This window comes from Pseudoalteromonas sp. GCY, from assembly GCF_016695175.1.
Taxonomy (GTDB): Bacteria; Pseudomonadota; Gammaproteobacteria; order Enterobacterales; family Alteromonadaceae; genus Pseudoalteromonas.
The window spans coordinates 1,227,403-1,285,073 of the sequence record NZ_CP068022.1 but is presented as its reverse complement, the minus strand read 5'-3'; the positions used below and the strand labels follow the sequence as shown (position 1 = coordinate 1,285,073).

The following is a 57,671-nucleotide window of genomic DNA, read 5'->3' as shown; positions in this document are numbered from 1 at the left end:
AAGAGTACTACTGAGTTTGCTCTTGACCCTCACTCTTTTCTTTATGTCTAACACAACGACTTTTTTATTCTTACAGTACTAAGGGATAGTCACTTTGCCTAAAATAATTAGGTATAAGTCGCTTAATAGCTTAATGCTATTTTCTTTTCCAAAAACCTCACTAGTTTCGGGACAGTTAATTTCAGAAATATTTTCCCATGAACAGTTAGCACATCTAGCTTGACTCGTTCTCAACCAAGCTGTTCAGACGCTTGAAAAGATCTCTGTCTACTTTGCTCTTTGACGATCAGACCATGAATTCAGGTAAATAATCAAAGCACAGGAGATGTGTCTTCTATCTACTCGTGTTTGTCCGTTATTTTAACTTCACTACAAATCGAGTACGGCATTGACATTAGTATTTATTCCGGTGAAGTTTGAATAACAGTAAACAATCACTGAAGTAGCTGGTTTAGTTATTATAAAGTTAGTACTTGCGTTGCAACTCCGAACTGAACATATGCATGTAGAAAAAGAAACTTGTACTATAACCGTCTTCGTGGTTTTAGTCAGGTACGACTGCAAAAGTGCGAATGTTACTCGAAGAATTCATAGCCAAGAAAAAGAAGTGGTACGGTTGTTCTCTTTGAAAGTGCAAAATTAAACTCAGTGTTCTACTCTATAATTTAGCCAATCCCTTTAAAGGATCCCAAATGATGATTATTGCAAAGTGAGTACACACTTACTAACCATCTATCATCTTCCCTTTCCGGCCTAACTAGAATTTATCAAACCTTCATGTCTACAGAAAGTGCTCGGTCGAAACAAAATAAGTGAACACTTACTATTGTTTTTCACGACTAAAATCTTGAACCAGAAGAAGACTCTGTCAGTATCAAAAGTTGACTTTAATTTATAAAAAAGAGTATCATCACGAGGAACTTTAAGGAACACATCATACATATTTTATAATTTATATAAAATCAATACCAAATTTAAAAATTAATCAAAAAGCTGATAAGTAGCGTTGTCATTCTGAGTGGTTACTAGCCACCGCTTTTAAGTGACTATTGTCCGTTAAGAACTCCCTCCAAAATTTATCAAAATCCAATTTTATAGGAAAAGTCCAAAAAATTTGATATAATTTAGCCTATCCATAAGGAACACATCATACAACGTTAAGTAAAACAATCTCAGCTCCACAAAACTAATTAGTAGTTTCATCAAGACAACACAGAATCATTTTCCTATTTTAAAATTCACTAGCTGATATTTTATTTCTCAAAAAAACCTAGACGCTCCGAATAAAAGTTTAATAAGTGAAGATAAATATGAGCTATCAGAGTATTTCTGATATAATTTGTATACATCAATGGGAACACATCATACTTTTTAAGTAATAGACATATACCTCATCACTAAAATATTCGCAAATAATTGGTCAGATATCTAACTTCTCAAACTGATATTCTAATAAGGTATCCAACTTAATTTAGCAAATGCAGGTCTAGTGCAAATGATATTGTTAGTTTGTTCCATTAGGTACTCATAGTAAAATCGCTTAGCGAGATTCCATTCTTTTTGGTATAATATAAAAGAGATAATAAGAACACATCATACAATGAATAAATTTAATATACGTTCTACCTTCGATATTCTTAATGAACATATTAGCCAGCTATGCCGTGAACTTACAGAAGCTGATATAAAAAAGGCAACTTTTTATGAACTGCCTGATATAAAAAAACAAGATGAAGAAACCGCTCCAACAAATATAACTGTTACAAAAATAGAAGGTGAAAAAGCACTCTCTAAATGTTTAGATGCTTATCGCGATCTCTATTTAAACGACCGAGAAAGTGGGAAGTTATTGCAAAGGTTCCCAGGTCTTCTGTTAGTAAATGACCCTAAAGAAATTATCAAGTCTAGAGTGAATGCTGTGAATCTAGCCAAAGAAAATTTTAAAAATGCTATTCTAGAAATTTCTAACAATGATGCCAGATTCGAAGCTGTTCATAGTGCAGTTCCTAACTTAATGACTTTGGCTGCCTATCGCAAAATACATAGCGAATCCACAGCTCCCTATTCCGTTCGATTTACCTGGATGAAAAAACATGCAACCAGAGTTTTGAGTAAAGAACTTGCTATGGAGATGTTGAATCGCTCTTCACTTTATTCAAACCCGAGGATGATAGATCAGGAAAAGTGGCAACAGCTAGTAGAACAAGAAAAATATAGAGTTTCTAGTCTATCAGAAAATGCAAAGCTTAGAATTAGAAGGCCAACCAGAGTAACGCCTGAGGTAAATGTGAGATATACAGCTCAAAATCGCTATCATGTAAGCGCTGCACTTCCATTTATACTCTTTAACCCGCACCCAGACACTAAACTTGGAGAGTTAGGTCATTTTACACAAAAAGATGATCATCCAAGAAAGCGAGAGTACAACTTTCTAGTCGATAGAATTTATTTAGAAAGATTTGAATAATAATGAGGGGATCTCATACGGAATTTAGAGATATTACTTAATTTAACATAATACTGATAGATAAACCTAGTCCATAGCAAGTGCTAAGTGACTTGGCCAAATTAAAGTATGATGTGTTCTAGATTTATTAATATCAGTATTTTTTTCATCGCAGAAAATTTTTAAGAAGGCTTTTAGCTCTTTAGACTTCATCGTTTTGAAGAATTGAGTGGTGATAAATTTCGGTCAGAATGTATCTTCAGTTGAAATAGAAATTAGCTTTGATATCAAAGTTCTTTATTTTGGCTAGAAATACTATTCTAGCCAAAATAAGAAATCTTATTTTTTAACGATTTCTTCTAATGTATCTTCATCAATTACTTCAACATTTTCAACGATACGTTTTCCACCTTGAATTTCGATACGTTTATGGTGTTTATTGAGAGCCAATATTTCGTCACAGAATTGTGCAGATGGGTGCATTTCGTACACATAATCAACGATTTTTCCGGACTTTTCATCCTTAACATTTGAAATATTGTATTCGGATATCGCCCCTTTCTCGATCAAATCTTTCATTGTTGTGGTCATATCACGACGAAGTGCCTTCAATTTATTCTCTGTAATTTCATCATCAGAATAAATTGAGCCGTATTTTTCCATAATTGAAATTAGGCGAAAATGATAAGTTTTACCTGGGGCTGCGTAACGCCATAGATGATACAAACGTAGCATCATCCAACGAGATAAACCGCGTTTTAACTCTTGAGCACTGTTGAAATAATAACCTTTATACTCCAAGTTATCGATCATGTTATGAACAAATGCATTTAAACATGCAACACATTTGATGTTCCCACCCTGTCCTTTTTTACCACTAAAATGTAGTGAGGACAGAAAGTTCATGTTTGATTCGTAAAATGAATCATCAATACTTGGGTTTTTAGTATCTGTAGCCGTATATTTGAACGAAAGTTTAGAACCTTGAAGGGCTTCCAAAGATTCCTTAATTTGCGGATAAGGCATTGATTGACCAACAGCTTTTAATTCTTGAGCAAGCTCGTTCATCGAAAAAATAACGGCGTATTGAATACCGGACTTAAAATTTATTTTAACAATCTTGCCTTTGGAAGCTAGACGGATCAGCGCGCGCTCGACCTTTTCTTCTCGGTCAGATGGCCAAACTAAAAACTCTTCGTCATCACCATCTTTTTTAGTACTAACAACAGCAGGCGTAATTTTTATCTCACCTTCGTATAGAATACCATCTACTTTTTCAGATATTTTTCTCGTTACGATCGTTTTTTTAGGCGCTTCTTCTAACGGTAATTTTTTATGTCCCGAACGAACAAAGCGTCCCCATAAATCGTAATGATTAAAGGTGTTAGAATAAGCTCTTAACCCATGGGCGGCATTTTCTAAAGATACTCGAACATCTTTATTATCCGTAAACAACGCCAAACTTTCGTTATCGATTGCACTTTCTACACCATGGATCTGTCCACGAAGCGAATCGGGCAAATTGTCTACAGAGATGTTCACCTTCCGGCTCATTGTTTTACTTCCAAATTTTCATGACGTCTAATAACAACATATTCGACAGAAAAAGTTAATGATTAAAGTTAGTAAAAAAGTGATCCGAAGTAACTTTTTTTGTTGGGATCATTCTTTTACTAAGTAGGGCCCGTTTTCAGATCAAGCTTTTACTAACAAAGATAAAATTAACGCTGAAAAACCTTTGTTTAAGGCCTATTTAGCGGATTTACACGGACAAACCAGACGTCCTTGTGGAAAACTCTACCATTAATTAGTAAAGATCTGATCTATGCTAGGTAGAGATCAGATCTATACATACCTTAAAGGACTTGATCTTATATCATCTGTGCATAACTATTTGATCTTACTTAGTAAAAAATTGATCTCCACTACCACATCTGTGAATAATTCTGTGCATAAACTGTTCATATATAACTTTTTTAAATAGTAGTTAGTAAAATTTCGATCTCGGAGTTATAAGAGATCTGATCTTAACCTAGTAAAAAGTAGATCTATAAAAATTAAAAAAAATGATGTAAAACAGTTGGATAGTTCATGATTTCTCTGCCTTAGCCTTTAATACCTATATACTTAACCATATCTAAACTTTCTTATTTATACTTAGATGTAAATCAAAATTACAAATGTCTTTATTTTTTTGTGTTTACAGCAAAATATATGGACATTATAATAATCGTTATCAAATAAAGGATAATGTGTATGTCTATAAATAACAATGCGCTATCAACGTACCGGCTCTTAAAAGCTACAGCAGAAGTGGCAGAACAATCACTTGCCGGTCGTATTCAACATTATAGAGCTCATCTTAAAACTGAAGAAAAAGAGCTTAGAACTTACACGCAGAAAGCTGCAGCAGACCTACTTGGTGTAAATAATAGAACACTCAAAAGACGTCATGACCAAGGTGACTTTGATACCATCAATATAAAGAAAGGCGCAAACGGTCATTATGCATACACATTAGCAAATATCTTTGCGATGGCAGATGTTCTCGGTGTAAATGCTGATCAACGAAAGTCTAGCGATAAATTACAAGTCATCGTGATTAATAGTTTGAAAGGCGGTTGTGGTAAAACAACAAGTTTAGTGAATATCGCAGCAGCACTAGCTACAACTAATATTAAGCGCTATCGCATCGGGATCATTGATCTTGATCCACAAGGATCGTCATCAAGCTTTTTTCCATCTAATGATCATGAACCGATCACGGTTGGCGATCTGATGAGAGATTGCATTGAATTAGATGAAGGTGAAACATGGAAAGATCTTGTCTCTAATTCATTCCAAGAAACCCACATTCCAAATATTCGCGTATTACCTTCTGGTATGGATGACTTTTACTTTGAACACGAAACAGCAACAGAGTTAAAAGAAAGTTCAAGCTACGAAAAGACACGTCATTACCATAAGCTTAAAGAGAAGGTTATAGAGCCCGTACAAGACGAGTTTGATATTATCCTAGTAGATACCGCACCTTCACTTAATTTTATGTTCTACAACGCATTGATGGCGTCTACGGCTATGTTAATACCTGTACACCCAGAGGCCGTAGACTTCGACGCTAATAATAAATACCTGAAGCGTCTTGGTGAGATATACCATACAGTTGCAGCTCTTGGTCATGAAGGCTGGGACTTTATGCAATTCTTGGTCACTAACTATGTTAAAGGCAACCATTCTCAGCGCGATATCGTTAAAGATGTACGTAGTGCTTTTGGCCGTCAAGTAATGAGCTATCCAATCAATCACAGCTCAGCAATTACAGCGAGCTCTTCATCGTTTAACACAATTTTTGACCAAAAGACTTCAGATAGTTTAGCAAGTCGTGAAGCATTGCTAAAAGCGCAAGAAAATATCAAAGACGTGGTTGATGAATTAGAGATGCTGATCCGTTCAAATTGGCCTTCAACACAATCCTCGCTAGCAGAATAAAAAGGTATTAATAATGGCTAGAAAACGTAAAAATGACACACGAATAGATCCTTTTGCTACTGCGGTTGAAGGCAGTAGCCTCGACGATCTTTTAGATCAGGCTAAAGTAGGCGATGTGGTTACTATGCCTGCGCCAAGCGATCCGACAAAAACTATAGTACTGACCTGTGAAGTAGTGCCGTTTAGCGAAATTGAGAGTAAAACCACCGTTTATGGGCAGAATCGCCGCGAGCAATCCTTATTAAGCGAAAAAGCGGTCGCTGATATATTACCTGCCATTAAAAAAGATAAGCGAAATCTCCACCCTGCTCTATGTTGGCATCACAATGGCAAACTTCACGTTTTATCAGGCTCAAGACGCCGTAAAGCCTGTTTGCTGGCCGAAGCAGATTACGTGGTGTTGAGCTCGAAAGACTTTAGTGACGAAGATGCAAAAACATTAGCGGTATCTTCCGATCAATACATCGCCCCGAGCCTTTGGGAATTGGGTAAAGCCTATTTTGATACTAAGCATAACTTGATCGAACAAGGCCAAAAAGGATCGTATCGAGAAATCGCTGCCGTGGAAGGTGTTTCTCACACAGCTATCGCAGACGCATTGAAAGCTTATGAAAGCATTCCGGTCGAAGTATTGCAGTTGTATCCAACTGCGAATCATTTAGGCCGTGAAGCGGCTAAAAAGCTCATCACTGCGAAACAAGAACAACCTGAGCAGTTTTCAGAGCAAATTGCTGCACTTAAAGCGCAAGACTTTATGACAGAAGAGATGTCAGATGAGAAACGTGCTGTTCAGATCACCAAATTCTTGACTACTTTCGGAAGTAGCGACTCACGTGTGGAATCCATGCTAGAGAACGACTACATTCGAGTACAAAGAAATCTTAAAAGCGGTGATGTTACCGTGAAAATAGATAATCGAGTATTGACTGATAAGCGTTTGGAACAACTGCAAAAATTACTTAGCAGTTATAATTAAGGTTTGTTCAAAAATTGCCGCGTTGGTTGAATTATCAAGCAACTCGGCGCTTTTTCTAGTCAGTTGACCTCCAACCAGTCCTTTTTTAGCGAATTTCTCGCATTTCTCTCTTTAGCTCAAATCACTAATTTCATATACTGGCTTTTTACTTTAATTTTGACGTGCACTTAATGTCTTCGCAGTTATCTAAAGAGCAACTTTTCGCCTTATTTGAAGAAATCAAACAGGAACAGGCTAATCAATTTCCTTTATCTGAACGTTTTCTTCGTCAGTACTTCAATTCAGCTTTACTTGCGAAAGCTAAGGAGTATTTGAAAGACGAACAAGTTTGCTATCTTCAACATAGCGAAAACTTTGCGCAAATCGACGCGCAGGTATTGGGAAATTACGGCAATACCTTCACTCAGCACATCAAAATAAACCAATCACAAGGTACCGTTTCGGTCGAAGCAAACTGTTCTTGTTCTAATAACCCTAAATGTCGGCACATTGCTGCGGTATTGCTCAAACTTAAAATCGAACATTCAGGCGGTTTTGGTGAGGCTTATTTGGTTAATGACTGGTTTAATGAACTCGGGCAGTTGCAGCAAGTCGACAAAGCAGACGCGGAAAACGTCTTACTCTTCGTGTTAGAGCCTCGAGCAAATGAAGTCCTTGTAAGCCCTAAGGTATCGCCAAATCGGCCCGATGGTGTTTACCCTTTAGGTCGAGTGTTAACCGAGCAGCAGCTCAATAGTCAGGTCGCTCCAGCTGGTTTATTAGAAAACGATTTTCGCTTATTTAGCTGGATCCGCTCGCAAAATACACCGGGTCATTTTGAGTTATTTGGCGCCTGGGGCTTTAATGCACTCGCACAACTTGTGCATACCCATCGCTGTTTTTATCGTAACCAGCGCCAACCTTTGGAGCTTGGACATAAGCAAACACTAGATTTTTACTGGCATCAGGAAGGCAATGAATACCAACTTAAAAGCCGCCTAGCGAATGTTGAACACTGGCGCTTGATTAAAACCGAACCTCCGGTGTATCTAGATACTGAAAACTTGGTCGTTGGCCGAATTGAGTCAGAGCTTACCGCGCAGGAAATCGCCCACCTTCATACTATGCCTACCATCACGGCTGAAAAGCTAGAGCAGGTGATGGCGCGTTTCCAAGATATCTTTACGGACGATGTAATTGCGCCTCCTGCTGGGTTTTCGCAGTTAGCGAGTAAGCAATCTAATGTCGCTAAGCTTATAAAGCTAGATAGGCCAAATAAAATTCGCTTTGCAATTGAGCCGCTTGGAAAAGGCGCGACGAAAAAGCAGTTAGCGAGGTTGGAGCAGGTACTCACAGGTCTGGGCTTTGTTCATGAGGGCGACGAATTCTTATTACCAACCGAGGATGGCGTTGAGATCCATTGGTTTAACAGAGAGATCAGGCCGCTTCTACAGGGTAAACGTTGGATTGTTGACGAGTTGCCAAGCAATGGCCTCGTTGTTACACCAAAAGTGCTGTTAAGCCTTAAACGAGATAAGCAACATCATGTGCTCGGAAAGGTGATGTTGGATGACAAGCCCGTTACGCTTAACTGGGATAAGCATCCGGCTCATGAGCTTAACAACCTCGCACATGAATATCGCTACGTCGAAATCGGCGAGCAGTTCTATGCCATTAGCAAATCCATATTTGATGAATTGCTGGAGCTGAAATCTCGTTTTAGTTATTACCTTTCGAGCTCACAGTTTAAATTTCCGTTGTCGTATGCCAAAAAGCTGTTTGAACTGACTCATATTCATGCCGACTCAGACGATCAAAAGCTACTTGAGTACCTCGCTGAGCTAGATAAACCGATAGAAAATCTTGACGTGATCCCAGCCAGCGAAGGACAGAGCTTCACCCTACGGGATTATCAAGTGCAAGGTGTTAACTGGCTTAAATTCCTTAATCGTCATCAGCTAGGTGGCATTCTGGCCGATGATATGGGCCTTGGAAAAACGCTTCAGGTTATTGCTTACTTTATTTCTCAGCACAATACGCTGGTGACACAACCAAGTTTAATTGTCTGTCCGACGAGTTTAGTGGGGAACTGGCGTGACGAATTTAAACGTTTCGCACCGCATCTACCTCTAACTATTATTCATGGATCCAATAGAGAGGAAGCACTCACTAACTTGTCTGGTGCACGATTTATTCTAACGACGTATCCGCTACTTAAGCGCGATGTGGCGTATTATAAAGGGCTTGATTTTGATTCTATTGTGTTGGATGAGGCGCAATATATTAAAAACGAAAGCGCACAAATATCTAAATGCGTAAAGAGTCTATCCGCGCGTTTTAAACTTTGTTTAAGTGGCACACCGGTAGAGAACAATTTACTCGAGCTTAAGTCGCTGCTCGATTTTGTCATGCCTGATGTGCTGGGTACTAAGCAGCAGTTTAAACAACACTTCCAGATCCCAATTGAAAAAGAACAAGATCGCCCTAGAGCCCGAGAGCTCAGATCGCTGATCGCGCCGTTTATTCTTCGTCGTACGAAAGCTGAGGTAGTGAAAGAGCTACCCAATAAGACAGAACTCATCAAAGAATTAGAGTTCTCTGATGAACAACATAAGCTATATCAAGGTGTTCAGCACCAAGTAGAAAGCAAATTACTCAATCTATTTCAGGAGCAAGGCGTTGAAAGAAGCAAGCTGGCATTCCTCGATGCCTTGTTAAAGTTACGTCAGATCTGCTGTCACCCACAATTGGTTGATAAATCACTGACCGACCAACATGGCGCTAAATTTGAGTGGCTTGCACAACATCTGCCAGTGCTACTCAGTGAGGGCCGTAAGATAATTATCTTCAGCCAGTTCACCAGCGTGTTAGATCTCATTGCTGAGCAGTGCCAACAGCAACAGTTGAAATACACTATGCTGACAGGGCAGACAAGGCAACGGGATAAAGCCATTGAGGCGTTTACCCAAGGTAAATGCAATGTTTTTCTGATAAGCCTAAAAGCAGGGGGAACTGGTTTGAATTTGACTCAAGCAGATACGGTTATCCATTTCGATCCTTGGTGGAATCCTGCGGTAGAAAATCAAGCAACAGATCGCGCCTATCGTATCGGCCAAGATAAGCCGGTATTCGTGTACAAGTTGATTATGGCGAACTCTATCGAAGAGAAAGTGTTTAAGATGCAGCGCGATAAACAAGCCCTTGTTGACGCCCTGTTTGCTGAGTCTGGAGTCAATCTTGGTCAGTTTGATGAGTCGCAAATGCTAGCGCTGATAAAAAATTAAAATAATTTGGAACTAATCAACAAAGGTGAAGGTCTATGATAGTGCTTGTTGTGACATTGTTGAAACAGTAGGCATATGTTGATTTTCCCCCTTTGTTACTGATTGTAATAAGCCAACTTAATTAAGTTGGCTTTTCTTTTTTCTGGCTCTAGGGCCTGTTTATCTTTCAAGTTTGTTTTTGCAGCAGTTTGACTGGTATTTATACAAGGCAGAGCCTGCGTAGCATAGTCATTCTATGTAAGTCTGGCGATAACACAGTAGAAATGCCAATCAAGCGCTGCCCTTTGGGTTCACCTGAGTGCGCTTTGTTCATTGTTGCTCAACTTTTGCCTAGATTACTAGGCGGCAAGTCGAGCGTCGCGACCAAAACACACTCAGAAGAACAAAAATCAAACAGCAAAGGTCAACAGGCCCTAAAACATCTTTCACTCCATTTTTATTCCATAATCTCGCGCTTTAATAGCTACAACGGAGAAACGCCATAGACCAATTAGGATAACGTTATGCTTTGCTACGACGCGACAATTTCACACTTAAACTTTATTGAGACACAATCTGAATCGGACTATGATCTACTCAATGAAGTTGCGAGTTCAGAAGACTTGTCTAGTATACTGACCATGTTACTGTTCGATGACACGCTTTCAGACAAGTTAAAGCGCCAAGTTAGACAACAATTGAAAAAGTTAAAAGCAAAGAGTAAATAAATCCTATGTCTACCCCATCAAGAATTTTGCTTGTCGAAGACGACCAAGATATTGCAGAGCAGGTGCTGTTGTTTTTTAGAGCATCCGGTTTTGAAATGTTTCATATTGCAGACGGTGCCGAAGTTGTACCTTGGGTAAAGTTAAATCAACCAGATGCAATCTTGATGGATATCATGTTGCCGAACCAAGACGGCGTAGAGTGTATGCGTCAAATTCGAGCGTTTTCTGAAGTACCTATTGTGATGCTGACTGCTAAAGTGGCAGAAGCAGACCGTTTACAGGGCTTAGAAGTCGGCGCAGATGATTATGTATGTAAACCTTTTAGCGCTGCTGAATTAGTGATGCGCATGAAAGCGATCTTACGTCGTTGTGTGAACACCAATGCGTATCAAAAGCCTATCGAAGTAAATCGCGAAGAATTAACGGTTAAGCTGAATGGCAGTACATTAGGTTTAACCAAAGTTGAATTTGATGTCTTTGCGCTTTTATATGATGCACCAAACCGTGTCTTTTCAAGACAGCAAATTCTTGATTATATTCAGCCGGATAACTTTGATATTTCGGATCGCGTAATCGACAGCCACATTAAAAATATCAGAAAGAAAATCAAAGGATTAGATTTATCTCCGAAAATTGTAGAGTCGGTATATGGCGCCGGGTATCGCTACAATGGTCAACAGATCACTGAATGACTAAGTGATTGAAATTTATATCTAAGGTATTATCAAAGTAGAAGAACCGATGAGATCTCAATATGCTTTGGTCAATGCTCTCCAATACGCCTGCATGGTTTAGTCTTGCGCTATTTGCAGGCGGTGCGGCTACCCTACTCCCCGTCGTTTGGGTTATGCGCAGCACTTTCAAAAATCAACTCAATACTCAACTCGCCTCCGAGCAAGCACTTAGGTCGCAATTAAGTCAAGCTGAGCAACTCGCTGAGCAATTAAGAGCGCAGCAACTACAAAGTCATGGCCAACAGCAGCAATTGCAAGCAAGATTAGCTGAGCGTCAACGGCAAGCCGCTGAATATCAGCAGCTGTGGCAGCGAGAGCTCGATGCCAAGGAAGAAATTCAAGTGCATGCTCATGAGTTAGAAGTTGAAATGGCCAATCTGCAAACCTTGCTGGAGCAAAAGCAACTAAGTTTTGAGCAGCAGCTCGCGCAGCTTGAGCAAGCAAAAGTCCAGTTGAAAGAAGAGTTTCACAATCTCGCGAATCAAATATTTGATGAGAAAAGCGAGCGTTTTAGTCACCAAAGTAAAGAAAAAATCCAGCAGTTGCTGCAGCCAGTACAAGGTGAATTAAAGGGTTTTAGAGATAAAATGGAAGCCATTCATAGTGAAGAGCTTAAGCAACGGGCGTCATTGAAAACTGAATTGCTGCACTTACAAGCCAACAATAAAGCCATGACTGAGCAAGCAGATCGTTTGACCACTGCGTTACAAGGGCAAAAGAAAGCACAAGGTAACTGGGGCGAACTCATGCTCGAAAATGTGCTAGATAGCGCTGGGCTACGTCCGGGTTACGACTATCAGCGAGAAGTCAACTTTAATACCGACGAAGGCAAGTTTCGCCCTGACGTCGTGGTTTACTTACCGCAATCTCGTCACCTGGTAATTGACGCTAAAACCTCATTAAATGCCTATACAAGGTATATTAATGCCACAACCGATAGTGAAGCGAATCAAGCCATTGTGGCACACACCGAAGCCATCACTGCACGGATCAAAGAGTTGGGTAGTAAATCTTATGAGCGCTTACCAGGTCTTAACTCCCCAGAGGTGGTCATTATGTTTATCCCTGTGGAATCTGCATTTGTTGAGGCGGTTAAGCATAAGCCAACGCTTTATCAGGAGGCTTTACAAAACAATGTATTGGTGGCAACGCCAACAACGCTTTTAACCAGTCTTAATATCGTTAAACAGTTATGGCGTTTTGAGGAGCAAAGCAAGCACACCAGAGAGCTGGCGCTTCGAGCTGAGAAGTTTTATAACAAACTCAATAGTTTCCTACATAGTATGGAAGGGGTGGGCAAACAGCTTGATAAAGCAAAAGAGAGCTACGAGCGAGCGTTTTCTCAGTTGTATATGGGTAAAGGCAACTTAATTAAGCAAGCCTCTGAATTTAAAGAGCTAGGTGTTGCTGTAGTCAAAGAGCTACCCGAAGAACTCGAAGAAAAAGCCAAACTTGAGCTCGAGCCGGTAAGTTCGCTTGGTAACCACGATAGCTCGAAATAACTCTTGAATTAAAAAACAAAAAAGGCCCATCGGGCCTTTGAACGAAAGATAAAAGAATTTAACCTGAAATGATTAAGGAGCCTTGCACTTGGCATAGTCACTGTGGCGTGGCGTATCTGAGTACAAATGCATATAAAGCGCAAACTGGCTGACATCACGCCAAACGTTGCTACTGGCCGGTGGGCATAGTGACTGCTCGATATAACCCTTAAGTGCCTGTCCCGTTAATGCAAGTTTAGTCGGGATACGGATAAACACATTGATGTCATCTTTACTGGTTTTTAAATGTGAGAACTGCCAGCTGCCAACCATATACTGTTTGGTAAAGTAGCGGTTGATACGCATTTGGGATTCTTTACTAAGCTGCTGAGTGGGTGCCTCAGGCGTTTCGGTAACAAATGTCCATGCACTTACCAGTGAAATAATAGTGGCTAGTACAAAAGTCCAAATCACAGCAGATGATAGCTTATTTTTTGGCTTTATTTGAAGTTGCTGCTGGTTCGATCTAGATTCAACAATTTTCAACCATTCAGCATGTTTTAGCGTCCGTTGTGTCATTGGTACTCTCCGTTTCTGCATGCTGGTATTTAAGCGCTTCAATGTGGAGTAAAGATGGAGTGAGTAAACATTAGACCAGTGCCCTTATGAGGTATAAGGTAGATCAAAAAATTCTTTATTATCGATGAAAGAATAATTCTAAAATCCGCGTCTTTTCTTATGATAGTGACTTAATTTTAGGCTGGTATTGAATAAGTAAGTACCAACATTTTGGTCGTAAGTCGAATGGGCATCGTACCGCATTTTGTGTTATTTACTTGGATACCTTATTCAGTCTTGATTTATCTTCATATTGACTAAATTAAGTAATAGTCGGTCTTTTACAGACTCTGCGTTCAACATATTCACGGGACAAACTATGCAATTTATTAATAACAAGCTAGAAAACGCTGTTCGCAAGCCAATCTCGTTGGCTGTCGGTGCTGCGCTTCTTTCAACTATTTCAATTCATGTGCAAGCAGAAAGTAACAACACTGAAGCCAAAGAAAGTGTTGAAGTCATCGAAATCACCGGTACGCGAAGAAGTCTTCGTAGTGTTGCCGAGAGCACGGTGCCGGTAGATGTCATTTCTTTAGATGATATGCAAAGTACCGGTCAGCTGGAGTTGAGCCAAGTACTAACTACGCTCGTACCTAGTTTTAACTTCCCAAACTCAACATTGGCGGATGGTACCGATCACGCTCGTCCGGCAGTGCTTAGAGGTTTAGCACCGGATCACACCTTAGTGCTAGTAAATGGTAAACGTCGTCATGCTGGTGCATTATTGAATTTAAATGGTACCGTTGGTCGTGGTTCAACGGCGGTTGATTTAAATACCATTCCAGCTGCCGCGATTAAGCGTATAGAAGTACTGCGTGATGGCGCTGCTGCTCAATACGGCTCAGATGCCATTGCTGGCGTTATCAATATCGTGCTTAAAGATGCAGAAGAAGGCGGCAGTATTAGTGTGACCTATGGTGAGCATGATACGCAGATGGCTGGTGTGCCTGACTTATTACAAACCCGTGCAAATGCTGCAGGCGATTTAGACTTTGTATTAGGAGATGACCGTAAGCGTAACGACGGTGGTACTACAACAATTGGTGCCAACATCGGTTTTGCTTTGGGTAATGATGGTTTTATTAATCTGTCTGCCGAATATAGAGATAAAAAGCCGACTAATCGTTCAGGCTTTGATCCAAGAGAGCAGTATGCTCGTGATGAAAATGGCCAACTTGACTCTAGAGAGTTTTCATTCGATCGCTACAACCACCGTTTTGGTAAAGCTGAAGTGGAAGACTTTGCACTATTTTATAATGCGGGTTACAACCTAGATGCGGAAACCGAACTTTATTCATTTGGTAGCTACTCGACACGTGAAGGTAACTCCGGTGGTTTCTATCGCCGCGCAAATGACAGTCGCAACTTAACTGCGGTATACCCAGATGGTTTCTTGCCTCAAATCGTCAGCGATGTAGATGATTACTCTTTTGCGGTTGGTGTCAAAGGCACTCAAGGTGAGTGGGATTACGATATCAGTACAAACTATGGTGTGAATGACTTCGCTTTGGGTGTCGTAAATAGTTTGAATACTTCGATGGGGGTAACAAGCCCGACTGAGTTTAATAACGGCGCTTTAGTTTATTCACAGTGGCTTGTGAATGCCGATGCTAAAACGGCATTGGATTTGGGCTTACCGGATGACGTATTTTTCACGATTGGTGCAGAATATCGCCGCGAAACCTATGAAATTGAAGTCGGTGAAGAAGCGTCTTACCTCACCGTGCTGGATGCAGAAGGTAATCCTGTTGCAGCTGGTGGTGCGCAGGTGCTCGCTGGTTTCTCACCAGCAAGTGCTGTCGATGAATCTCGTCATAACATCGCTTTATTCGCAGAGTTTGATACCTACTTAACGCAGGACTGGAACGTTGTCTTGGCGGGTCGTTTTGAAGATTACAGTGATTTTGGCAGCACTTTCACCAGTAAACTGGCATCGCGCTATGTGGTGTCGGATAACTTTTCACTACGTGGTGCAGTAAGCACAGGTTTTAGAGCGCCTTCATTGGCTCAAACGTCCTATAAATCAATTGCTACGGTATTTGAAAATGGCGTACCGAGTGAAGTTGGTCACTTCCCTGTTGATACGCCAGCTGCAAAAGCGCTGGGTGCTCGAGAGCTTGAACCGGAAGAGTCGGTCAATATGACGGCGGGCTTTGTCTACACACTAGACGCGTTCTCATTTACTGTGGATGCCTATCGAATTGACATCGACGATCGCATCGTACTTTCTGAGAACTTGGGTGGTCCTGAGGTCATTAATATTTTGCAGCAAGCGGGTGAGCTTAATACACAAAGTGTAAGGTACTTCACTAATGCTATCGACTCGCGTACTCAAGGTGTGGATATCGTAGCAACGTACAGTTTTGATCTCGCCGACTACGGTAACCTGCGTTTAAGTGCCGCGGTAAACATCAATGACACTGAAGTGACGCATGTAAAAGCAAACCCTGCTGAGCTTGAAGCCCTTGGCGACAGCTATGAGTACTTTGCTCGTCGTGAAATTGCACGATTTGAAGATGGGACACCAAAAGACAAATGGAACTTAGCTGCAATTTGGCAATTTGGTGATTGGCAGACGACATTACGTGCCACACGCTATGGTGAAACGGTGGATTCTTCTAGCGCAGTCGAAGGCGATGAAGTATTAGACGCTAAATGGATCACCGATTTAGAAGTGGCTTATAACCTAGGTGACAACTGGAAGTTTGCTGTAGGCGCTAACAATCTATTTGATCAATATCCACAAGATACTGTTAGTAATATTGGTTATACAACGTTTAACCAGATCTTCCCTTACTCTGCGTTCTCGGCATATAACACCGATGGTCGTTTTGTGTATGGCAATATCAGCTACCGTTTCTAAGCAAGTTTAGAAAGAGGAAAGGCCAAGCATCTGCTTGGCCTTTTGTACTTTACTCACTTAATATCAACTCGCATTTTATGCGGGTACTTTATGCTGGCACATCTACCGCATGAGGTAAGTTTATCTGAATACACAAACCGCCATACTTCCCTGACTTCACTGTGATTTTTCCATTCATCGCTTCAATTAAGCTCTTACAAATAGATAAACCAAGACCTGATCCTCCTGTTGCACGACTTCTCGATGCTTCGACACGATACAGACGTTCAAACAGTTTGTTCTGCTCGGCCTCAGATACCCCTGGTGAGCTATCATCTACTTGTAGAAACAGCCCTTGTTTATTGACCACTGCTTTAAACCTTACCTTGCCGGGTTTATCTGTATACAAACATGCATTCTTAGCAAGATTATCGATAACCCTATCCAGCTTTGGTTTATCAATATAAATACTCATATCATCGACGTGAATGTCGGCGATAAATTGCAGCTGATTACTTGTTACTAGTCTTTCAATATCGTACACATAGCTTTGGATAACCGTTTTCGCGCCATGCTGCTGAGGATGGATCACAAGTGCTTCATGATCTGCTTGAGACAATTGATATACGTTCGAGATCAATTCATTTAGCTGATTTATCTTGTTGTTGATCTTGACATATGCAATTGTGCTGTCATCAATAAGATTGTGTTCCATCGCTTCTATATGGAGTTTTAAGACACTGAGTGGCGTGCGTAACTCGTGGGAAATATCGGCCAGCATTTTATCTTTATGCTCAATATTCAATTGATACATTTTTGCTTTTAGCGCCGCATTTCTATGTTTGACGACAAAAAATCCGACTAGAAATAATCCAGCTAAAAAGGTCGAGATTGCTGTGATTACCCACATTTGTGTGGATAGCTTTGCATTTTGTAAGTTGACCTCGGTTATGGCTTGTGCAGAGCGGGCCTGCTCTAGTTGTTGAGATTGAATAAGCGCGTCAATACTGGCTTTATAGGTACTTACTTGTTTTTCTAGTAATGCATCATGAAGTCGAGTCTGCAGCTCTGAAGTCGATTTCATAAATTGATAGGATTGGGCGTATTCATGATGTGCAGCGAGCGTTATCGCTTTAAGGCGATGATATTTTTCGAGCAGTAGCTCAGCCGTTTCAATTTCAGTTAGGGCGTCCAGCTTAGTGAGTAGTGTTTTTGCTTTGTTTAATTCTTCGCGTTTAAGCCTTACTTCTAACTCCGTCAGGTAGGCGTAAAATTGTTGCAGTGTTGAACTGGTTTGAGTGGCATACTCAATGCCTGCTTGTGCATCCGATAGGGCACTGTCTAAGTCAGCCTTAGCTATATGGAGCAGTGCGGAAGTACGATATGCTCTGGCTAGAGAAACCCTAGCATTGAGTTCTTTTAGAAATTCAATGGCCTCTTTTGTTTGCGCTAATGCTTCGTCCGTTTTACCATTTTTAAACTTCAGCTCCCCCAAGCGAAGGGCTGTGCCTGCGACGTTGCGTAATTCTTTTGAAGCTTTATCTGCAACGAGAGCTTGTTGAAAGAAATACTCAGCATTTTCCTCATCCCCCATACGCACAGAAATATCACCGAGATTATAAAAGTTAGCCCCTTGCTTTTCGTACTGATCAGTTCCTTTTAGCAGTTCATAGGCTTTTAAGTGGTATTGCATAGATTGCGCAAGCAAATTTCTGTGGTCGGCAACAACACCTAGATTATTATAGGTTTGCGCCACTAAACTTGACTTTTTCATCGCTTCGGCAGAAGAGAGCGCTTTTAGGTAAAAAGATTCGGCCTGCTCAAGCTGGCTTAGATTACGATAGTTAATGCCTATCTCTCTGTATACCTGATATTTGCGTGCTTCGGTAAGGAAAAACTGCTTTTCGATATAGCTCAGTGTGGAAATCGATTTCTCGTATAAGTCTTGCTTTCGATAAATCATAGCCTGCAAATAAATCGCTTGATATCGTGTTTCCTCTTCGTCACTGACACTGGCCGTTTCAATTTTAACTAAGGCTTCGGTGTATTTTCCTGCCTTTTCGAGGTCTTCTATTTCCTTGATAACTGTGTTCCCGGCTTGGCAATGCATCGCTGTAAGCAGTGCTACTGCTTTTATTAAGTTCTTAATTGGGGTCATGTATCAACTTCAATGTACTGTAATCAGTTTTATAGTTTTACATGGAAAAGTGGGGTAAATATGGAAAGTGTAAAGGGGGTTTACAGCAGATTGTAGTGCTTAAAAATCTAAGGCTAGTAATATTTTGATTTTTAGTCAAAATAAACTCAGAACAAAATTTTACTAAGTAAGTTAGTAAAAATGTGACCTGTCGCTGGTTTAGTTAGTAAAATTTTGGTTTGTGAAAGTGAAAAAAGTCACAAATGAGCTCTTTTTTGTCTGGATCTTAGATCTTTACTGTAAAGATCGGGATCGTTGGGTGTTGAGTTGATAAAATCCTGATCTCAAATAGGCCCAGGTTAGTAAAAATATGATCTGAATAACTGACGTTGGTAAAAACATGATCTAAGTTATCAGTGGCTAGTAAAAATCTGATCCACAATAGATAAAAGGGCCTGACGGCCCTTGCTGATTAAGGAACTATATAAGTCACTATCTAAATCGAGTGTTTAGAACTGGTTCATGGTGTTGGCTTCACCACCTGCTTTGAGTGCGTTCTCACCAGAGAAATACTCTTTGTGAGTGTCACCGATATTAGAGCCCGCTAAGTCTTGGTGTTTAACTGATGCTTGTTCGCGACGGATTTCTTGTCGTTGCACATCGCGTACATAGGCAAGCATACCCGCGTCACCAAAATAGCCTTCAGCCAGAATATCTGTGCTGAGCGCTGCGGTATGGTAAGTTGGCAGTGTAATAAGGTGATGGAAAATTCCCGCTTCTCTTGCTGAGTCACGCTGGAAGTTTTGCACCAGTAGATCGGCTTCGGTTGCCAATTCGGTTGCGTCTAACTCTGGCGCCATCAACACTTTTGCGTCCGCACTTGGATTTGGGTATGCCGATAAGTCTTTACCTTGCTCCTGCCATTGTTGGTATACCTGTTCACGGAATTTTAATGTCCAGTTGAACGATGGCGAGTTGTTGTACACAAGCTTAGCGTTAGGCACTTGTTCACGAACTCGGTTAACCAGCTCGGCGATTTGCTCGATATTTGGCTTTTCGGTTTCAATCCACAATAGATCTGCGCCTGATTGAAGACTGGTTACACAGTCTAGTACCACACGATCTTTTTCTGTGCCTGCTCTGAATTGGTATAAACCGTTGTCTAAGCGAACTGGCTTTTGCAGTTCGCCACCCAATTTAATTGCCATCTCACCTTCTTGTAAGTCAGCGGCCGAGGTAACTGGCGTGGTGTCTAAATAGCTAGTGTATTGACTCGCAAGGTCGCCCGGCGCTTTTGATACTGGCACTTTTTGCGTCAAACTTGCACCCAATGAGTCAGTGCGTGCGACGATAACGCCATCTTCAACACCAAGCTCAAGGAAAGCATATCGTACAGCGTTAATCTTAGCTAAAAAGTCCTCATGGGGAACCGTTACTTTACCTGCTTGGTGGCCACACTGTTTTGCGTCCGATACTTGGTTTTCGATTTGAATTGCACAGGCACCCGCTTCAATCATTTGTTTAGCTAATAGGTAGGTTGCTTCTTCGTTACCAAAACCGGCATCAATATCAGCAATGATAGGCACTACATGGGTTTCGAAGTTATCGATTTTGCTAAGGATCTCTGTTGTATCTTGGCCTTTTGCTCTCGCTGCATCAAGATCTTTGTAGAGATGATCTAACTCTCGCGCATCGGCTTGCTTGAGGAAGGTGTAGATCTCTTCAATCAAAGCTGGAACCGCTGTTTTTTCATGCATACTTTGGTCAGGTAGTGGGCCAAACTCTGAGCGCAGCGCAGCAACCATCCAGCCACTTAGGTATACGTAAGAGCGTTTTGTGGTTTTATTGTGACGCTTTACTGCCATCATCATTTGTTGCGCGGTAAAACCGTGCCAACAACCAAGCGATTGCGTGTATTGGCTGCTATCTGCGTCGTACGCTGCCATGTCTTCACGCATCACTTTTGCCGTGTATTTTGCAATGTCTAAACCGGTTTTAAAGCGGTTTTGTAGGTGCATACGGCTGGCATACTCAGGACTGATAGACTGCCAAGTTTTTCCTTGGCTTTGGCATAGACTAGAGAAATGATCTAACTGAGTTTGATACTGAGACATAATTAGCTTCCTTTGAACGGGTACTATAAATCAAATTAAATTCTGGTTGTTTGTTACACGAAACCGACCGGTGTGAGAGTGGTTGGCTGCGGGCTTAATTAAACACTAGGCCGATAAATTAGATTTTTTAAATTTATAGTTATTATTACGAGTATATTTTTTGTGAATGGGAAAAGGGGTTCGTTTTTCCAAAAATTGTTTTATGTTTGACCTATCCCGTTCAAAAAATGTTAATCAAGGACACTCCATGAGCAAGTATGTCACTCATTCAGGCTTCCAAATTGCGACTCCACTGGCGCAGTTTGTTGAGCAATCTCTACTTCCCGGTACGGGGATCGCGGTCAATCAATTTTGGCAAGGCGTAGCGAATATTTTTTCGGAACTTGGGAAGCAAAACCAAGCGTTACTCGACAAACGCGATACCCTGCAACAGCAAATTGACGATTACCACCTCTCTCATCCTGATTGGCAATCTGCAGAATATCGGACATTTCTTGAATCTATTGGTTATTTGCAGCCTGAGCCTGAAGATTTTGCCATCGAAACCGAGCATGTGGAGCCTGAAATAGCGAGCGCTGCCGGTCCTCAGTTAGTGGTGCCTGTCAGTAACGCAAGGTTTGCGCTCAATGCGGCTAATGCGCGTTGGGGCTCCTTGTACGATGCGCTCTATGGAACGGATGTCCTTGGCGAAGAAGATGGCGCTGAGCGTACTCAAGCCTATAATCCTAATCGTGGGTTTAAAGTCATGGCTTATGCTAGGCAGTTTCTCGATAAAGCGCTACCGCTGGCAGAAGGTTCTCACATAGAAAGTACGAACTACGCGATTCTAGACGGCAATTTGGTGATTACACTCAACGACAGCACCCAAGTTGCACTGCAAAAGCCTGAGCAGCTGGTGGGTTATCAGGGGGAGGCGCAAAATCCAAGCGCAGTATTGCTGCGTCACCATGATCTGCATATTGAGATCCAAATTGATCCACACCATCCGATCGGACAGGCAGACAAAGCCGGGATCAAAGATGTCGTCCTTGAGGCTGCACTTACGACAATCATGGATTGTGAAGACTCGGTTGCGGCGGTGGATGCACAAGACAAAGTATTGGTATATCAAAATTGGTTAGGCTTGATGAAAGGGAGCTTGAGTGAGACCTTCGAAAAGTCAGGGCAATCGCTGACTCGGACGCTAAATGCCGACCGAAGTTACGTAGATACACAAGGCCAGCGTATGACACTAAAAGGTCGCTCTATGATGTTTGTGCGCAATGTTGGCCACCTAATGACAACGCCAGCGATACTGGATGCAGAAGGAAACGAGCAGTTTGAAGGGATCTTAGATGCCATCATGACAAGCACGGCTGCGCTGCATGATTTACAAGGCAATAGTCCGTTTAAAAACTCGACGGCAGCGAGTATCAATATCGTGAAGCCGAAGATGCACGGGCCTGAAGAAGTCGCTTTCACTGATACCCTATTTAGCCGAGTTGAAGCGCTGCTCTCGCTACCCAAAAATACCATTAAAATGGGCATTATGGACGAAGAGCGTCGCACTTCGGTAAACTTAAAAGCGTGTATTGCCGCCGCTAAGCAGCGTGTAGTATTTATTAATACGGGCTTTTTAGATAGAACGGGCGATGAAATTCATACCTCAATGCTGGCGGGCCCTGTATTGCCCAAAGTGGCAATTAAAGGACAGTCTTGGATAGCGGCCTATGAAGATCAAAACGTGGATATTGGCCTTAAAACTGGTTTTAGGAAAAAGGCACAAATAGGCAAAGGAATGTGGCCAATGCCAGATAAAATGGCGCTGATGATGGAGCAAAAGCAAGGCCATCCTGAGTCTGGTGCTAATACTGCGTGGGTGCCCTCTCCTACCGCAGCAACGCTCCACGCGATGCACTATCACTATGTGGATGTGTTTGCACGCCAACTTGAGATAAAAACACGTCAGCAAGCATCGCTCGATAACTTACTCACGCCCCCGTTGATGTTAGAAAACGATTTGTCTGCGGAGGATATTCAAGCCGAATTAGACAATAACGCACAAGGCATTTTGGGCTACGTGGTGCGCTGGATAGACCAAGGCGTAGGCTGCTCAAAAGTGCCTGATATCAATCACGTTGGATTAATGGAAGACAGAGCAACGCTTAGGATTTCAAGCCAGCATATCGCTAACTGGTTATATCATGGCATTTGTAGCGAAGAACAAGTAGAAAAAACCTTTAGACGCATGGCCGCTGTGGTAGATGGCCAAAACGAAGGTGACAGCCTCTACCAACCAATGCTCAATGACCATAAACCGCTTACTGAAAACCTTGCCTATAAAGCGGCGTTATCTTTGGTATTTGAAGGCCGAGTACAACCCAATGGTTACACCGAGCCGCTGCTTCACGCCTATCGACAAGCCTATAAGCAGCAGGCTAATTAGTCCCTTTTCATTTCGATGTCACTCAAATCAAGGCTGGTCAATCCAGCCTTTTTGGTTTTTATGCTTGTGTCGAGGTAAACCTCGACCTACATGTTGGGCTCTTAGGTCGTGATTTATCACGACGAGCTTTTTTGTCGTGGATTGTTAAGGTGCTTGTCGAGATATGTGTCGAGGTAAACCCCGACCTACATGGGTTCGTGGGTCGTAATCCATCACGACAAGCTTCTATTTATATCTCGCAGTTATAGGCTACATTTGCGATGCGGTGATTAACGGTACTCGTGTTGAAACACCGTTGAGTGCAATTTTGTGGATCATTTCATCTAGGGTAGTGCAGCAATCACTGAGAATGTAGACATTGTACTGCTCCGCCGATTTCGATAGCGCGGTATGGGTTACACAGTTTTGTGTCATCATGCCGCAGATATATAAAGTGTCGATACCTTTAGATTGGAGCAAATCGTTTAAGGAGGTTTGCTCAAAGCTGTCGGCGTAGGACTTTACTATATGGTGGCCGTTTTCTTGCGCTTGGCGTAGGCCATTATGAAGCTCTACACCGCTTGTGTTGGCATTGAAAAATGGTGCTTTTCCTTGCTCTGGATTAGCTATGTGCTGGACATAAATGACTTCCATATTTTGCTCTGCTGCTTTTTTGATAGCTGTATTGATGTTTGCTAGTGTATTTTCGGTATTCCATAGCGGGAAAAGTCCTCCAGGAAAGTAGTCATTTTGAATATCGATAACCAATAGTGCACTATTGTTCACTTCTTTTACCTCGTTAGTTAATTTGCAGAGGTATTGTGCTGGAGTTGTAACTTTGACTGGAGTGTCTAAAATGACATTTTTGAGTTCAAATTCGACAATGTAGATGAAACCAATCAAAGTGGCGATTTGTCACTATCCTCATGCGATGAAGTCGGCTGTGTATGGTCTAGAAGAGCTGTTTTTTCTAGCAGATAGAATTTGTATCGAAGAGTCACTGGATACCCGCTTTACAACACATGTTGTTACCTTCAGTAGCGCTGTAAAGGGGGATTACAATATTGTGTTATTGCCGCCGAGTGTTAGCTCTGACTATTACCTCAAACCTGAACCTCAATTACTTGCTTGGTTAACCGAGCAGCACCAACGAGGTGCAGTTATCGCCTCTGCCTGCGCGGGGGCTTTTATACTTGCGGCCTCGGGGCTAAGTCATCAGCGCTTACTTACCACGCATTGGGGGTTAACTGAGGCATTTAAACGGCACTTTCCTAACCAGCCTATTGATACGCGAAAAATTTTAATCGATCACAATGATATTATGTCGGCTGGCGGCATGATGTCATGGCTTGATCTTGGATTAGAGCTAGTCAAAAAATATAGCGGTCACTTAGTCATGCGCAAGTTAGGCAAAACGCTTGTCGTAGATACGGCTCAGCGGGAGCAGAGCTACTATCATCAATTTCAGCCAAACTTTCAACATGGTGATGATGCTGTGCTGCGCGCTCAGCAATACATTAACACCCATTATGGTCGCAATATTTCAATTACAGAACTGGCTGATATCGCTCTACTTACTCAAAGAACCTTACAGCGACGTTTTGCTAAGGTGCTCGGACTCAAGCCAAATCAATATCTGCAACGGTTTCGAGTGCAGAAAATGTGTGATTTATTAGAAAGCACGAGCAAGCCATTTGATTGGATTGCGCATCAGGTCGGATACGAGGATACGACAGCCTGCCGTAAGGTGTTTAATAAGTCTATGGGCTTAACACCAAGCGAGTTTCGAAAACGTTTCTAGTTATTTAAACTTTACTTAAAGTAAAAAATATTTGACTTGTTATTGGTCAAAGTTTACGCTTTTAATGTAAAGAATACTTAACCTTGAGTAAAGTGAGGGTAACATGGAAAGCAGCAATAAGATTAAAGCGTTTTTAGACTCGTTGAGTTTCCGTGACTTAACGATTGCGATAGAGTTTTTGGTAACAGGTTATATCTTGTATTTTTATTTAGGCGAAATAACAGCGGCTACAGAGCAGTTACGTCAAGATCCGAGTTGGGTATCAGGATTGTTGCTTAAGGTGATTGTTATTTCTATCGTGACATCTATTGCAGGTCAGCTGCTACTAAGCTTTGTTAGCGATAAAGATATGGATAAGCCGTTAGATGAGCGTGAAAAGTTGATTGCGCTATCGGGGTGCAAACCTGCCTACTGGGTGCTTCAGGTTGGTGTGTGTATCTCTATTTTCCAGTATTCTGCCGAAGCGCAAAATTGGTCGCAAGCGCTTCCTTTTGAACTACCATTTGCACCACTTCATATTTTAGTGATTGCATTTTTGCTGGCTGAGTTGGTCGGTTATGGAACCCAGCTAGTCAAAGCCCGTTTGGGAGCTGTGTATGGCTGATTTACCAATAAAAAACAAAATCAGAATGTTACGTTTTATGAGCGGTGAAATGACACAAAAAGAGCTTGCTGAGCGAGTGGGTGTCACGAGGCAAACGATTATGGCTATCGAGGCTGCAAAGTACTCACCCTCGCTCGAAGTAGCATTTAAGATAGCGCATGTATTTAATGTCCCTATTGAAGAGGTCTTCGAATATCAGCCGTAAAGTGCAAAACAAGCGTGATGTAAAGGGGATTTACGTCACGTTTTTTTGTTCCTGTGAGCACCGATGCGTTTTTTGATTTAAATAGTTTAATAATTAGGCATTGTGATCTAGGCTTTAGGTAAATATATTGTTACTACTAAAGATAGTGCCTATGCAATGAACTGAGTCGTCATGTTATAAGGCCGATTGTCATAGACTTGCTCACGAGGTGTCATGGTTAAGCAGTACATATCAGTGAATAACTTGATTGGCATGGCTATATTGGTGTGGGGCTTGGTATTTCTCCCTGCCAGTGCAAGCGAATGCAGTAAAACGGTGAATATTGGCGTTGTTGCCGATTGGCCGCCATTAACTGTATTTGATAAGCTTGGACCTTGGGGCCTAGACGTAGACATTGCCGAGATGGTGTTCCAGCATGTTGCCGTGTGTACCACCTATATTCGTCTGCCTTCCAGCGCTCGCACTTTTGAAGAAATGTCAAAAGGTGTGATAGATGTCGCAGTAATGGTTAGCTACACTAAAGATAGAGAAGCTTACGGAGATTTCTCTCTGCCCTACCGTTTTGAACGTATGCGATTATTTTCATTATCGCCTCCCACAGCGCTTCCCGATTTAGCTTCATTACTAAAGCAATCGAAAACCATAGGGTTAAGCATTGGATCTTATTATGGAGAGGAGCTTGGTAAGCTTAAACAAGATCCCCACTATAAAGATCAGTTTGTGAGTATTGCCAGTGCGCAGCGGCGGGTTGAAATGTTAATGAAAGCGCGCGTTGATTTTATTGTGGATGATATGATCACGGGGAACTACTTTATCAAAGAGCGAGGACTTGACGCTGCACAGGCTTGGCCTTATGTGGTACATGATAACCAAGTACATTTTTTGCTGCGTAAAAATGTTTTTAGTGCGAGGCTGAAAAGCAAAATTGATGAGGCGATCTTAGCGCTTAAACCCAAGATTGAATTGTTAGTGGCGAGTTATCAGTCAAACGCTTCTTTTGGGGTTTCAACTGTCTCAAATAGGTTTCCTAGTTACCAACCGTTACCGCTTTCAAATCTTAACTAGCAAGGATTTTTAGTCTTACTCAGTTCCATCATTTGATTCGATTTTGATTGTTTTCCAGCCAAACCAAACTTAATCAAATTGTCACATCAAAACGGTAAATTATCGCAAATACCTGCAAAATCTCAGATTTTTTAAAATTTTTTAAGATTTTTTGTAATCCTTTAAAACCCCTTAGCTATCATGGGATTAACCTAGGTACAAACGTCAAAAATTTGGCTTTTTACAAAAAGTCAACCTTGAAGTCTCATCTTTATCACCCTAAGATTTATTTTAATTGAACAGTCAATTAATAAAAAGCTATGCCAAAAGTCGGAATGGAACCTGTTCGTCGTCAGCAGCTAATTGACGCCACTTTAGAGTCAGTTGCCGAGTTAGGATTACAAGCAACCACGATTAATAGTATCAGTAAAAGAGCCGGTCTCTCATCAGGGATTATTAGTCACTATTTTGGTGGTAAACAAGGCTTGATTGAAGCAACCGTGCGCTATCTATTAAACAACTTGAAATACAGTTTGTTAGACAAAACTTACGGTGGTTGTAGTGCCGAGCAGCGACTCATGTATATCGTAGAAGCTAACTTTGCCATGGTGCAGCAGCAGTCAAATACGACGCGTACTTGGTTGAGTTTCTGGGCGCAGTCTATGCACGATGACGAGCTACACCGACTACAGCGCGTTAACAGTCGCCGTCTGCAGAGTAACTTAGCGACTTCGTTTGCTGCTTTTATGTCGCGAGCACAGGCAAAAGAAGCGGCTGAGCTTGCCGCCGGTATGATTGACGGACTCTGGCTAAGAGCCGTGCTAAGCAAAGCTGACCATCATGCGTTTCATCACAGCGAAACGCTCGCAAAACGCTACATTCAATCACTTATTAAGCAGTTTGGAGGATAATGTGACAGTCCCTGTATATCAAAATTTTATTCATGGCCAGTTCTTGGCAAATCACTCAGGCGAAAAGTTTGCAGTAAAAAATCCAGCAACGGATGAAGTGATCTACGAGGTAGAGGTTGCCGATAGTCATGTTCAGCAAGCTGCGATTGAAAGTGCCAAAGCGGGCTTTGCATTATGGTCAGCGATGGCACCAATTGAGCGTAGTCGTGTTTTACATAAAGCGGTATCTCTGTTGCGCGAGCGTAACGATGAGCTTGCCAAGATTGAAGTGCTAGATACAGGTAAACCTTGGCAAGAGGCGGAATGTGTAGACATTCAAACTGGCGCTGATGTGATTGAATACTTTGCAGGGTTAGCACCCGCTCATGTTGGCACTCAGCAGCCTGTGGGAGGGGACTTTTTCTATACACGTAAAGAGCCTCTGGGGATTTGTGCAGGCATTGGCGCGTGGAATTATCCACTGCAAATTGCGTGTTGGAAATCAGGCCCTGCACTTGCCGCTGGTAACGCCCTCATTTTTAAGCCATCGGAAGAAACACCACTAGGCGCGATTAAGCTGGCCGAAATCTTTATTGAAGCCGGTGTCCCAGCGGGCGTATTCAATGTGGTACAAGGTGCCGCTGAGGTGGGCCAATGGCTTACTACCAGCCCTGATATTGAAAAAGTATCGTTCACCGGTGAAGTGGGTACTGGCAAAAAAGTAATGCAAAGTGCGGCAAGCAATTTAAAAGAAGTGACGATGGAGCTTGGCGGCAAATCACCACTTATCGTCTTTGAAGACGCTGATATCTCTCAAGCGATAGGTGCCGCGATGTTGGGCAACTTCTACACTCAAGGTGAAGTGTGTACCAACTGCACACGCGTATTTGTACAGCGTAAGGTTTACGACGCCTTCTTAGCTGAGCTAAAGCAGCGAACAGAACAAAATATCATCGCCGGCGATCCGCTCGATCCAAACGTAAATCTTGGCGCCCTAATCTCAAAGCAGCATCACACACTGGTGATGGATTACATTGCAAAAGGCAAAGCTGAAGGTGCAACCGTACTGACCGGTGGTGAAGCACTTAGTCCTGAAACGGCGCCAAACGGCTACTTTGTCGCACCGACCGTATTTATCGACTGTCATGATGACATGACCATAGTGAAAGAAGAGATCTTTGGCCCAGTGATGTCGGTATTGGTATTCGATGACGAGGAAGAAGTCATTCAGCGTGCAAACAACACCCACTTAGGTTTGGCTGCAGGTGTGTTTAGTAAAGATATTAAACGTGCACATCGTGTCATCCACCAGCTAGAAGCTGGTATTTGTTGGATCAATAGTTATGGCAACTCACCCGCTGAAATGCCCGTTGGAGGCTATAAGCAGTCGGGTATTGGCCGCGAAAATGGCATAGAGACGCTAGATCAATATACCCAGACTAAGTCTGTGTATGTTGGTATGAGCGATATTGAAAGTCCATTTTAATCGAGGAGTATGATGACTGATTTTGATTATATTATTGTAGGTGCAGGTTCTGCAGGCTGTGTGCTTGCAAACCGCCTATCGGAAAATCCAGCGCACAAAGTACTATTACTCGAAACTGGCGGTAGTGATAAGAGTATTTTTATTCAGATGCCAACCGCGCTATCTATTCCAATGAATACCGATAAATATGCTTGGCAGTTCCATACTGAGCCCGAGCCGCACTTAGACAATCGCGTTATGCATTGTCCTCGCGGCAAGGTACTTGGTGGTTCATCGTCAATCAATGGCATGGTGTACGTTCGAGGTCATGCTAAAGACTTTGATGAGTGGCAAGACCATGGTGCACAAGGTTGGGATTATCAGTCTTGTTTACCTTACTTCAAGCGCGCTGAGTCTTGGTATTTAGGTGGCGATGAATACCGTGGTGAGCAAGGTCCACTTGGCACCAATAATGGTAATGAAATGGCAAACCCGCTCTATCGTGCGTTTATTAGCGCTGGTGAGCAAGCGGGTTATGCGTTTACTAAAGACTATAACGGTGAGCAGCAAGAAGGCTTTGGGTCAATGCATATGACCGTAAAAGACGGTAAACGTTGCTCGTCTAGTCGAGCCTATTTAGACCCCATTAAACATCGCAGCAACCTCACCATAGTCACGGGTGCCTTGGTACAAAAAGTACTGTTAGATGGCAAAACAGCTACAGGCGTTGAATACAGTGTGAAAGGAAACCTGAAAAAAGCGAATGCAGCGAAGGAAGTGATCCTAAGTGCAGGTTCAATCGGTTCACCGCACTTATTACAGTTATCTGGCATTGGCGATAAAGAAGCTTTGACTGCCGCAGGCGTTGAAGTGAAACATCATTTACCTGGGGTTGGCAAAAACCTTCAAGATCACTTGGAGTTTTATTTCCAATACAAGTGTAAGCAGCCCATCACCTTAAACGGCAAGCTGGGGTTAATTTCTAAAGGTTTGATCGGTGCAAGATGGTTGCTTGATAAGTCAGGTCTTGGCGCGACCAATCACTTTGAATCTTGCGCCTTTATTCGTTCGAAAGCGGGCGTTGAGTGGCCAGATCTTCAGTACCACTTTTTACCTGCGGCTATTCGCTACGATGGTAAAAGTGCCTTTGATGGTCATGGATTCCAAGTTCATGTTGGCCACAATAAACCAAAGAGCCGTGGTGAAGTAACGATTAAATCAGCAGATCCAACGGTTGCGCCTAAAATACAGTTCAATTACCTAGCTGAGCAAGAAGACATCGAAGGCTTTAGAGCATGTGTCAGATTGACTCGTGAAATCATAGAGCAGAGTGCGTTTGATGATTTTCGGGAGAGTGAGATCCAACCAGGTGAGCAAGTGCAAACCGATGAAGAAATTGATGCCTTTGTGCGTCAAGCGGTAGAAAGTGCTTATCACCCTTCTTGTTCATGCAAAATGGGCGAGGATGAAATGGCGGTTGTAGATTCTCAAACCCGTGTGCACGGTGTAAAGGGGCTACGCGTTGTGGATTCATCTATTTTCCCGACCATTCCAAACGGCAACCTCAATGCGCCGACTATTATGGTCGCGGAAAAAGCAGCGGATATGATTTTAGGCAATTCACCACTTGCCGCTGAGGGAGCAAACGTTGCTATGACACAAAACTGGCAACAGGTTCAACGTAGTTCGGAGATCTAGTTTCGCCACTCGTATGGGAAAGTTCGTGCCCCATATGAGACCTGCAGTGGCATGCAGTGCAAATCGTTTGCACTGCATTAATGCGGGAATAATGTAAATAAAAACAACGGAGAAAAAATGAGTTACTTCTATCAATTTTGGGAGGGTGACAATGACAGTATGGCTTAGTGCAGGCATCATTTTCACTCTATTGGCAATTGCCTTTATTTTATTGAAGTGGGGGAATTTACAGTGCGTTGGCGTTACACCGGTTAAAACGTTCACTTTTATTGCAATCTTATTTACTTCTGGCCTAGATGTTGGCCTGATCATGTTTCCGCTTACGGAGTTTGCGGGTTACGCAGACATAAAAGCAAGCCCAGAGTATGCATTTACTAATCCGCTGGCCATAGAGTTTGGCTTTTGGGGATTTTTAATCTGGGGGTTCTACTTTCTTACGTGCTTTTATTTCTGCGTAATAGAGCCCAAAGTGAAATTCTTTGAAATTCCTTGGGTTAAATTCATTAATAACCTAGTTATTATCGGTACTTGTGCGTTTACCGCATTCTTATTGTTGTCTAATCTACCTTGGTATTTACCAAGCTTAGGTGACGGTGAGTCGGTTATTCCTAGTTTCTATTTGATAGTGTTTGCGGCGATTGCTTTTGCGGTTTATTCAAGCACCAGCCTGAAGTACGTGCGCTTTTTAAGCATTACGACGACTTGGGTCTTTATCGGTTTAATCGCCTTTATGTGGGCGTCAGCGTTTGTCTTTGGTGACAGTGCAATGTCGAGTTATACCAACAACTTGGCGTTGATCGGTGGGTATTTTGCCAATTTAGATCAGTTTGTGCTGCCACTGAATGACTATCACGAGTTTTATCTATTCTGGTGGTTTGCGTGGAGTATCATGATTGGGCAATTCACATCGCGTTTTGTCGGTGGTTTGAAAACCTATCAAGTGCTAGCGGCGATGTTGATTTTCCCGTCTATTCCAATCGCAGCATGGTTTAGTGTGCTTTATCACTACCATGAGGCTGGGATCCCAACTGCGGGTATTAAAAACTTTGCAATGGTCTTTGTTGGCGTGGTGTTTGTAATTAACTCACTCGACTCTTTGATCCGCCTATATACAGACAACCTAAACCTTACAGTTAGCCGTTTAGGAAAAAGAAACTATATTTTATTTAATATCGTGGCGTTATCACTGCTTACGCTGTTATTTAAACTAAACTTTTTACAGATCCAATGGGTTGGTGCGTTAGTCATAGGCTTGTTCTTCTCATGTTTTGGTTACATTGCATATAGCAAATACAAAACCGTGAGCAAGATTGATAGCTCGCCAAAAGACAACCTTATCGACTTTAGAAAAATTGAATCAGTAAACTAGGGATACAACTACATGACAACTTTAAAGAAAACACTTTGTGCACTCCCACTTGTACTCGCGTCTAACTATGCGGTGGCAGACTGGTCTGCAACGCTTACAGGTGCATCTGATTATACCTTTAACGGTGTGAGTCAAACGCAAAATGATCCAGCTCTACAAGGCAGCATCGATAAAGCCTTTGCTAATGGCGTGTATGCTGGGAGCTGGGCGTCTAACGTCGATTTTGGTGATGACACGGATCTAGAGTGGGACTTTTATGTTGGTCGCTTTATCGAGCTGAACCAAAGCTGGAGCCTTGACTATGGTATTGCTTACTACTCTTATCATGGTGGTGACAACTCAAGCGATGGTAACTACCCAGAGATCTATACTAAGTTTGGTTACGCGAGTGAGTTTGGCCAAACTGAGTTTAATTTTTGGTACAGCTGGGACTATTTCGGAACCGAAGCGGGTCACACTATTGCGATGGTAGCACATACTTTTGAAATTGCAGAAGGTCATGCATTACGAGCAAGCTTTGATATCTCCAATTCATTGGATGGCGATAAATATACGTGGGATGGTAACGATAAATCTTACAATCACTATCGCCTTGCTTACCAAACTGCATTTAAAGGGTTTGATATTGAAGTGGCGGCTGAAAACACGAGCTTAGATTGGGATACGGCTGATGAACGTATCGTACTTTCTGTGTCGAGAACATTTGATTTGTAACTCGCATTAAGATGTGATGATTGTAATACCAGCCTAACCTAGGCTGGTATTTTTTTGCCTACAAGGCACAATGATTCAGTATTATTATAAGGATGATGATTATGAATCTTAACCAAGTTACCCTGCCCGTTGATGATATGGATGCAGCTTGTCAATTCTATCGAACGCTAGGTTTTACTCAAATTGTTGATACACCTCACTATGCTCGATTTGAATGCCCTGAAGGTAATGCAACCTTCTCCTTATCGTTAGAAACGCCTCCCATCAATAATGGTGCGGTTATTTACTTCGAGCATGAACAATTAGATGAGTGGGTCACTGAGCTTGAGGCCCGGGGTATCATATTTGAGCAACTGCCGACAGAGCAGCGCTATCTGTGGCGAGAAGCCATACTGTTTGACCCCGCAGGGAACAAGATCAAATTGTACTGGGCTGGTGAAAATCGACTGGATCCTCCTTGGCGTGTAGAACTTAAAGGATTTTAGTAAGTTCACTCTTGTTTATTTAATGTTAAATTTTGTTTTACAAACATTGTTAAATTGTGTAACTTTAATGGTGACTGTACAACTGGGTAAGAAGTCCGAGTGGAGTCGCTTAAGTTAGGGGATTTTTCACCAATCGCCTGATGGATTGTTTTGAAAGATTGAGAACGACGTATTGAACATTTCTACAGATCAAGTTGTACCATTCTCCCAATTTGCCGTTGCCAGATAAACGGATGTGCTGTTGCGGCAAATTATTTCTCTATCCTTGACTAATTGCTAGTTTCAAGCCTATGAACTTTCTAAAAGATATTCCAGCTGATGTAACCGAAGAAATTTTTGAAACGGTGCTGTCTCATCCAAATATTCGTATTGAACGGATAGTATCAAACGGTCATACCTCTCCAAGCGCTGGATATTACGACCAAGACGAAAACGAATGGGTACTGGTATTAAAGGGTTGTGGTGAGTTGACTTTTGATGACGGTAAAATAGTAACCTTAAAGGCGGGTGATAGTCTTAATATTCCCGCACATCAAAAGCATAAAGTAAGTTATACAGACACTTCTGAGCCAACTATATGGCTCGCTATTTTTTATTAACTACCAAAGTTCAACTGAGCGAAGCTTAGATAAAACTGAAGTCGCCAACAAACACTTGGTTGTCGTTGGAAACTTGGGTAAACCACTCTTTTAGGCTTTCAATTGCAGCGGTTGTTTTTGCCGCAACGGTATCGCGATGCGGCGTCACGGCGTAAACGCTATATTTTTGTAATGACCAGTCTGAACATAGCCGTTTTAGCCTCCCTGATGAAAGGTGATGCCTAATTTCGGGTTCCGGTAATACCCCATAGCCAATGCCATCTAGAGTGAGCTGAATGCAAGCCTGCATATTATTCACCATAAAGCGCGCTGTCGGCAGCGCTACTTGCTGATGGGTTTGTTGGTTGCTCAAATGGTAGGGGTGTAGTTTGCTACTCGAATGACCAATCAAGGCGTGAGGTGCTAAGCTGTCTGGGTGCGATATATTGAGTTGTGCCAGTGGATGATGGCAACTGACACAGGGGATCAGTTGCCAGTCAGCAAGGTGACGGGCAATAAGGTTTGAGTCCTGTAAAGGACCGATACAGATAGCCAAGTCGACGCCCTCAGTAATGATGTCAATGGGCTCGTCGGTTAGGATTAAATCGACTTTTATTTGTGGAAACTGCTCACTCAAGTAGCGCAGTGGCTTACTGAGTAGCCCTCCTCCAAACCCGATGGGGGCAGAGATCTTCAATATGCCAGATGGCGTATGTTGTAATAACTCAAGTTCATGCTCCGCTTGCTCTGCGGTTTGCAGTATTTGTATCGCGGATTTGTAATAGATAGAGCCCGCTTCGGTGAGCGTGAGGTTACGAGTATTTCGATTAAATAAACTTAGGCCTATGTCTTGCTCTAATTTGCTGATCTGCTGGCTGACGGCCGAGGTGGTCATATGCAATAAGTCAGCGGCTTTACTCATACTGCCAGCTTCTACCGTTTTTGCGAACACTTTAAGTCCGCGAGTCAATTTCTGATTCATTGTTAAGACCTGCTTAAAATACCTTTAAGAAAAACCGCATTGCTCCAAAATACGCAATCATCATACCATTACAAATGAAAATAATTGTTATTTATCTTGTATTCTATCATGGAGGTTTCTCGATGTTGATGGTCTGTCGTAGTTTGGCGCCACTCTCTTTAGCTGTTGCAGCTGCCCTGCCTTTTTCCTCACTAGCACAAAGTGATGCAAAATCAGAAATAAAAGAAGAGGTGGAAGTGATCGTCGTATCCGCTTCTGGATTTGAGCAACTGCTAAAAAATGCGCCGGCATCTGTTAGCGTTATCAATCAAGAGGAGCTACAGCAGCGCTTTTATCGAGACCTTACCGATGCCATGACAGATGTCCCGGGAGTTGTAGTAACTGGAGGCGGAGACAGGGAAGATATTAGCCTTCGCGGCATGGGCAGTCAGTACACGCTTATCTTAGTCGACGGGCAAAGACAAAGTTCGCGTGAGACTCGGCCAAATAGTGACGGCCCTGGTGTTGAAGGTGCATGGACGCCTCCTGTTGCTGCCATCGAACGTATTGAAGTTGTGCGCGGGCCTATGTCTTCGCTGTATGGCTCTGATGCAATTGGCGGCGTAATTAACATCATCACTAAAAAAACGCCTGACGAGTGGCATGGAGAAGTCAGAGTTGATGCAACCAGCCAAGAAAACAGTCGCTCAGGTGATATTTATCAGGCTAATTTCTTTGCCGCCGGCTCGCTAATCAAAGATACCTTAGGGGTACAAATTTACGGCCAAACTACGCACAGAGATGAAGACGAAATCGTGTCTGGCTTTAGAGGTCGCGATGCAGATACGCTGAAGGTAAAACTGGCCTATACACCATCAGATGAACACGAATGGTTATTGGATTATGGCATTGCCTCACAAACGCTTGATGCAACGCTAGGTAAAACGATAGCACCGCTTGCGCCAGGTGAGCCGTGTGGCCGTCGTGGCTGTCCTGAGTCCACCACAACCGAATACGATAGTGAGTCAATCTCTTTGACGCATAACGGTTACTGGTCATTTGGTAGCTCTCGTAGTTACGTAAAACATGAAGAGTTTGACAATAAATCCCGTGAGATGACGGTCAAAAACGTAGACTTCCAGTCTCTTTGGACGTTACCGCTTGGCGAGTCTCATACTAGCTCAATCGGTGTCGCTTATCTCAATGAAGACTTGACCGACAAAACCAGTAACCGCATTAGTGATTTGCAGCAAGTCGACAACGATCAGTGGTCGGTATTTGCTGAGGATGAGTGGCGCATCGTTGAGCCATTTGCCCTGACTATGGGGCTACGCTACGACAAAGACGGTAACTTTGGCGGCCACGTTAGCCCGCGCTTATACGGTGTTTATACTGCATCAGACGCGGTGACGGTTAAAGGTGGGATCTCAACCGGCTTTAGAGCGCCGAACTTGCGTCAAAGTACTGCGGCATGGGGCCAAGTGAGTCGTGGTGGCAATATTTATGGTAATCCAGATTTAAGCCCTGAAACCTCAATTAATTACGAGGTAGGCGTATACGTTGAGCTTGCTAAAGGGATCAGCACCTCAGCAACGGTATTCTATAACGAGTTTGACGATAAAATTTCACGGGTTTCATGCCCACTAACTCAATGCACGGACGGCCCTAACGAGTTTGGCTCGTTACCGACAACCTATGTCAACGTTGATGAAGCTGTAACCCAAGGTGGTGAAATTAGCTTCTCGGGTCAATTGACTGAAAAACTAAAGCTTAGCGCAAACTATACCTACACAGATTCGGAGCAAAAAACCGGAGTGTATGCTGGTAGCCCATTAAACCAGTTACCTAAACATCTATTCCAAACTTCGCTTAATTATCAGTATTCGGATGAGCTGAGCACGTGGTTACGCTTCCATTATCGTGGTGAAGAAAGCCAGCCTGTAACAGGGCCTTCTCAAAGTAGCTTAGTCGCACCTTCGTATAACCTAACTGATTTAGGTGCAAATTATCAGCTGAACGAAGCGATCAAGCTTGGATTTGGGATTTACAACCTCTTCGATGAAGAAATTACTGAAGCAGATTACGGCTACTTTGAAGATGGTCGTCGCTATTGGGCTTCATTGGCGTGGAGCTTTTAATGACGCGAGCTCGCTCAGCGGCTAAGTCTTCGAGTCGGCGACTTAAAAAGCTGTTTGATTGGCGTACTTGGCATTGGATGAGCTCTGCCGTGTGTTTGGTGGGAATGCTGCTGTTTGCCGTGACTGGGATCACCTTAAATCACGCAAGCCAGATAGAAGCTGCGCCTACTACATATGCTAAAGAAGCGGTTCTGCCAAGCGCTCTGTTGACCCAGCTTAACGCGGCGGCAGGGCAAACAGCGCTGCCACACAGCTTTCAATCTTGGTATCAGTCACACACAGGCGCGGCGTTACCTGCACTACAGCAAGTGCAGTGGAGCGAGTACGAATTGTATGTTGCGCTGCCAAGAGCTGGTGGCGATGGCTGGTTTAGCATCGCCCTTGATAGCGGTGAGTTTTATCAAGAGATCACGGATCGTGGTTGGGTATCATACCTTAACGATCTTCACAAAGGACGTAATACAGGATTTGCATGGCGTATGTTTATTGATTTGTTTTCAGTAGCTTGTGTAGTGTTTTCACTCACAGGGTTATGGCTTTTATACAAGCACTCTCGAGGAAGAAAGTCGACTTGGCCGCTCGTCGCAGCAGGCTTTGTATTGCCTGTTTTAGTGCTGATGGTACCCGCGCACGCTAAAGCTGATGAAGTTGAAATCACGATCCCGCGCTTAAACGTTGCGGAATATCATCCACCTTATGTAGCAGTATGGCTGGCGGACGGCAAACAACAGCGAGTTGCCGATATTGCCGTTTGGTATGACGTTAATATGGCGGATAAAGAAGGTGAAAAGTGGCTAAAAGACTTACGCCTTTGGTGGCGCAGAAGCGGTCGTAGCCTATCCATGCCTGTAGATGGCGTGACTGGTGCTACAAGGCGTCCAGGTACGGCAAAGATTGATTTAACCCCTTGGCGCGATGAGTTTAAAGCTTTACCTGCGGGTGAATACACGCTGTTTGTAGAGGCTGCTCGTGAGCTTGGAGGTCGTGAAGTATTGAAACTGCCTGTGACTTTACCTATCACTGCGCCTGTCACTGTGATTGCAGAAGGTAAATCTGAACTCGCTACAACAATTTTAACAATGGAGCCTTAATCGTGAAAATTTCAACGTTAGTTTCTGGTGTCTTAGTTGCCTTAGCCGCATATAGCCCGTTAAGTGAAGCGCACCGAGTATGGATAAAGCCAAGTACCACAGTGGTGTCTGGTGACAGCGAATGGATCACGTTTGATGCTGCCATCGCCAATGGGATCTTTAACCCAGATCATTATGCTTATCCACTAGAGCGCCTATTCGCACTGTCTCCTTCTGGTAGCAAAGTCGAGCTTAAGAACGCCGCAAAACTTAAGTATCGTAGTGTGTTTGACATTGAGCTCAATCAGCAAGGCACTTACAAAGTGTTTAATCAAAGTCGTTCGCTGGTGGCGCGCTGGACTGATGAAAACGGTGAAAAGCATTACTGGCCAGGACGCGGCAAAGTTGGCTCAGTAGAGGCCTTTAACAAAGAAGTACCAAAAACGGCAAAAGATTTAAGTGTGACCGACGTTGCAAGACGATTAGAAGTCTTTGTAACTTTGGGTGCGCCAAATAACACCGCGCTTAAGCCAACGGGCAAAGGGCTAGAACTAAACCCGGTTACTCATCCTAATGATTTGTACACCGGTGAACCAATTACCTTGCAGTATACGATAGATGGTGAACCTGCAAAGGGTGCAGAAGTGATAGTGGTACGTCAAGATGAAAAGTACCGTGATAACAGTCAACCAAGCAAATATACAACGAATGCCAAAGGTGAAGTGACGCTAACACTATCTGAGCCAGGCATGTATTGGTTTGAAGTGGAATATGAAGACGACAAAGCACAAGCACCCGCCACAAAACGTGCCGGCAGCTATGTCACTACCCTCGAGGTATTAGCGCTTTAACCCATCGTCCCCATGTGGTTTGAGATGTGCAGTCGTCTCAGCCCATTTAATTTAGTGGTCATAACAGAGACGCCACTAAGTGCCCAAAGGGGGAGGCGTTCCTTCCTCCCCCTTTTCTTCCTTCTATGATTATTGATCACGCAGCGGTAGAGTTTTTATGTTGGTAAGCTGAGTGCAAAAATACTCATTGTGAGAGACCAGTATAAATCCACAAGGAAGCTGATTAAGCATAGCAGCAAGCTCTTCTTGTGCTTCAAGGTCGAGGTGATTATCCGGCTCGTCAAGCAGTAAAAAGCCTTGTAGTTGCACTGCCAGCACGATGGCCGCTTTCATTCTCTCGCCACCACTGAGACTCGTGATAGGTCCTGAAATCTTATCTAGATTCAGACCAACGCTTGCAAAGCTGGTGATTATATTATGATGTGGCGTGTCAAGTGAGCGCTCGGCAATATCTAAAACGCAAGGGCCCTGCTCAAGCCAAGCGCAATGCTGATCTAAGTTAACACATGTTGCTGGGCGCTGAATTTCTCCGCGCTTTAACTCTAGCTTACCCGCAAGGGTTTTAAGCAAGGTCGATTTTCCGATGCCATTTTCTCCAATTACCCTGAGCTTTTGTGTTGTATCCGCAAAAAGGTTCAGTGTCTTTTCCGGTCCAAAGCACAGTTCGGCTTCACATAAGCGGATCTTTTCTTTCGCTCGAAAAGCTGAATTAAAATGAAACTGCTGTTTGTCTTCTCGATAGTAAACTGCATTTTTCTTAACCCTATCTTGAGCTTGCTGAATTTTATGGGTTTGTCCGGCATGACGCTTACTCCCCCTGTCTGACTTAAAGTCAGTAACCAGTTTACTTTGGCTACCAGCGCGCACTTGTGCTTTTCCTTTATTAGCCTGCCGTTGATGTTGCAGATCCGCTGCAATCATGGCTTGTTTAAGTGCTTTTTGTGCCGCGCGATTTGCCAAGTGTTGTTGTTTTTGTCGATCTTGAGTTTGAAGTAGTGTCTCTCTAAAGGCGTCAAATCCAAGCGAGTGATGAGTTAGCTCCCCCTGCTTTATGTGCAGTATATGGTCGGCTGCATCCAATAAAATAGGATCGTGTGTGATGACAACCACACCATGTTTGTGGTTCTTTAGTCGCTCAGTTAGCCAGTGCTTATTGATGCTGTCCATGTGGTTACTCGGCTCATCCAGTAATAGTATTGCAGGCTGAGATTGTAGTATCTCAATATAAACTCGCATTCGCTCTCCTGGACTAAGCCTTGTAAAGGGGGTTTCCAAAGTGAGTTCTAGCGGTGCAAGTGTTGCTTGCCAAGTTGATTCTAACTGCCAATCATCTGAGATTAAGTCAAAATCGTGCTCAGAGGCTACCCCCTGATGGGCTCGATGCAGTGCTACTAGCTTCTCTTCAAGCCCGAGTAGTTCAGAAACGGTGGTAAAGCGGTTAGTCGCATCTTGTGGGAGATAAAAGCATTTCCCATGACTTTGGCGCTCGCCCGAGGTTAGAGGCTGTTCACCGGATAAGACTTTGAGTAAGTGTGATTTTCCCGCCCCATTTGGGCCCGTTATCGCAATAAATTGTCGCTCTATTGTTAAGTCGACATCGCAAAATAAACATTGACCATTTGCAAGCGTCAAGCTTGCTTGCTTTACCTGTATCCAAGGCATCATTCTGCTCCTAGTTGCTGCAGGGCAAAAGGCTAAGAGACTCGTAAAAAGCAATTAACAGCAGAACAGAAAATGAGTCTATAGATTGGTCTGAGAAGCCTCAAAGATAACCATAAGCCTTGCACTGGAAATTAATAATAAGTTCGTCAGTTACAAAGGGCTTAGTTATTCATTGTGATGGCAACTCCTAATGAGGAAATAAAACGAATAGAGGCAAATAATTAGCGATAAATTGTGCCTACATTTATTTTGCAGGCACTAGATTAAATGTCAAGGCGCGGAATTGATTAAATTACAATTGAATGGGCATAAATGGTTTGATTAAGGCGCCGACCACAAGGGCCAGCAACACACTGACAAGCGTGCCCAACATCACGTATTCGGTGAGCTTTCTGTCTTGGCTTTGGGTTAGATCGCCAAAGCGAAATACCGATTTAGCGGCGAGAATAAAGCCGATAGCAGCCCAACTATCCAGTAATACGCAGCTCAGTAGTAATACACGTTCAAGCTGACCAATTAAACTTCCTGCTTGCGGCAGGCTATCAAGAGCTGAATTATTGAGTTGCCAACGCTCAAGCAGCATGCTGGTGAATATCGATGCGGGATGCAATACCATTAAATAGCCCACAACCAATATCAGCAGCTGGACATTGGCAAAAGGCTTTGCAAAGGCACTGAGCGCAATCTCAGGCTCTGCAATTTGCCAAGTGACGGCCACTAATATGGCGATATGTGCACATTGGTCTAGCACAAAAGGAATAACGCCTTTGCTAGAATAGGATTTAGCTAAGTCGATACAATAGTGGCTAATACCTACCGCTAGCGCAAAGAGCAACGCATTCCACTGTGCTCCCCAAAACAAAGTCGACTGCCAAAGTAGGATGATTGCAAGTGCAGCCCCGCCATGCGCGACACTATGCCACAACAACTTGATGGACTTATAGTGATGGGTATTTCTGTCATGCACCCAGCTCATAGGTTGGAGGTAAAAGTCAGTGATTGTGTGGCCTATTACTAACCACAATAACAATACTTGCCATTCGTTCATTAAGTCCACCTCGTGATATTTAAGTGTTGAGCATTCGACTATTGGTGTGAGCGTGCAATTGCTAAAAATTGATCTAATAAAGCATAATGTGCGCTATTGAGTAACTTAGTCACATTCACCCGACTGGTGTTGAGTTGTTTTGCAATATCGGCATGGCTCAACTTAGGGTGTGAAATATGAATAAAAGCGGCCTCTGCTTGTTTTTGGGTTAAGTTCGAAAGTAATAAATCCACGAATGCAAGGTTTAATGCAAAGTGGGCATTGCTGTCATTGTTATACTTGAGTCTTACTTGTCCTATTGCGTCCAACCCTCGGCCTGCTAGTACCAGCGCAGCACCTGTTGCGGTTGATAAATCTGCTGCTGTGATATTGACTTCACCGATCGCGAGGCTGAGTCTGGCATCGCTATGTCGGCTAATTAAAAACAATCGTAGCCGTAATGCCACATTGAACAGTTTCGTAGCATCTGGCAACACAAGCTGAAAGCCGTCGCCGCGGTAAAAACTATAATAGCCCTGCTCCGCAGTCGCGATTTCAGCTAAGTAATCCTTTAACTCGCTTTGCAGCGATGTAAGTTGTAATTGTGACAGTGATTGTGAGCCGACAATGTCTGCTGTGATCACTGCACCTTGAGGTATTGATGTCATAAAGGTAACTTAATTTGGTTACATTTAGATAAGTAACTAATATTGGTTACATTTATTTTGGTCTGAAGCTGGATAAAAAGCAAGCAGTCGGTAAGGTTTGTTCGCTTTGGTAGTATTTTACCAAAGCGAACGCAGGTATGGAGGCAGACAAAGCTTCCGTATATGTGAGAAATAGGCATTTATCACATACGCTAAGGATTACATTGTTAAAATATTTAAGATTTTGTTTTTATTGATTTTTGTTTCTAATTTCATCAATGATTTTAGCGTCCACCCAATAGATGTCGACGTTGTTATTTGCTTTATCAATAGCACGGTTGAACAGTAGGTATTTGCCATCTGAGGTGACCGTTGCATAAGCATCCCACTTATCTGAATTAACGTTTTCCCCCATATTTATTGCAGGCCCCCATATTCCATCAGGTTGCTTAAAGCTGATATACAGATCGGAGTCACCAAAACCACCCTCACGCTCACTATCCCAAATTAAATAGCTTTCGTCTGGCGCTATGAAAGGGTGTGCTGATTTTTTCCCTGAGTTAATTTCACTGCTTAAGAGTACTGGTTCTTGGCGCATACCATCTTTTACTGTTGAAATTCTAACCGTATTCATTTGCTTAAAATTATCAAATACATAGGTTCCAGTTGCTGAAGCGGACAATCGCATTATCCCCCATTCAGGGCGGTCAAACATGACTCCCAAGCTGGTAAGTTCAGACCAATCATCACCTGCTTTGTCTTTGTATTTTTTTGCCATGTGCATGCGTTTACCATCTGGTGAAAAGCTTACCTCTCCGGTACGAGGAAACTCAGTGTATTTCACCCATTTATTATTGATTAGTCGAAAACCAATGACAGTTGGACGAAATCCAGTTTTATTTTCAGTGGTGTATACACCACGATCTAAGGTGAAATAGAACTCTTTCATGTTTGGAGCAAATACGCCTTCTAGCTCCCATCCCGACTTAGAGATAATTCCAGGTGCGAAAGGTTCTGCTTTTAATCCAGGAGGTTTTTGTCCCATTAAAGGACCTTCCAGTATAGGGAATTCGTCTTGTGCCGAAGCTCGATGACCGAGAGAAGCAACAATCGCTAGTAAAAGAAACATCGGTGCTAACTTCATTGTTGACTACTCCCATAAATAGACTTTAACCAATTGATACTACGGATTACGGTTTCAGGGAAAGCGGTTTGATGTGTGCCATCGGGCATTGTCTTGTGCAGTGATAAGCTGTCACTTTGCTTGCTTTTTAGATAGTCGATAAATGCGTCGATTTGCGGTGCTAACTTATGTTCGTCTGTACCAACAGAGATAAACACTTTCCCTTTGAGTGGTTGTTTGGAGCTAGAGAGTGTTTTTAGCGCATCCAGTTGTCTAACAGATGGACTGCCTAACATATAGTTGTCAAAGGTATTTGGCTGGGTGAGCAGTATATAGGCGCCAAATAGTCCACCGAGTGAATAGCCAAAATAACTGCGACTATTGGACTTTACCGAGTAATTGCTTTCAACATACTTAATAACTTGATTGCGAATAAAGGCCGCGTGGGCATTGGCTTGGCCAAATTGGTACTTTTGCTGATGTTCACTGTTTTTTGACTTTGTAAAAGAATAGTCAGCGTAACGGCTAACAAAAGGGCCTTCTTCTTGAAGCTGTGTGGTGTTGATATTTTTCCGCCACGAGATACCGACGAGGATCACTTCATCGAACAAAAAGAAGGTTGCCGAAGACAATGCTTCGATATGCCATACCGAATCGGTAAAGTAGAGCACAGGGTAGCTTTTATCTTTTGAGTATTCCTCAGGTAGCTTGATATAAAGCTCATATTGATGGCCGGTAGTGATATCTTTTAGTGGCACAACTTGCGTTCCGGGCATTGCATATTGCGGTACTTCACTGGCATGTAGCAAGCTACAGAATAGGAGTAATATCAGCATAAACAGCAAACGTTTCATCACACATTTCCTTCTTTCATGTTATTTTTAGACTAGTGAATAAGTATCTCGTACTGGCAACTTAGCAGCTGAGAACAAAAATGCATGACGTTTACATGATGTTGTGCTGAATTGTGACTTTTAAATAAAAAACTATTTTTATCAAGTGGTTATGTTGTTGAGTTTCGATTGCTTCAAGTTTATTCTTATACTGATAATTATAATAATTGGCGTGGTTAGCGCGTGCGCTAGGCACATTGGGGATTTATGGTAGAACAATATTGGGTTGGTAATTTTTTTGTAGATTTATCACGTAACCAGATTTCACACCAAGGTGAATGTCAAACACTTGCACCAAAGGCGCTGGCGGTACTCACTTGCTTGGCTCAGAATCAAGGCAAAGTGATAAGCCTTGATACCTTGCTCGATACAGTATGGCCAGATACGGTGGTCTCTCCTAATACTTTGCAGCGTAGTATTGCGCAATTGAGAAAGGCGCTTGGGGATGATGGTAAGGTGCAAGGTTATATCCAAACGCATGCTAAAAAAGGATATAGCTTAGAGTGTGAAGTACGTTGGGAAGGGCAAACGAGCGAGCTGACGAATACTGAGCCGCAACTTGAGGTGATGCCAGTCCCTGAACCTGAAATACAACAAGATAATTACCTCAATCAAAGCCAGAATAAAAACAAACTCAGTCTTTATGTGTTTGTCTTACTTGCCTTCACTATTTTGCTTGGGGCTATCAGTTATCAATATTTTTCCATCAAAAAACCTTCACCACTGTTCTTTGATACTTTGCGCTCATTGACCGCAACTGACGATAAAGAATTTGATGCAAGCTATTCCCCAGATGGTCAATACATCGTTTTTCACCGCTATTTAGATAAGTTTTGCGATAATAAGATATGGGCAAAAAAGGCGGATACCCAGCAAGAGATCCTGCTCACCGAGCGCTTTGGAGCATACGGCAGGCATAGTTTCTCAAAAGATGGTGAGCAGTTACTGTTTTTGGCCACCGACGCTTGTAGCGAGCCCGTTACACAAAAACGCTGCTACGACCTTGTAACACTCGATTTTACTAAAGCATTGAAAAGCCCTCAGCAGCCAAAAGTTATTCTCCAGTGTAAAAATTCGGTGGTTGATAAGCCTATCTGGCTGAACGATGGCAATGTGGTATTGAAGCAAAAACAAGGCGAGCGCTGGAAGCTGATCAATTATTCCATTGATGACGACAGCAGTGCCGATCTTTATACCGTAGAAGAGGGGACGTTGATTGATTACGCTTATTCCCCTCAAGATGATTTAATCGCGGTCAGTAGTATTCATGCCGATGGCTTACATTATATTGATATGTTAAAACCCGACGGTGAGTTGATCTCTAGCCATCAGATCCAGCGACCGCCGGAAATTACTAAATTTCACGATATCTACCCAAGTTTTGACCCACTCAACCAGCAATTGATTTTTAGTACCGGACGTCAGCTATTTAGCCTGACTTATGAAGGGCTTGTGAGTAAAATTCAATTGCCGTTTTCAGATCGAATGAGGCAGCCTGAATTTCGTCCTGATGGCAAAAGTGTACTGATGATCAAAGGGCCTTACGACAGCGATATCGTCAAATTACCGCTGGCACAGTTAGCACAAGGCGCTCAAACATACACCAGCTTTGCGCGAACCAACCTTGGTGAAGATTATGCTGTTTTTCAGCCAGATGGAGATTTAGTGGCATTTTGGTCAGAGCGCTCTGGTACTGAACAGGTGTGGTTAAGCGATGGCAATAACACGCGACAACTGACTAACTTCCCCTTAGATACTTTTGTTCGCGGGATCCACTGGGCTGAGGATGGCCAAAGCATATTAGTCAGTGCCAGTGGTGTACTGACGCGAATTGCTTTAGATGGCAGCTTGACATCTTACCCGCACGCCTACCCTGTTTTACGCTTATATCAATGGAAAAGTGCAAAACAACGTGCGCTAACACAGATTCGGGTAAAGGGAGAAATGAAGTTAGCTGCTTATGATTTTGCTCAACAATCGTTTGAAATACTGACGCAGCAACCTGTGCTGTGGGCACTTGAAAGTGAACACGGTAAAGTTGTGTATAAGGATAGACTTGATCAGTTTTGGCAAATCGGCGCTGTTGAACCTCAGCGGATCAGTGAACTAAACAATCAAGGCGGCAGAGGAAAATCTTTTGTAATGCGCGGCAATGGGATATATGGCGTCAATGAAGATAATCAACTTTGGTCCTATGATCTGGACAAAACGTCGTTTACTATACTCGGCGAAGTGCCTACCAGTGTTGACTATCTCACCGACATTAACGACAACGATGTACTGTTGATAAATCGAATATCGGCCAAGAAAGAAGTGGTAGAGCTTACGGTTGCTAATCAATAACTGGAGTATAAAAATGAGCAAATTAGCTCAATATCAGCGTTTTAGGCAAGAACTGGGGCAATTGCTCGTACAATACAAAGGCTATGGGTTTGTACTCGGTTTTTTGCTAAACCTGAGTATTTGGCATATTGCATCTCAGTTTGTTGCTGATCCCTTTGTCTCTAACTTTTGGAATCAAGTGTTTGTTTCCTTACTCTTTTCTGCGGTTTTTTGCCTGCGATCAGAACGTACGGTAAGCTGATGTGGCGCTAACTCCTCATTCTGAGTTAGTTCATAAAGTTTGGGTCCACTTAAAAACTAATTACCTGTTGTCATAGCATTTAAGCGGATCATTCAATTAAGTGAGCTGTTATAAGACTAAAGCTCTGATTTTAGAATATCAATGGCACGCTCTACTTGATTATCAGTACCATTGATAATGCTTTCTCTGGTTCTTGGCACTAAATAATCTGGCGCAATACCTGCGTTGATTAAAGGGTCACCATTATGTCGGTTCGCGAGCATACCTGTGTATTGGAACTCAGCACCTAGATTGCCCTCTTCTAAACCGCCAAAAAACGGAACCCAAAAAACGTTACCATTAATCCCTGATGTGTGCTCCCCTAAGATTGCTAGGCCGCCACTACGTGCAAACACCAAAGCGTGTTCATTCTGACTTATACTTCCTCTAGAAGAAAGTACTATGGATGGAATTGAAAGTGGGTTGGCATCTCGATGAATTATTTGCTGAACGGGGTAGAGCTTTTTATCTGTTTGATTTGGTGCACCTTGCCATAATAGAGCCCAAGTATCATTGGTCGCATCTTGTTTGATAAACCAACTTAATACGTTTCGCCATCCGTCCCAGCTTTGTGGGTAATGGCGAAAGTCGATTACAACGCCATGAGCATTTTTTAACGCTTCTTTTATCGCGTTCAAGTCATCTGGCATAACGTTATAAATATTGATTTTATATATATTGTCGCCTAAATCTTCAATTTTTGATGTTGAATGGGGGATGTAAGGTAATCCGATAAAAGGTTTTACTTCACTCTGCTCTAGCGGTGTAATATTTACCTGAAAAATCTCCCCCGCCGGTTTTTTAATGGTAAAGTTAACAGGGGTCTTATCTTTAAAATAAACTTCTTGTCTTGCAGTGTGGCTCAACCTATGTAGCGTATTTTTAAGCGAGTAAAGCGCTTTCTTTGATAGATGTTCTATTATATCTTCACCATTAATAGTAAGTACTTCATCCCCAATTTCGATACCAGTTTGCTCATCTTGTTGAACTCTCGTTACAATGGCTTTTCCCTCTACAATCTCGTAAAAAAAAGTACCATAGTACGCATAGCTAACTGTAAACATATCCGGAGTCTTAACAACAATGTGGTTGTCATTCAATTTAGTGAGCTCGGTTTTAATTAGCTGCAGCCTTCGATCTGGCTCTTCAGTTTTGCAAGCGGTTAGTAACGGTGTAAGACTTGCTGACCAGTCAATATCAATCTGCCCAAAGTAAGGCCAGAAATGTTGAATATTGGCCCACATTCCCGACACGGTAGCCATACAAGCTTCGGTACGCGCGAAGTTAGATTCAACCTGCCAACGGCCTAATTCGGTGAATGTACCACCAGAGAGTTCAGTTTTAACGGGCAGGTAGAGTGGTAAGTAGAGGGGACTTTGATAAAAGTTAAGAGTTACAAATTGCTCGCTGGGGGCGTATTTCTCCTCTTGAATTTCAGCTAACGTAGCTGATACTAGCAACCGAGTATAAGCGCTGAAATGCGCGGACGCATTTTGTATCCAAGTATATGTTTGCGTATCAGGGAGCAATTTTGGGATGTGGTTTTGTTGTGTAACCATGTAAGGCGCAATTTGCCTTATGAGTTCAATCCCCTTTTCTCTACGCTCTGTACTTGGTGTTTGGTTTAATTCGACAATGCTTTCCGCGATGAAAAGTGACCAATCCGAACCTCTTACCTCGGCCGATGGATAAAAATACTGAACAGCATGCGCTAATTTAACAAACTCAGAGACATCATCGATAAAGCTTTGGTCGAAGCTCATATCAGGAAGGGGTTTAGGTGATGATGGTAAAGGCGTATTTGTTGGAGGCTTGTTGGAGGTTATATCTGTTGGAGTTGTATCATTTGTGTCACTGCCGCATGCCGTCATTACAAAACATAAAATTATGCTAGTAAGTTGCTTTATCATTTTTATATCCTTATGCAATATTTTAGGTACAAATTGGCGGTTATTTGAACAGCTGTAAACTTTAAGGAGCAAATGGGTAAGTTTGAATTGGCAAACGTGTAGCTAGATTGCCTAATTTTACTTTTATTGTTTCAATGCTTTTGCAGTGTTTAAATTCATTAAAGCCAGTTGAAATTCGGTAGCAGGAGCATGTTTATTGTTTCATGCGAGTAATCAATTAGGGGTAGAATCACTTTGACTAATTAAAGTGAGACGTATACCTTAAAGCTGTTGCTGAGATGGAGACGGGATTTAATGAAAGCAATTGAGGGTAAGGAAAATGCGGTCGATTTCATTGAAAACTATAAGTTTGACGATGCTGTACTGGAGTGGTTTGACTGGTATATAGAAACGCACTTGGAATATAAATTATCTGATGATGAGATCCAGGTGGTCGTTGAGGGTCTAAAAGACTATCTAATATTTGTGGTTATTTCACCACAAGCAGTTGCTGCAGCAAGCAAGTTAGTTGATGAGTTATTCCATGCATTTATTTTGCATACAGAACTATACCAAGCATTTTGCAAAGATGTTGGGCAGTTTATACACCATTATCCAATTAGAAAAAAAGTGGTTCTTGGGAATGAAACTCCACTAGAAAAGATTGAATATAATGATCATTACCAATCCATAATAAGAACATACTGTCTAGCTTGTCAGGCATCAGATCTCGATCCGCTAACCACTAATCAAGTTCCCTACCTATTTAAAGTCGATTCAATATTGCCTGAAAAACACGCCGCCTTATTCGACATCAAGTTTTTTCAATCTGTACTGCCTAAGTTAGGTGTACATAACTTTATAATTCAAGAGTAAAGGAGATAGTCATGTCATATTTAAAAAATCGTGCTAAGCGTAATGAAGCTGCCCATTCACAAGTTGATATTGAGCTGACGAAACCCAAAAAGTTTGTAGATGTATGCCTAGCAGGTGTTTGGCCTCGCAAGTAAGTAGCGCAGAAGCAAAGCCGGTTTATGCTGGCTTTTTGGAAAGAGTATGCTGGATAAAATTGAAGCTTTAGAGCGAGCGTTACATTCGCCAGAGCTACGAAAAAATATTAATCTGATCTCGGACTACATCCATGATGAGTTTTCAGAAAGTGGACTATTTTGTGATGGTATGACGAAAGATGACATTATTGAAGGCTTGAAGAGTGAAGATCTCAGCGAGCATAAAATAATTAGCGAGGGTTATAAGTTAGTTGAGCAGAGTCCCAATAAGGTTGTGATTGAGTACGTCTCCGCACTGGAAAATACCTTGGGTGAGAGGTCGTATGACGCACTAAGGCAGTCTATTTGGTATTTATGTAGCGATGAAAAATGGCGCTTGATAGGTCACTCTGCAAATTTGTTATAGCGCCAAGCCAGCAATCTATTGATAAAAGAGTGGACAAAAAAGTGCGAGGTAGAAGCACGCATCCTGCGTGCCTATTCATAGTTAACTGCATGCGGCTATAAACAATATTGTGAAATGATCTTATACACTTGGTTGATATTGTCGCCTGCTTTAAATTCTTTACTAATCGGCGTTGGATCTGAGCCAATCCAGATTTTTAATTCCGCATCAAGGTCGAAGTGACCCGCAGATTCTTTGCTGTATTTTGTGATTTTGCTATACGGGATACTGAGCATTTCTACTTTGCTGCCCGTCATGCCTTGCTTGTCGATTAAAATTAGACGCTTGTTGGTAAAAATAAACAAGTCACGGATCACCTTGTAAGCTTGTGCAACTTCTTCCCCTTGAATTAGCGTATCTGCTAATAACTTATCTACTTCGCTACTGTCTACTTCACTTGCATTTCCGAGTAGACCACTTAATAGTCCCATTGTTGTTCTCCGTTTTATTTCAATTCGTCTTAGACTGATCGCAAGATAGTGCTTATGTCGAAATGAATTAATGATGAAAGTGCAAAACCAGCATAGAAAAGCGCGCTGACTTTGCCAAATTAATAACCTGATTTTGGATAATTAATGCCTTTCTAGCAGCCAGTTTTAGTGCAAACTGTGTTGAATTCACTTCCAATAACCCGAGTTTGGAGTAAGAAGTTAGCTTATATCTCTTATCAAACAAATTTTTCCATCACGAAATGCAAACTCTGAGCGGCCTTGCAAGGAGATGCTTTGCCCTGCTTTCATGCCATTGGCTAAGTCTTTGGCTAATTTAGCTTTGTAGGTCACATGAACAATAAACAGATCATTGTCTTGCGTGGCGGCGGTTAAAGATTGATTGCGTTCGGAAAATAACTTAGCTGACTGATTTGCTAATTCTGCAAACTCCATTTTACTGGTTGTACGCGTTGTAATTTCGCCATTGGCGAGATTCTCAAACACGACATCATCGGTGAGCTGAGCTAGCATTCCCGGAATATCAAAATGATTGTAGGCTGAGATATAGTTTTTCACTAAGGTTTCCATTTTTCCTCCTTGGCGTAATGGATGCTAATAAAAACTTAGATCGGTTTGTTCAATTTCGCACACTCTTTTTACCACTTTTTGCTGTGCCATCATTCGCATAAATCGGCCCAAATGTGCATATTCTTTTGGCGCAGTATTAAACCCACTAGCCCAATGGGCCAGCATAAATAAATAATAATCACAAAGCGTGAGCTGTTCACCAACTAAGTAGGTGTGTGTTGCTAACTGCTTGTCGATAAGTGCAAACATGTCGCCGACTCGTTGCTCAGCGACTTGAGGCATGGTCTTGCTGCTCTCTGGAGATAATTGATATTTTTCAGGATAGAAATACAGCATGAGTTCTGGCTGAACTGTCGTGGTTAAATAAAAAAGCCACTGATAAAACGTGGCTCTCTGTGGGGTTGCTGGCGCTGGGATAAGCTGTCCTTCAGGGTGCTTTTCGCATAAATGCAAACAAATTGCTGCACTCTCGAAGATGACTTGGTCGCCGTCGACCAATGTCGGGATCCGTCCTGTTGGATTGAGTTCTAAATAGGTAGCAGACTTTTGTTGTTGTATTTTTCTATCGACCAAGAGCAGTTCTTTTTCTAGTTGTAGGTGCTCAAGTACGAGATGCGGTGCCCAACTGGCATTACGGGGGTAGTAAAATAACTGATACATCTTTTGCTATTCCTTGACGATACTTTTTGTTAGCGTGTGGCAGATTTACTGCCAGATAGTTGCAACTTTTACAGGGGCTGTAAACCATTATTTTGCTTTTAGCAAGGAGAATCAAAAATGTATATTGGCAAGCTGTCAAAGCAAACTGGGCTGTCAGTCAAAGCCATTCGCTTTTATGAAGAGAAAGGGCTTATTCCTACCCCGGAGCGTGTTGGTAAGTATCGTGTCTATTCGCAAGTGGATGTCGATCTGCTGTTATTAATAAAAGAAGCAAAGTTGCTCGGCGTGTCGATTAAACAGTTACAGCAGGTGATTGAAATTAAAGGGCGACAAGTCAATTGGGTCGAAATCAACACATTTTTAGTCGAACTCAAAGCATCCTTCATAGAACAAGTTGCGCTGCTTCAGCAAAAAATACACCGAATTGAACACTGCATCGCATCGCTTGATGAATGTCCACAAATAAAACTATCCTAGTCTCAGGTGGAGTAACTTGACTCTCCCGTTAAGGGGAGACAGTACACTCGTTTCTCAGTCATGTGATAAGGAAACGAAGATGAAAAAAATACTGCTACTTAACGGTAACCCCAAAACCAAAAGCTTGTGCCACGCTATCACCACAAGTTACGAGCAAGCTGCAAGCACCCAACATCAAATACGCAGAATGGATCTTAATGAGATGCACTTTGAAATCAATTTGATGTATGGCTATGAAGCGAGCCAAACATTAGAGCCATGCCTCAAGCAATTCCAAGAGAACTTACTGTGGGCGCAGCACATTGTGATAGTAAGCCCAATTTGGTGGTTGGCGTTACCAGCCAAGCTCAAAGGGCTAATAGATAGAACATTACTTCCAGGCTTTGCTTTTAAATACAGTGAGACTGGCACTGAAATTGAGAAGCTTCTACCGCATAAAACCGCAAGAGTCATTCTCACCTCAGACACGCCGCAAACTTATTTGGAAGAAATTGCTGCTGGGCTTATGGCTCAGCTAGAACATGGGACACTGGGGTTTTGTGGTATAGAGCCAACTCAACATACGCTATTTGGCCCTGTGCACTTAGCAACTCCTGAGGTAATTGATAACTGGCTGAGTGAAGTGACAAGTCTAGCCGTGCGGGGTGAGTGAATAAAAACACATAACTTCTATTGCTAAGCTTATTTTAAATCAAAATTTGCAATGCCGAATGTTGCTATCTTTTACACCAAGATGGCAACTTGGGCGGAGTGTATGCGAATTTGGAGTTTACTACTTTTTGCGTTTCCATTATTGGGAGCTGCAAATGAGCCTATTTTGCCACTTGAGCCAGCAATGAGGCTTGATGCCGATAAAGTCAGCTTGGGCAGAACACTTTTTTTTGATAAACGGCTTTCCCGAGGAAACCAAGTCAGCTGTGCGTCATGTCACCAATTACCGAGTCATGGCGCGGATGTAAAGCCCCTTTCCAGTGGCGTTAATGGCGCACTCGGTGAGCTAAAAACTCCAACTGTTTACAATGCGGCTTTAAATATTCGTCAAGCATGGGATGGCCGTGCGCAATCGCTTTATGATCAAATCGACTCACCAATCTTAAACCCAAAAGAGCATGATATGACTTGGCCTGAAGTCGTTGCTAAGTTAAATCAAGATAAAACGCTGGTCGCGCAATTTACTAAAGTATACTCGCAGGGAGTAACGAAACACACGGTAAAAGACGCAATAGCGACTTTTGAAGAGTCGTTAATCACGCTGAATGCGCCGTTCGATTTATGGCTTAAAGATAGAAGCGTAAAACTGCCTAAGTCGGCTATTGCTGGTTATGAGTTATTTAAACGGTATGGTTGCATTAGTTGTCATCAAGGGCGCAATGTTGGTGGCAATATGTTTGCCAAAATGGGCACCTTTGGTGATTATTTTGGCGATAGAAATACACCAATTCAAAAAGCGGATTATGGCCGTTTTAACGTCACTGGCAATGAGCAAGATCGCTTCGTGTTCAAAGTACCGAGCTTGCGACTTGCTAGCAAACAAACGTACTTTTTTCACGATGGTAGTCATAGCAGCCTAGAAGCCGCCGTTGCGACCATGGCCAAATACCAACTTGGCCGCAATATCTCAGACTCCGATATTAACAAGCTAGTTGCCTTTATTGACAGCCTAGCAGGACATCACCACGAAATGGATTTGGAAAACCACGAATGAAGAATAAGGCCTTCATTGGTGTGCAAGCGTTACTGCTGTGCGCGCCAATTGCGCTATTTGCGTACTTTTACTCGCAGCAAGAACTCAGCAGTCAAACACACCAAGCACGAGTTACCCTGCTCATTGAAGCCAAAAGTATTGATGCCAAACTGGATGCCGCTGTGTTACAAATGCTTAGTGCACAGCTCAATCAATATGATGAGTTAGCGCAATTAGCACATGCAATTGACGCTTTGAATACACCACAGCGAGATGCATTATTTGCAGAATCCACGCCCGACATTCGACAGCAATTTGATGCCTATCGACAGCTGCTCAGCAATAAAGTATTGCAAGTCGAATCCATTAAAACTGCGGCGGCAAATATTAAAAACAGCCTGCTTTATCTCCCCGAGTTGCTAATCGAGCTAGAACAGAGTGAGCCTGAATTGGCAACGCACGCCAATAGAATGCTTGCTAGTTTAATGTTAGGTCAGCTCTACGAATTTGTCGCAGAGCCTTTACTGACCATCAACTCTGAAAGTAGCTTAGAGCGGCTTATCTATCAGCACTTTAACGTCGCGCTTGCTAACAGTGCAGAATTAAAAAAGGCAAAACAACGCTTTTTGTCTTTGCCTAGTGACCAAGCCTTTTCAGCGCTTTACGCGGCATATAACCAGCACCACAGTGAAACCATAGAAAAAACCAAGCATCAAAGTGAATTACTCTTACTGCTGACTATTGTGCTATTTCTGCTCTTGATTGTGTTTGCAAATCGGCTTTATGTAGCCAAAAATAAAATTCTGAGCACCAGCCAAACTTTGTCCGATGCCGTTGCGCGTTTAACCGAAGGCTTTGCTCTTTTTAGTCGCAGCGGCAATTTGCTGCTCTGTAACAGTGCTTGGCGTAATCATTTCGCAATTGCTGATAGTGAGAAAATGCCACGCAAACTAGAAGAGTGGCAGCAGCAGTTTGGAGAAATTTTTAACTCCGATGCCAATTTGCATCAAACCGAATCTGGCGCTTGGTTACAGGTAAAACAAACGAACACACACAACAATGGCCAAGTGTTTGTGAGTGTTAATGTCTCCCTTTTTAAACAAGCGGAAGAAGAGCTTCGCAAGTGGGGCCATGCTATTGAGCAAAGCCCCTCCTCCATTGTGATCACTGACCCTCGTGCTCGCATTGAATACGTTAACCCTAAGTTTGAACAAGTTACTGGGTATTCACTTGAGGATGTGAAAGGACAAACACCCAAAGTACTCGGCTCCAAACAAGGGTTTACCGACTACAAAGCGCTGTGGCAAACCATCAAACAAGGCAAAGTCTGGCGTGGTGAGTTTTACAATCGCCGTAAGTCTGGAGATTACTATTGGGAGTACGCGTCTATTTCCCCGATTAAAAACCAGCAAGGGGAAATCATTAACTTTATTGCGATCAAAGAAGATATCACTGCACAAAAAAGCGCAAGTGCACAGCTTAAAACCGCAGCGGCGGTATTTAATGCAACGCAAGAAGGGATCATGACCACCAACGCAAAACTTGAGATCACAGCGGTCAATCCTGCCTTTACCAAAATTACCGGATATGAAGAACATGAAGTGCTCGGCCAACGACCTAATATTTTAAGTTCGGGTAAGCATGACAAACATTTTTATGAGCAGATGTGGAGCACCCTCAATTCGCACGGGCAATGGGCGAGTGAAATCTGGAACAAGCGCAAAGACGGTACTTTATATCCAGAGTGGCTAGCGATAAGTGTAGTGCATGATGATAAAGGGCTAGTGCAACAATACGTTGCCATTTTGTCTGATATGACCGAGCGCAAAGCGCAAGAAGAGCAAATAGAATATCAAGCCTATTACGATGTGTTGACCGGGCTGCCAAATCGAACGCTGTTACTTGAGCGAATTGAGCAAGATATTAAACGCATGAGCCGTACTCATCATCAAAGCGCAGTGTTATTTATTGATTTAGATAGATTTAAGCGGGTCAACGATACCATGGGCCACGAAGCCGGAGATGCCTTACTTATCTCCGTAGCCAAGCGCTTAAACAACCTGCTGCGTAAAAGCGATACTCTGAGCCGCTTTGGTGGAGATGAATTTGTATTGTTATTGAGTCAAATTGTCCATCCGGATCATGCCGCTCAAGTAGCCGATAAAATTGTCAGAGCGCTGAGCGAACCGTTTGTGATCAATGGCTTTGAGGTATTTACGGGGGCAAGCATTGGGATCGCTATTTTACCAAGTGATGCAAAAGATCAAAAAGAGTTATTACGACTTGCCGACTTGGCGATGTATAAAGCTAAAGAGGCTGGGCGCAATCAGTATCATTTCTTTGCTCAAGAAATGCAGCAACAGGTGAATCGTCGAGTTGAGCTCGAGCAGCTCCTCCGAGCTGCGCTTGAACATCAGCGCTTAACCGTACACTACCAACCTATTATCGATACGGTGTCGGGTAAATTATATGGTGTCGAGGCGCTCATGCGCTGGCCAACTGATTTCGGCCAGTATATCTCACCTGCTGAATTTATTCCGGTCGCTGAAGAAAGCGGCCTTATTGCTCCTCTTGGTGAGTGGTTACTTGCCAAGGCGTGTAATGATATTCGCAGGTTAAATAAAGCGCTTGGCATGAACTGTTATTTGACGGTAAATGTCTCAAGTCAGCAGTATCGACTCGGCTTTAACGCCACTACCATTAAACAAATCATGCAGCAATCAGGCTTTCTTCCAGAGAACCTAACGCTTGAAATCACAGAAAGCATCTTACTTGAAGACGATAAAGCTGTAACCGCTTGGCTGCAAAGCCTACGGGCAACGGGAGTCAACTTAGCAATCGACGACTTTGGCACTGGCTACTCTTCGCTTAGCTATCTTAAACGCTTTCCCATCAATATATTAAAGATCGACCGAGGTTTTATTCAAGATATAGATCAAAACCAAGATGCGGCCGTTTTGGTCAACGCGATTTTATCGATGGCAGAGAGTTTATCGCTCAAAGTGATAGCAGAAGGCGTAGAACAACAAGGACAACTAGATTGCTTAAAAGGCTTGGGTTGTCAGTATGTACAAGGGTACTTTTATGCCAAACCAATGGCGATTGAGGGATTAATCGATTGGGTTGAGCAATTTGCCATTGCATCGGAGCGAATATCTCCCAAACTGTGGTTGGATTGAGGTGTGTAGTTGTTAAATTGCAGTATAGAGTGTTGTGATCCAATTAGAGCTGATATCTGGGCTCGTGAATGGGTTCCCAATCAAATGGCAATCCGTTCTAAATGGGTTGGCAAAGCTGTTTAGCTTTGCCAACTACTCAACGCAAAATGGCAGTTAGTAAAATTAAGATCTGTAAAAGTAGGCAAAGTACATTGGTAACAATGATTGCCATTCGCTGAAATCTCAGCCCATACATCAGCCAAAAACTAA

48 protein-coding genes (1 of these 48 running past the window's edge) are annotated in these 57,671 nt (G+C 42.6%); 32 read left to right on the top strand and 16 right to left on the bottom strand.

The window, feature by feature from the left end:
• Positions 1–1,600: 1,600 nt before the first annotated feature.
• Entirely contained in the window at positions 1,601–2,467 is an 867-nt protein-coding gene (locus JJQ94_RS05255) for a DNA replication terminus site-binding protein (protein ID WP_099029515.1), read from the top strand.
• A 318-nt stretch (positions 2,468–2,785) separates the two neighbouring features.
• Here JJQ94_RS05255 and JJQ94_RS05250 read toward each other — a convergent pair whose 3' ends face one another.
• The gene (locus tag JJQ94_RS05250; RefSeq protein ID WP_017216875.1) at positions 2,786–4,000 is read right to left on the bottom strand and encodes a hypothetical protein; all 1,215 of its coding nucleotides are present in this window, start codon (positions 3,998–4,000) and stop codon (positions 2,786–2,788) included.
• 702 nt (positions 4,001–4,702) lie between these two features.
• On the opposite strand from JJQ94_RS05250, the gene JJQ94_RS05245 reads away from it, so the two are divergent.
• From JJQ94_RS05245 to rmuC, 6 genes are all read left to right on the top strand, one after another.
• The gene (locus tag JJQ94_RS05245) at positions 4,703–5,935 is read left to right on the top strand and encodes an AAA family ATPase (RefSeq protein ID WP_017216876.1); all 1,233 of its coding nucleotides are present in this window, start codon (positions 4,703–4,705) and stop codon (positions 5,933–5,935) included.
• Positions 5,936–5,948: 13 nt separating this feature from the next.
• Positions 5,949–6,911 carry a ParB N-terminal domain-containing protein gene (locus tag JJQ94_RS05240; protein WP_017216877.1) on the top strand — a complete coding sequence of 321 codons (963 nt, stop codon included), beginning with the start codon at positions 5,949–5,951 and terminating at the stop codon, positions 6,909–6,911.
• Between the two features lie 170 nt (positions 6,912–7,081).
• Positions 7,082–10,174, top strand: coding sequence for a DEAD/DEAH box helicase (locus JJQ94_RS05235; RefSeq protein WP_099029514.1), 3,093 nt, complete (start codon positions 7,082–7,084; stop codon positions 10,172–10,174).
• Positions 10,175–10,677: 503 nt separating this feature from the next.
• A complete protein-coding gene (locus JJQ94_RS05230) occupies positions 10,678–10,881 on the top strand; it encodes a hypothetical protein (RefSeq protein WP_010376203.1) in 204 nt (67 codons plus the stop codon).
• Between the two features lie 5 nt (positions 10,882–10,886).
• A complete protein-coding gene (locus JJQ94_RS05225; RefSeq protein WP_099029512.1) occupies positions 10,887–11,573 on the top strand; it encodes a response regulator in 687 nt (228 codons plus the stop codon).
• A 62-nt stretch (positions 11,574–11,635) separates the two neighbouring features.
• Positions 11,636–13,117: a DNA recombination protein RmuC gene (gene rmuC / locus JJQ94_RS05220; protein ID WP_099029511.1), complete on the top strand. Its 1,482-nt coding sequence runs from the start codon at positions 11,636–11,638 to the stop codon at positions 13,115–13,117.
• A 72-nt stretch (positions 13,118–13,189) separates the two neighbouring features.
• On the opposite strand, the gene JJQ94_RS05215 is transcribed toward rmuC, so the two are convergent.
• Entirely contained in the window at positions 13,190–13,675 is a 486-nt protein-coding gene (locus JJQ94_RS05215) for a hypothetical protein (protein WP_099029510.1), read from the bottom strand.
• Between the two features lie 358 nt (positions 13,676–14,033).
• On the opposite strand from JJQ94_RS05215, the gene JJQ94_RS05210 reads away from it, so the two are divergent.
• The gene (locus JJQ94_RS05210; protein ID WP_099029509.1) at positions 14,034–16,577 is read left to right on the top strand and encodes a TonB-dependent receptor plug domain-containing protein; all 2,544 of its coding nucleotides are present in this window, start codon (positions 14,034–14,036) and stop codon (positions 16,575–16,577) included.
• Between the two features lie 88 nt (positions 16,578–16,665).
• Here the strand turns inward: JJQ94_RS05210 and JJQ94_RS05205 are convergent, their stop codons facing one another.
• Positions 16,666–18,714, bottom strand: a complete 2,049-nt coding sequence (locus JJQ94_RS05205; protein WP_099029508.1) for an ATP-binding protein — start codon at positions 18,712–18,714, stop codon at positions 16,666–16,668.
• Between the two features lie 488 nt (positions 18,715–19,202).
• Positions 19,203–20,807 carry an isocitrate lyase gene (locus tag JJQ94_RS05200; protein ID WP_099029507.1) on the bottom strand — a complete coding sequence of 535 codons (1,605 nt, stop codon included), beginning with the start codon at positions 20,805–20,807 and terminating at the stop codon, positions 19,203–19,205.
• A 247-nt stretch (positions 20,808–21,054) separates the two neighbouring features.
• Here JJQ94_RS05200 and JJQ94_RS05195 point away from each other — a divergent pair, with 247 nt between their 5' ends.
• A complete protein-coding gene (locus JJQ94_RS05195; protein WP_099029506.1) occupies positions 21,055–23,232 on the top strand; it encodes a malate synthase G in 2,178 nt (725 codons plus the stop codon).
• Positions 23,233–23,481: 249 nt separating this feature from the next.
• Here the strand turns inward: JJQ94_RS05195 and JJQ94_RS05190 are convergent, their stop codons facing one another.
• Complete coding sequence (locus JJQ94_RS05190) at positions 23,482–23,997, bottom strand: cysteine hydrolase family protein (RefSeq protein ID WP_099029599.1); 516 nt, start codon at positions 23,995–23,997, stop codon at positions 23,482–23,484.
• Positions 23,998–24,100: 103 nt separating this feature from the next.
• Here JJQ94_RS05190 and JJQ94_RS05185 point away from each other — a divergent pair, with 103 nt between their 5' ends.
• From JJQ94_RS05185 to JJQ94_RS05135, 11 genes are all read left to right on the top strand, one after another.
• Positions 24,101–25,012: a GlxA family transcriptional regulator gene (locus JJQ94_RS05185; protein WP_099029505.1), complete on the top strand. Its 912-nt coding sequence runs from the start codon at positions 24,101–24,103 to the stop codon at positions 25,010–25,012.
• 103 nt (positions 25,013–25,115) lie between these two features.
• The gene (locus JJQ94_RS05180) at positions 25,116–25,616 is read left to right on the top strand and encodes a hypothetical protein (protein ID WP_099029504.1); all 501 of its coding nucleotides are present in this window, start codon (positions 25,116–25,118) and stop codon (positions 25,614–25,616) included.
• Positions 25,609–25,821, top strand: coding sequence for a helix-turn-helix transcriptional regulator (locus JJQ94_RS05175; protein WP_010605545.1), 213 nt, complete (start codon positions 25,609–25,611; stop codon positions 25,819–25,821). The genes JJQ94_RS05180 and JJQ94_RS05175 overlap by 8 nt, the downstream gene beginning before the upstream one ends.
• Positions 25,822–26,034: 213 nt before the next feature.
• A complete protein-coding gene (locus tag JJQ94_RS05170) occupies positions 26,035–26,886 on the top strand; it encodes a substrate-binding periplasmic protein (protein WP_099029503.1) in 852 nt (283 codons plus the stop codon).
• 299 nt (positions 26,887–27,185) lie between these two features.
• A complete protein-coding gene (gene betI / locus JJQ94_RS05165; RefSeq protein ID WP_099029502.1) occupies positions 27,186–27,776 on the top strand; it encodes a transcriptional regulator BetI in 591 nt (196 codons plus the stop codon).
• Between the two features lies 1 nt (position 27,777).
• A complete protein-coding gene (betB, locus tag JJQ94_RS05160; protein WP_099029501.1) occupies positions 27,778–29,241 on the top strand; it encodes a betaine-aldehyde dehydrogenase in 1,464 nt (487 codons plus the stop codon).
• Positions 29,242–29,250: 9 nt separating this feature from the next.
• The gene (betA, locus tag JJQ94_RS05155; protein WP_172439904.1) at positions 29,251–30,918 is read left to right on the top strand and encodes a choline dehydrogenase; all 1,668 of its coding nucleotides are present in this window, start codon (positions 29,251–29,253) and stop codon (positions 30,916–30,918) included.
• A 151-nt stretch (positions 30,919–31,069) separates the two neighbouring features.
• Complete coding sequence (locus tag JJQ94_RS05150; RefSeq protein WP_099029499.1) at positions 31,070–32,287, top strand: choline transporter; 1,218 nt, start codon at positions 31,070–31,072, stop codon at positions 32,285–32,287.
• 12 nt (positions 32,288–32,299) lie between these two features.
• A complete protein-coding gene (locus JJQ94_RS05145; protein WP_099029498.1) occupies positions 32,300–33,001 on the top strand; it encodes a TorF family putative porin in 702 nt (233 codons plus the stop codon).
• A gap of 101 nt (positions 33,002–33,102) precedes the next feature.
• Positions 33,103–33,486 (top strand): VOC family protein, encoded by a 384-nt coding sequence (locus tag JJQ94_RS05140; RefSeq protein ID WP_099029497.1) that lies wholly within the window; start codon positions 33,103–33,105, stop codon positions 33,484–33,486.
• A gap of 290 nt (positions 33,487–33,776) precedes the next feature.
• Positions 33,777–34,085: a cupin domain-containing protein gene (locus JJQ94_RS05135; RefSeq protein ID WP_099029496.1), complete on the top strand. Its 309-nt coding sequence runs from the start codon at positions 33,777–33,779 to the stop codon at positions 34,083–34,085.
• A 25-nt stretch (positions 34,086–34,110) separates the two neighbouring features.
• Here JJQ94_RS05135 and JJQ94_RS05130 read toward each other — a convergent pair whose 3' ends face one another.
• Positions 34,111–35,046, bottom strand: a complete 936-nt coding sequence (locus tag JJQ94_RS05130; RefSeq protein WP_099029495.1) for a LysR family transcriptional regulator — start codon at positions 35,044–35,046, stop codon at positions 34,111–34,113.
• Between the two features lie 122 nt (positions 35,047–35,168).
• Between JJQ94_RS05130 and JJQ94_RS05125 the strand changes: the two genes are divergently transcribed.
• From JJQ94_RS05125 to JJQ94_RS05115, 3 genes are read left to right on the top strand one after another with little or no spacing between them, the layout of a single operon-like run.
• Positions 35,169–37,163: a ligand-gated channel protein gene (locus JJQ94_RS05125; protein ID WP_099029494.1), complete on the top strand. Its 1,995-nt coding sequence runs from the start codon at positions 35,169–35,171 to the stop codon at positions 37,161–37,163.
• Positions 37,163–38,254, top strand: coding sequence for a PepSY-associated TM helix domain-containing protein (locus JJQ94_RS05120; RefSeq protein ID WP_099029493.1), 1,092 nt, complete (start codon positions 37,163–37,165; stop codon positions 38,252–38,254). The genes JJQ94_RS05125 and JJQ94_RS05120 overlap by 1 nt, the downstream gene beginning before the upstream one ends.
• A 2-nt stretch (positions 38,255–38,256) precedes the next feature.
• The gene (locus tag JJQ94_RS05115; RefSeq protein WP_099029492.1) at positions 38,257–39,084 is read left to right on the top strand and encodes a DUF4198 domain-containing protein; all 828 of its coding nucleotides are present in this window, start codon (positions 38,257–38,259) and stop codon (positions 39,082–39,084) included.
• 129 nt (positions 39,085–39,213) lie between these two features.
• Here the strand turns inward: JJQ94_RS05115 and JJQ94_RS05110 are convergent, their stop codons facing one another.
• The 5 genes from JJQ94_RS05110 to JJQ94_RS05090 form a co-directional block, all read right to left on the bottom strand.
• Complete coding sequence (locus JJQ94_RS05110) at positions 39,214–40,749, bottom strand: ATP-binding cassette domain-containing protein (protein WP_236596453.1); 1,536 nt, start codon at positions 40,747–40,749, stop codon at positions 39,214–39,216.
• Positions 40,750–41,038: 289 nt separating this feature from the next.
• Positions 41,039–41,794, bottom strand: coding sequence for a DUF3307 domain-containing protein (locus JJQ94_RS05105; RefSeq protein WP_099029490.1), 756 nt, complete (start codon positions 41,792–41,794; stop codon positions 41,039–41,041).
• A 38-nt stretch (positions 41,795–41,832) separates the two neighbouring features.
• Positions 41,833–42,441 carry a hypothetical protein gene (locus JJQ94_RS05100; RefSeq protein WP_099029489.1) on the bottom strand — a complete coding sequence of 203 codons (609 nt, stop codon included), beginning with the start codon at positions 42,439–42,441 and terminating at the stop codon, positions 41,833–41,835.
• Positions 42,442–42,670: 229 nt separating this feature from the next.
• Positions 42,671–43,564 carry a PD40 domain-containing protein gene (locus JJQ94_RS05095; RefSeq protein ID WP_099029488.1) on the bottom strand — a complete coding sequence of 298 codons (894 nt, stop codon included), beginning with the start codon at positions 43,562–43,564 and terminating at the stop codon, positions 42,671–42,673.
• Positions 43,561–44,397 carry an alpha/beta hydrolase gene (locus JJQ94_RS05090; RefSeq protein WP_099029487.1) on the bottom strand — a complete coding sequence of 279 codons (837 nt, stop codon included), beginning with the start codon at positions 44,395–44,397 and terminating at the stop codon, positions 43,561–43,563. Before JJQ94_RS05090 ends, JJQ94_RS05095 begins: the two co-directional genes overlap by 4 nt.
• 246 nt (positions 44,398–44,643) lie before the next feature.
• Here JJQ94_RS05090 and JJQ94_RS05085 point away from each other — a divergent pair, with 246 nt between their 5' ends.
• The gene (locus JJQ94_RS05085; protein ID WP_099029486.1) at positions 44,644–46,779 is read left to right on the top strand and encodes a winged helix-turn-helix domain-containing protein; all 2,136 of its coding nucleotides are present in this window, start codon (positions 44,644–44,646) and stop codon (positions 46,777–46,779) included.
• A gap of 13 nt (positions 46,780–46,792) precedes the next feature.
• Positions 46,793–47,020 carry a hypothetical protein gene (locus JJQ94_RS05080; RefSeq protein WP_099029485.1) on the top strand — a complete coding sequence of 76 codons (228 nt, stop codon included), beginning with the start codon at positions 46,793–46,795 and terminating at the stop codon, positions 47,018–47,020.
• A 116-nt stretch (positions 47,021–47,136) separates the two neighbouring features.
• Here the strand turns inward: JJQ94_RS05080 and JJQ94_RS05075 are convergent, their stop codons facing one another.
• A complete protein-coding gene (locus JJQ94_RS05075) occupies positions 47,137–48,969 on the bottom strand; it encodes a S41 family peptidase (RefSeq protein ID WP_099029484.1) in 1,833 nt (610 codons plus the stop codon).
• 294 nt (positions 48,970–49,263) lie between these two features.
• Here JJQ94_RS05075 and JJQ94_RS05070 point away from each other — a divergent pair, with 294 nt between their 5' ends.
• Genes JJQ94_RS05070 through JJQ94_RS05065 form a run of 3 tightly spaced genes read left to right on the top strand, consistent with a single transcriptional unit; the run spans position 49,264 to position 50,364 of the window.
• The gene (locus JJQ94_RS05070; protein WP_099029483.1) at positions 49,264–49,824 is read left to right on the top strand and encodes a hypothetical protein; all 561 of its coding nucleotides are present in this window, start codon (positions 49,264–49,266) and stop codon (positions 49,822–49,824) included.
• 11 nt (positions 49,825–49,835) lie between these two features.
• The gene (locus tag JJQ94_RS24300) at positions 49,836–49,958 is read left to right on the top strand and encodes a hypothetical protein (protein ID WP_269092899.1); all 123 of its coding nucleotides are present in this window, start codon (positions 49,836–49,838) and stop codon (positions 49,956–49,958) included.
• Positions 49,959–50,004: 46 nt separating this feature from the next.
• Complete coding sequence (locus JJQ94_RS05065; RefSeq protein ID WP_099029482.1) at positions 50,005–50,364, top strand: nuclear transport factor 2 family protein; 360 nt, start codon at positions 50,005–50,007, stop codon at positions 50,362–50,364.
• A gap of 95 nt (positions 50,365–50,459) precedes the next feature.
• Here the strand turns inward: JJQ94_RS05065 and JJQ94_RS05060 are convergent, their stop codons facing one another.
• The 3 genes from JJQ94_RS05060 to JJQ94_RS05050 all read right to left on the bottom strand — a co-directional run bounded on the left by JJQ94_RS05060 (position 50,460) and on the right by JJQ94_RS05050 (position 52,082).
• Positions 50,460–50,834 (bottom strand): PH domain-containing protein, encoded by a 375-nt coding sequence (locus JJQ94_RS05060; protein ID WP_039495392.1) that lies wholly within the window; start codon positions 50,832–50,834, stop codon positions 50,460–50,462.
• Between the two features lie 219 nt (positions 50,835–51,053).
• The gene (locus tag JJQ94_RS05055; RefSeq protein ID WP_099029481.1) at positions 51,054–51,422 is read right to left on the bottom strand and encodes a nuclear transport factor 2 family protein; all 369 of its coding nucleotides are present in this window, start codon (positions 51,420–51,422) and stop codon (positions 51,054–51,056) included.
• A gap of 24 nt (positions 51,423–51,446) precedes the next feature.
• Positions 51,447–52,082 (bottom strand): glutathione S-transferase family protein, encoded by a 636-nt coding sequence (locus tag JJQ94_RS05050; protein WP_099029480.1) that lies wholly within the window; start codon positions 52,080–52,082, stop codon positions 51,447–51,449.
• A 117-nt stretch (positions 52,083–52,199) separates the two neighbouring features.
• On the opposite strand from JJQ94_RS05050, the gene JJQ94_RS05045 reads away from it, so the two are divergent.
• The 4 genes from JJQ94_RS05045 to JJQ94_RS05030 all read left to right on the top strand — a co-directional run bounded on the left by JJQ94_RS05045 (position 52,200) and on the right by JJQ94_RS05030 (position 57,422).
• Positions 52,200–52,559, top strand: coding sequence for a MerR family transcriptional regulator (locus tag JJQ94_RS05045; protein WP_099029479.1), 360 nt, complete (start codon positions 52,200–52,202; stop codon positions 52,557–52,559).
• 79 nt (positions 52,560–52,638) lie between these two features.
• Positions 52,639–53,211, top strand: coding sequence for an NAD(P)H-dependent oxidoreductase (locus JJQ94_RS05040; RefSeq protein WP_099029478.1), 573 nt, complete (start codon positions 52,639–52,641; stop codon positions 53,209–53,211).
• A gap of 102 nt (positions 53,212–53,313) precedes the next feature.
• Entirely contained in the window at positions 53,314–54,264 is a 951-nt protein-coding gene (locus tag JJQ94_RS05035; protein ID WP_099029598.1) for a cytochrome-c peroxidase, read from the top strand.
• Positions 54,261–57,422 (top strand): EAL domain-containing protein, encoded by a 3,162-nt coding sequence (locus JJQ94_RS05030; RefSeq protein WP_099029477.1) that lies wholly within the window; start codon positions 54,261–54,263, stop codon positions 57,420–57,422. The genes JJQ94_RS05035 and JJQ94_RS05030 overlap by 4 nt, the downstream gene beginning before the upstream one ends.
• Positions 57,423–57,558: 136 nt before the next feature.
• Here JJQ94_RS05030 and JJQ94_RS05025 read toward each other — a convergent pair whose 3' ends face one another.
• Positions 57,559–57,671 carry the 3' portion of a hypothetical protein gene (locus JJQ94_RS05025; protein ID WP_019647463.1) on the bottom strand. Its footprint extends 175 nt past the window's final position, so only the last 113 of its 288 coding nucleotides appear in the window; the start codon falls outside the window, past its right edge — the gene reads right to left on this strand; the stop codon is at positions 57,559–57,561.

Bases quoted from the DNA above. Each gene is read 5' to 3' on its own strand.
- JJQ94_RS05035 (WP_099029598.1), top strand. From the start codon at position 53,314: ATGCGAATTTGGAGTTTACTACTTTTTGCGTTTCCATTATTGGGAGCT.
- JJQ94_RS05065 (WP_099029482.1), top strand. From the start codon at position 50,005: ATGCTGGATAAAATTGAAGCTTTAGAGCGAGCGTTACATTCGCCAGAG.
- JJQ94_RS05120 (WP_099029493.1), top strand. From the start codon at position 37,163: ATGACGCGAGCTCGCTCAGCGGCTAAGTCTTCGAGTCGGCGACTTAAA.
- JJQ94_RS05230 (WP_010376203.1), top strand. From the start codon at position 10,678: ATGCTTTGCTACGACGCGACAATTTCACACTTAAACTTTATTGAGACA.
- JJQ94_RS05255 (WP_099029515.1), top strand. From the start codon at position 1,601: ATGAATAAATTTAATATACGTTCTACCTTCGATATTCTTAATGAACAT.
- betI (WP_099029502.1), top strand. From the start codon at position 27,186: ATGCCAAAAGTCGGAATGGAACCTGTTCGTCGTCAGCAGCTAATTGAC.
- JJQ94_RS05030 (WP_099029477.1), top strand. From the start codon at position 54,261: ATGAAGAATAAGGCCTTCATTGGTGTGCAAGCGTTACTGCTGTGCGCG.
- JJQ94_RS05045 (WP_099029479.1), top strand. From the start codon at position 52,200: ATGTATATTGGCAAGCTGTCAAAGCAAACTGGGCTGTCAGTCAAAGCC.
- JJQ94_RS05180 (WP_099029504.1), top strand. From the start codon at position 25,116: ATGGAAAGCAGCAATAAGATTAAAGCGTTTTTAGACTCGTTGAGTTTC.
- JJQ94_RS05210 (WP_099029509.1), top strand. From the start codon at position 14,034: ATGCAATTTATTAATAACAAGCTAGAAAACGCTGTTCGCAAGCCAATC.
- betA (WP_172439904.1), top strand. From the start codon at position 29,251: ATGATGACTGATTTTGATTATATTATTGTAGGTGCAGGTTCTGCAGGC.
- JJQ94_RS05055 (WP_099029481.1), bottom strand. From the start codon at position 51,422: ATGGAAACCTTAGTGAAAAACTATATCTCAGCCTACAATCATTTTGAT.
- JJQ94_RS05235 (WP_099029514.1), top strand. From the start codon at position 7,082: ATGTCTTCGCAGTTATCTAAAGAGCAACTTTTCGCCTTATTTGAAGAA.
- JJQ94_RS05150 (WP_099029499.1), top strand. From the start codon at position 31,070: ATGACAGTATGGCTTAGTGCAGGCATCATTTTCACTCTATTGGCAATT.
- JJQ94_RS05075 (WP_099029484.1), bottom strand. From the start codon at position 48,969: ATGATAAAGCAACTTACTAGCATAATTTTATGTTTTGTAATGACGGCA.
- JJQ94_RS05140 (WP_099029497.1), top strand. From the start codon at position 33,103: ATGAATCTTAACCAAGTTACCCTGCCCGTTGATGATATGGATGCAGCT.
- JJQ94_RS05170 (WP_099029503.1), top strand. From the start codon at position 26,035: ATGGTTAAGCAGTACATATCAGTGAATAACTTGATTGGCATGGCTATA.
- JJQ94_RS05200 (WP_099029507.1), bottom strand. From the start codon at position 20,807: ATGTCTCAGTATCAAACTCAGTTAGATCATTTCTCTAGTCTATGCCAA.
- rmuC (WP_099029511.1), top strand. From the start codon at position 11,636: ATGCTTTGGTCAATGCTCTCCAATACGCCTGCATGGTTTAGTCTTGCG.
- JJQ94_RS05095 (WP_099029488.1), bottom strand. From the start codon at position 43,564: ATGAAGTTAGCACCGATGTTTCTTTTACTAGCGATTGTTGCTTCTCTC.
- JJQ94_RS05130 (WP_099029495.1), bottom strand. From the start codon at position 35,046: ATGAATCAGAAATTGACTCGCGGACTTAAAGTGTTCGCAAAAACGGTA.
- JJQ94_RS05110 (WP_236596453.1), bottom strand. From the start codon at position 40,749: ATGATGCCTTGGATACAGGTAAAGCAAGCAAGCTTGACGCTTGCAAAT.
- JJQ94_RS05240 (WP_017216877.1), top strand. From the start codon at position 5,949: ATGGCTAGAAAACGTAAAAATGACACACGAATAGATCCTTTTGCTACT.
- JJQ94_RS05100 (WP_099029489.1), bottom strand. From the start codon at position 42,441: ATGACATCAATACCTCAAGGTGCAGTGATCACAGCAGACATTGTCGGC.
- JJQ94_RS05245 (WP_017216876.1), top strand. From the start codon at position 4,703: ATGTCTATAAATAACAATGCGCTATCAACGTACCGGCTCTTAAAAGCT.
- JJQ94_RS05125 (WP_099029494.1), top strand. From the start codon at position 35,169: ATGTTGATGGTCTGTCGTAGTTTGGCGCCACTCTCTTTAGCTGTTGCA.
- JJQ94_RS05225 (WP_099029512.1), top strand. From the start codon at position 10,887: ATGTCTACCCCATCAAGAATTTTGCTTGTCGAAGACGACCAAGATATT.
- JJQ94_RS05085 (WP_099029486.1), top strand. From the start codon at position 44,644: ATGGTAGAACAATATTGGGTTGGTAATTTTTTTGTAGATTTATCACGT.
- JJQ94_RS05050 (WP_099029480.1), bottom strand. From the start codon at position 52,082: ATGTATCAGTTATTTTACTACCCCCGTAATGCCAGTTGGGCACCGCAT.
- JJQ94_RS05145 (WP_099029498.1), top strand. From the start codon at position 32,300: ATGACAACTTTAAAGAAAACACTTTGTGCACTCCCACTTGTACTCGCG.
- JJQ94_RS05105 (WP_099029490.1), bottom strand. From the start codon at position 41,794: ATGAACGAATGGCAAGTATTGTTATTGTGGTTAGTAATAGGCCACACA.
- JJQ94_RS05205 (WP_099029508.1), bottom strand. From the start codon at position 18,714: ATGACCCCAATTAAGAACTTAATAAAAGCAGTAGCACTGCTTACAGCG.
- JJQ94_RS05215 (WP_099029510.1), bottom strand. From the start codon at position 13,675: ATGACACAACGGACGCTAAAACATGCTGAATGGTTGAAAATTGTTGAA.
- JJQ94_RS05175 (WP_010605545.1), top strand. From the start codon at position 25,609: ATGGCTGATTTACCAATAAAAAACAAAATCAGAATGTTACGTTTTATG.
- JJQ94_RS05090 (WP_099029487.1), bottom strand. From the start codon at position 44,397: ATGAAACGTTTGCTGTTTATGCTGATATTACTCCTATTCTGTAGCTTG.
- JJQ94_RS05195 (WP_099029506.1), top strand. From the start codon at position 21,055: ATGAGCAAGTATGTCACTCATTCAGGCTTCCAAATTGCGACTCCACTG.
- JJQ94_RS05135 (WP_099029496.1), top strand. From the start codon at position 33,777: ATGAACTTTCTAAAAGATATTCCAGCTGATGTAACCGAAGAAATTTTT.
- JJQ94_RS05040 (WP_099029478.1), top strand. From the start codon at position 52,639: ATGAAAAAAATACTGCTACTTAACGGTAACCCCAAAACCAAAAGCTTG.
- JJQ94_RS05060 (WP_039495392.1), bottom strand. From the start codon at position 50,834: ATGGGACTATTAAGTGGTCTACTCGGAAATGCAAGTGAAGTAGACAGT.
- JJQ94_RS05250 (WP_017216875.1), bottom strand. From the start codon at position 4,000: ATGAGCCGGAAGGTGAACATCTCTGTAGACAATTTGCCCGATTCGCTT.
- JJQ94_RS05070 (WP_099029483.1), top strand. From the start codon at position 49,264: ATGAAAGCAATTGAGGGTAAGGAAAATGCGGTCGATTTCATTGAAAAC.
- JJQ94_RS05080 (WP_099029485.1), top strand. From the start codon at position 46,793: ATGAGCAAATTAGCTCAATATCAGCGTTTTAGGCAAGAACTGGGGCAA.
- JJQ94_RS05185 (WP_099029505.1), top strand. From the start codon at position 24,101: ATGAAACCAATCAAAGTGGCGATTTGTCACTATCCTCATGCGATGAAG.
- JJQ94_RS24300 (WP_269092899.1), top strand. From the start codon at position 49,836: ATGTCATATTTAAAAAATCGTGCTAAGCGTAATGAAGCTGCCCATTCA.